The organism is Nocardioides panzhihuensis, assembly GCF_013408335.1.
Taxonomy (GTDB): domain Bacteria; phylum Actinomycetota; class Actinomycetes; order Propionibacteriales; family Nocardioidaceae; genus Nocardioides; species Nocardioides panzhihuensis.
This window is the reverse complement of sequence record NZ_JACBZR010000001.1, coordinates 3784765-3840854: the sequence shown is the minus strand read 5'-3', so window position 1 is coordinate 3840854 and position 56090 is coordinate 3784765. Positions and strand designations below refer to the sequence as shown.

At 68.8% G+C, this 56090-nt stretch carries 54 protein-coding genes and 1 pseudogene (2 of these 55 only partly in view); 39 read left to right on the top strand and 16 right to left on the bottom strand.

All coding sequences use genetic code 11. The features are described 5' to 3' along the window. The 5 genes from atpD to BJ988_RS18155 all read left to right on the top strand — a co-directional run. Positions 1–616: the final stretch of a F0F1 ATP synthase subunit beta gene (gene atpD, locus BJ988_RS18175; RefSeq protein WP_179659326.1), read on the top strand. 821 nt of this gene lie to the left of the window's left edge; 616 of the gene's 1437 nt are visible here — the last part of the coding sequence; its start codon lies beyond the left edge, outside the window; it ends in the stop codon at positions 614–616. Further along, complete coding sequence (locus tag BJ988_RS18170) at positions 616–1008, top strand: F0F1 ATP synthase subunit epsilon (protein ID WP_179659324.1); 393 nt, start codon at positions 616–618, stop codon at positions 1006–1008. Before atpD ends, BJ988_RS18170 begins: the two co-directional genes overlap by 1 nt. 21 nt (positions 1009–1029) lie before the next feature. Then, complete coding sequence (locus BJ988_RS18165; RefSeq protein ID WP_179659322.1) at positions 1030–1476, top strand: DUF2550 domain-containing protein; 447 nt, start codon at positions 1030–1032, stop codon at positions 1474–1476. Positions 1477–1579: 103 nt separating this feature from the next. Continuing rightward, positions 1580–2185, top strand: coding sequence for a DUF1707 and DUF4870 domain-containing protein (locus BJ988_RS18160; RefSeq protein ID WP_179659320.1), 606 nt, complete (start codon positions 1580–1582; stop codon positions 2183–2185). Between the two features lie 43 nt (positions 2186–2228). Further along, positions 2229–3389, top strand: a complete 1161-nt coding sequence (locus BJ988_RS18155; RefSeq protein WP_343051672.1) for an MFS transporter — start codon at positions 2229–2231, stop codon at positions 3387–3389. Between the two features lie 129 nt (positions 3390–3518). Here BJ988_RS18155 and BJ988_RS18150 read toward each other — a convergent pair whose 3' ends face one another. Beyond that, positions 3519–6689 (bottom strand): SNF2-related protein, encoded by a 3171-nt coding sequence (locus BJ988_RS18150; protein WP_179659318.1) that lies wholly within the window; start codon positions 6687–6689, stop codon positions 3519–3521. Between the two features lie 374 nt (positions 6690–7063). On the opposite strand from BJ988_RS18150, the gene BJ988_RS18145 reads away from it, so the two are divergent. After that, positions 7064–8059: a helix-turn-helix domain-containing protein gene (locus BJ988_RS18145; protein ID WP_179659316.1), complete on the top strand. Its 996-nt coding sequence runs from the start codon at positions 7064–7066 to the stop codon at positions 8057–8059. Between the two features lie 18 nt (positions 8060–8077). Here BJ988_RS18145 and BJ988_RS18140 read toward each other — a convergent pair whose 3' ends face one another. Continuing rightward, positions 8078–8650 (bottom strand): cob(I)yrinic acid a,c-diamide adenosyltransferase, encoded by a 573-nt coding sequence (locus tag BJ988_RS18140; RefSeq protein ID WP_179659314.1) that lies wholly within the window; start codon positions 8648–8650, stop codon positions 8078–8080. A gap of 195 nt (positions 8651–8845) precedes the next feature. Here BJ988_RS18140 and BJ988_RS18135 point away from each other — a divergent pair, with 195 nt between their 5' ends. The 6 genes from BJ988_RS18135 to BJ988_RS18110 all read left to right on the top strand — a co-directional run bounded on the left by BJ988_RS18135 (position 8846) and on the right by BJ988_RS18110 (position 15647). Then, positions 8846–9154 (top strand): STAS domain-containing protein, encoded by a 309-nt coding sequence (locus BJ988_RS18135; RefSeq protein WP_179659312.1) that lies wholly within the window; start codon positions 8846–8848, stop codon positions 9152–9154. 82 nt (positions 9155–9236) lie between these two features. Next, the gene (locus tag BJ988_RS18130; RefSeq protein ID WP_179659310.1) at positions 9237–11264 is read left to right on the top strand and encodes a protein meaA; all 2028 of its coding nucleotides are present in this window, start codon (positions 9237–9239) and stop codon (positions 11262–11264) included. A 120-nt stretch (positions 11265–11384) separates the two neighbouring features. Next, positions 11385–11810 (top strand): DUF6069 family protein, encoded by a 426-nt coding sequence (locus tag BJ988_RS18125; RefSeq protein WP_218860958.1) that lies wholly within the window; start codon positions 11385–11387, stop codon positions 11808–11810. Between the two features lie 115 nt (positions 11811–11925). Further along, on the top strand, positions 11926–13503 hold the full coding sequence (locus tag BJ988_RS18120) for a phosphodiester glycosidase family protein (RefSeq protein WP_179659308.1): 1578 nt from the start codon (positions 11926–11928) through the stop codon (positions 13501–13503). A 32-nt stretch (positions 13504–13535) separates the two neighbouring features. Beyond that, positions 13536–13712, top strand: coding sequence for a hypothetical protein (locus tag BJ988_RS18115; RefSeq protein ID WP_008362162.1), 177 nt, complete (start codon positions 13536–13538; stop codon positions 13710–13712). Between the two features lie 99 nt (positions 13713–13811). Further along, the gene (locus BJ988_RS18110) at positions 13812–15647 is read left to right on the top strand and encodes a bifunctional metallophosphatase/5'-nucleotidase (protein ID WP_179659306.1); all 1836 of its coding nucleotides are present in this window, start codon (positions 13812–13814) and stop codon (positions 15645–15647) included. 50 nt (positions 15648–15697) lie between these two features. Here the strand turns inward: BJ988_RS18110 and BJ988_RS18105 are convergent, their stop codons facing one another. Next, positions 15698–15880: a hypothetical protein gene (locus tag BJ988_RS18105; protein WP_179659304.1), complete on the bottom strand. Its 183-nt coding sequence runs from the start codon at positions 15878–15880 to the stop codon at positions 15698–15700. A gap of 155 nt (positions 15881–16035) precedes the next feature. Next, a complete protein-coding gene (nucS, locus tag BJ988_RS18100; RefSeq protein ID WP_218860956.1) occupies positions 16036–16728 on the bottom strand; it encodes an endonuclease NucS in 693 nt (230 codons plus the stop codon). 70 nt (positions 16729–16798) lie between these two features. Here nucS and BJ988_RS18095 point away from each other — a divergent pair, with 70 nt between their 5' ends. Next, on the top strand, positions 16799–17965 hold the full coding sequence (locus BJ988_RS18095; protein WP_218860954.1) for a 3-hydroxyacyl-CoA dehydrogenase family protein: 1167 nt from the start codon (positions 16799–16801) through the stop codon (positions 17963–17965). 127 nt (positions 17966–18092) lie between these two features. Here BJ988_RS18095 and BJ988_RS18090 read toward each other — a convergent pair whose 3' ends face one another. Further along, positions 18093–18584 carry an SRPBCC family protein gene (locus tag BJ988_RS18090; protein WP_343051671.1) on the bottom strand — a complete coding sequence of 164 codons (492 nt, stop codon included), beginning with the start codon at positions 18582–18584 and terminating at the stop codon, positions 18093–18095. A 61-nt stretch (positions 18585–18645) separates the two neighbouring features. Between BJ988_RS18090 and BJ988_RS18085 the strand changes: the two genes are divergently transcribed. The 3 genes from BJ988_RS18085 to BJ988_RS18075 are packed head-to-tail and all read left to right on the top strand — an operon-like array spanning position 18646 to position 22055. Continuing rightward, a complete protein-coding gene (locus tag BJ988_RS18085; RefSeq protein WP_179659300.1) occupies positions 18646–20424 on the top strand; it encodes a 3-hydroxyacyl-CoA dehydrogenase family protein in 1779 nt (592 codons plus the stop codon). A 45-nt stretch (positions 20425–20469) separates the two neighbouring features. After that, on the top strand, positions 20470–21258 hold the full coding sequence (locus BJ988_RS18080; RefSeq protein ID WP_179659299.1) for a hypothetical protein: 789 nt from the start codon (positions 20470–20472) through the stop codon (positions 21256–21258). A 17-nt stretch (positions 21259–21275) separates the two neighbouring features. After that, on the top strand, positions 21276–22055 hold the full coding sequence (locus BJ988_RS18075; protein ID WP_179659297.1) for an alpha/beta fold hydrolase: 780 nt from the start codon (positions 21276–21278) through the stop codon (positions 22053–22055). Here BJ988_RS18075 and BJ988_RS18070 read toward each other — a convergent pair. The 3 genes from BJ988_RS18070 to BJ988_RS18060 form a co-directional block, all read right to left on the bottom strand. Beyond that, complete coding sequence (locus BJ988_RS18070; RefSeq protein WP_246321518.1) at positions 21976–23403, bottom strand: HNH endonuclease; 1428 nt, start codon at positions 23401–23403, stop codon at positions 21976–21978. The two genes, BJ988_RS18075 and BJ988_RS18070, sit on opposite strands and share 80 nt — an antisense overlap. Positions 23404–23869: 466 nt before the next feature. Then, a complete protein-coding gene (locus tag BJ988_RS18065) occupies positions 23870–24532 on the bottom strand; it encodes a response regulator (RefSeq protein WP_179659295.1) in 663 nt (220 codons plus the stop codon). Beyond that, positions 24529–25476 (bottom strand): sensor histidine kinase, encoded by a 948-nt coding sequence (locus BJ988_RS18060; RefSeq protein ID WP_218860952.1) that lies wholly within the window; start codon positions 25474–25476, stop codon positions 24529–24531. Before BJ988_RS18060 ends, BJ988_RS18065 begins: the two co-directional genes overlap by 4 nt. A gap of 101 nt (positions 25477–25577) precedes the next feature. On the opposite strand from BJ988_RS18060, the gene BJ988_RS18055 reads away from it, so the two are divergent. Then, a complete protein-coding gene (locus tag BJ988_RS18055; protein WP_179659291.1) occupies positions 25578–26864 on the top strand; it encodes an ArsB/NhaD family transporter in 1287 nt (428 codons plus the stop codon). 137 nt (positions 26865–27001) lie between these two features. On the opposite strand, the gene BJ988_RS18050 is transcribed toward BJ988_RS18055, so the two are convergent. After that, complete coding sequence (locus BJ988_RS18050) at positions 27002–27547, bottom strand: CGNR zinc finger domain-containing protein (protein WP_179659289.1); 546 nt, start codon at positions 27545–27547, stop codon at positions 27002–27004. 38 nt (positions 27548–27585) lie between these two features. Between BJ988_RS18050 and BJ988_RS18045 the strand changes: the two genes are divergently transcribed. Beyond that, positions 27586–28545, top strand: a complete 960-nt coding sequence (locus BJ988_RS18045) for an EamA family transporter (RefSeq protein ID WP_179659287.1) — start codon at positions 27586–27588, stop codon at positions 28543–28545. 52 nt (positions 28546–28597) lie between these two features. Here the strand turns inward: BJ988_RS18045 and BJ988_RS18040 are convergent, their stop codons facing one another. The 4 genes from BJ988_RS18040 to mce all read right to left on the bottom strand — a co-directional run bounded on the left by BJ988_RS18040 (position 28598) and on the right by mce (position 33275). Beyond that, positions 28598–29803, bottom strand: coding sequence for an AI-2E family transporter (locus BJ988_RS18040; RefSeq protein ID WP_179659285.1), 1206 nt, complete (start codon positions 29801–29803; stop codon positions 28598–28600). Then, a complete protein-coding gene (locus BJ988_RS18035; protein WP_179659283.1) occupies positions 29800–31143 on the bottom strand; it encodes a flotillin family protein in 1344 nt (447 codons plus the stop codon). The genes BJ988_RS18040 and BJ988_RS18035 overlap by 4 nt, the downstream gene beginning before the upstream one ends. 145 nt (positions 31144–31288) lie before the next feature. Then, positions 31289–32629, bottom strand: a complete 1341-nt coding sequence (gene ccrA / locus BJ988_RS18030; RefSeq protein WP_179659281.1) for a crotonyl-CoA carboxylase/reductase — start codon at positions 32627–32629, stop codon at positions 31289–31291. Positions 32630–32825: 196 nt separating this feature from the next. Beyond that, positions 32826–33275: a methylmalonyl-CoA epimerase gene (mce, locus tag BJ988_RS18025; protein WP_179659279.1), complete on the bottom strand. Its 450-nt coding sequence runs from the start codon at positions 33273–33275 to the stop codon at positions 32826–32828. Between the two features lie 144 nt (positions 33276–33419). On the opposite strand from mce, the gene BJ988_RS18020 reads away from it, so the two are divergent. From BJ988_RS18020 to BJ988_RS18005, 4 genes are all read left to right on the top strand, one after another. After that, positions 33420–34607: an acetyl-CoA C-acetyltransferase gene (locus BJ988_RS18020; protein WP_179659277.1), complete on the top strand. Its 1188-nt coding sequence runs from the start codon at positions 33420–33422 to the stop codon at positions 34605–34607. A 12-nt stretch (positions 34608–34619) separates the two neighbouring features. Further along, positions 34620–35585 carry a methylmalonyl Co-A mutase-associated GTPase MeaB gene (meaB, locus tag BJ988_RS18015; protein WP_343051670.1) on the top strand — a complete coding sequence of 322 codons (966 nt, stop codon included), beginning with the start codon at positions 34620–34622 and terminating at the stop codon, positions 35583–35585. A gap of 204 nt (positions 35586–35789) precedes the next feature. Further along, entirely contained in the window at positions 35790–36293 is a 504-nt protein-coding gene (locus BJ988_RS18010; RefSeq protein ID WP_179659275.1) for a PH domain-containing protein, read from the top strand. A gap of 51 nt (positions 36294–36344) precedes the next feature. Next, positions 36345–37304, top strand: a complete 960-nt coding sequence (locus tag BJ988_RS18005; RefSeq protein WP_179659273.1) for a co-chaperone YbbN — start codon at positions 36345–36347, stop codon at positions 37302–37304. Here the strand turns inward: BJ988_RS18005 and BJ988_RS18000 are convergent. After that, complete coding sequence (locus BJ988_RS18000) at positions 37277–38206, bottom strand: LysR family transcriptional regulator (protein WP_179659271.1); 930 nt, start codon at positions 38204–38206, stop codon at positions 37277–37279. The two genes, BJ988_RS18005 and BJ988_RS18000, sit on opposite strands and share 28 nt — an antisense overlap. Before the next feature lie 6 nt (positions 38207–38212). On the opposite strand from BJ988_RS18000, the pseudogene BJ988_RS17995 reads away from it, so the two are divergent. Beyond that, positions 38213–39067 (top strand): annotated as a pseudogene (locus BJ988_RS17995) (EamA family transporter); the annotation flags it as partial. A gap of 72 nt (positions 39068–39139) precedes the next feature. Here BJ988_RS17995 and BJ988_RS31405 read toward each other — a convergent pair. After that, a complete protein-coding gene (locus BJ988_RS31405; RefSeq protein WP_343051669.1) occupies positions 39140–39883 on the bottom strand; it encodes an NUDIX domain-containing protein in 744 nt (247 codons plus the stop codon). Positions 39884–40059: 176 nt separating this feature from the next. Here BJ988_RS31405 and BJ988_RS17985 point away from each other — a divergent pair, with 176 nt between their 5' ends. The 6 genes from BJ988_RS17985 to BJ988_RS31030 all read left to right on the top strand — a co-directional run bounded on the left by BJ988_RS17985 (position 40060) and on the right by BJ988_RS31030 (position 44920). Further along, a complete protein-coding gene (locus tag BJ988_RS17985; protein WP_179659268.1) occupies positions 40060–40644 on the top strand; it encodes a carboxymuconolactone decarboxylase family protein in 585 nt (194 codons plus the stop codon). Positions 40645–40720: 76 nt separating this feature from the next. After that, the gene (locus BJ988_RS17980; protein ID WP_179659267.1) at positions 40721–41620 is read left to right on the top strand and encodes an RNA polymerase sigma-70 factor; all 900 of its coding nucleotides are present in this window, start codon (positions 40721–40723) and stop codon (positions 41618–41620) included. Positions 41621–41682: 62 nt separating this feature from the next. Then, positions 41683–42873, top strand: a complete 1191-nt coding sequence (locus BJ988_RS17975) for an MFS transporter (RefSeq protein ID WP_218860949.1) — start codon at positions 41683–41685, stop codon at positions 42871–42873. Positions 42874–43451: 578 nt separating this feature from the next. Beyond that, entirely contained in the window at positions 43452–44210 is a 759-nt protein-coding gene (locus BJ988_RS17970) for a DUF222 domain-containing protein (protein ID WP_281365486.1), read from the top strand. 97 nt (positions 44211–44307) lie between these two features. Next, positions 44308–44739 carry an HNH endonuclease signature motif containing protein gene (locus BJ988_RS31035; RefSeq protein ID WP_281365485.1) on the top strand — a complete coding sequence of 144 codons (432 nt, stop codon included), beginning with the start codon at positions 44308–44310 and terminating at the stop codon, positions 44737–44739. 55 nt (positions 44740–44794) lie between these two features. Further along, complete coding sequence (locus BJ988_RS31030; protein ID WP_281365484.1) at positions 44795–44920, top strand: hypothetical protein; 126 nt, start codon at positions 44795–44797, stop codon at positions 44918–44920. 145 nt (positions 44921–45065) lie between these two features. On the opposite strand, the gene BJ988_RS17960 is transcribed toward BJ988_RS31030, so the two are convergent. Then, the gene (locus tag BJ988_RS17960; protein WP_179659265.1) at positions 45066–48485 is read right to left on the bottom strand and encodes a M36 family metallopeptidase; all 3420 of its coding nucleotides are present in this window, start codon (positions 48483–48485) and stop codon (positions 45066–45068) included. Positions 48486–48651: 166 nt separating this feature from the next. Between BJ988_RS17960 and BJ988_RS17955 the strand changes: the two genes are divergently transcribed. The 10 genes from BJ988_RS17955 to nadD all read left to right on the top strand — a co-directional run. Continuing rightward, positions 48652–49431: an enoyl-CoA hydratase/isomerase family protein gene (locus tag BJ988_RS17955; protein ID WP_179659264.1), complete on the top strand. Its 780-nt coding sequence runs from the start codon at positions 48652–48654 to the stop codon at positions 49429–49431. 5 nt (positions 49432–49436) lie between these two features. Next, positions 49437–49772: a hypothetical protein gene (locus BJ988_RS17950; RefSeq protein ID WP_179659262.1), complete on the top strand. Its 336-nt coding sequence runs from the start codon at positions 49437–49439 to the stop codon at positions 49770–49772. Between the two features lie 127 nt (positions 49773–49899). Next, positions 49900–50673 (top strand): electron transfer flavoprotein subunit beta/FixA family protein, encoded by a 774-nt coding sequence (locus tag BJ988_RS17945; RefSeq protein ID WP_425490881.1) that lies wholly within the window; start codon positions 49900–49902, stop codon positions 50671–50673. A gap of 22 nt (positions 50674–50695) precedes the next feature. Further along, complete coding sequence (locus BJ988_RS17940) at positions 50696–51649, top strand: electron transfer flavoprotein subunit alpha/FixB family protein (protein ID WP_179659259.1); 954 nt, start codon at positions 50696–50698, stop codon at positions 51647–51649. A gap of 141 nt (positions 51650–51790) precedes the next feature. After that, positions 51791–53077, top strand: coding sequence for a phospholipase D-like domain-containing protein (locus BJ988_RS17935; protein ID WP_179659258.1), 1287 nt, complete (start codon positions 51791–51793; stop codon positions 53075–53077). Positions 53078–53094: 17 nt separating this feature from the next. Then, positions 53095–54000 carry a phosphotransferase gene (locus tag BJ988_RS17930; protein WP_179659257.1) on the top strand — a complete coding sequence of 302 codons (906 nt, stop codon included), beginning with the start codon at positions 53095–53097 and terminating at the stop codon, positions 53998–54000. A gap of 46 nt (positions 54001–54046) precedes the next feature. Continuing rightward, positions 54047–54466 (top strand): hypothetical protein, encoded by a 420-nt coding sequence (locus BJ988_RS17925; protein ID WP_179659256.1) that lies wholly within the window; start codon positions 54047–54049, stop codon positions 54464–54466. A 149-nt stretch (positions 54467–54615) separates the two neighbouring features. After that, positions 54616–55866 carry a glutamate-5-semialdehyde dehydrogenase gene (locus BJ988_RS17920; RefSeq protein ID WP_179659254.1) on the top strand — a complete coding sequence of 417 codons (1251 nt, stop codon included), beginning with the start codon at positions 54616–54618 and terminating at the stop codon, positions 55864–55866. Between the two features lie 43 nt (positions 55867–55909). Then, entirely contained in the window at positions 55910–56071 is a 162-nt protein-coding gene (locus BJ988_RS17915; RefSeq protein ID WP_179659253.1) for a hypothetical protein, read from the top strand. An 11-nt stretch (positions 56072–56082) separates the two neighbouring features. Continuing rightward, a protein-coding gene (gene nadD / locus BJ988_RS17910; protein ID WP_179659252.1) for a nicotinate-nucleotide adenylyltransferase crosses the window boundary here: on the top strand, positions 56083–56090 show its beginning. 673 nt of this gene lie beyond the right edge of the window; the window shows 8 of its 681 coding nt (coding positions 1–8); the start codon lies at positions 56083–56085; its stop codon lies beyond the right edge, outside the window.

Here is a 56090-nt window from a genome sequence, read left to right as displayed (position 1 = left end):
CCGGATGCCTTCGGCCGTGGGCTACCAGCCCAACCTCGCCGACGAGATGGGTCAGCTCCAGGAGCGGATCACCTCGACGCGTGGTCACTCGATCACCTCGATGCAGGCGATCTACGTGCCGGCCGACGACTACACCGACCCGGCGCCGGCGACCACGTTCGCGCACCTGGACGCCACGACCGAGCTCTCCCGTGAGATCGCGTCGCTCGGTATCTACCCGGCCGTGGACCCGCTGACCTCGACGTCGCGAATCCTGGACCCGCAGTACATCGGTCAGGACCACTACGACTGCGCCGTCCGTGTCAAGCAGATCCTCCAGCGCAACAAGGAGCTGCAGGACATCATCGCAATCCTGGGTGTCGACGAGCTCTCCGAGGAAGACAAGATCATCGTCTCCCGCGCTCGCCGGATCCAGCGGTTCCTGTCGCAGAACACCTACGTCGCCAAGCAGTTCACCGGCATCGAGGGTTCGACGGTTCCGGTCAAGGACACCATCGAGGCGTTCAACAAGATCGCCGAGGGTGAGTACGACCACGTCGCCGAGCAGGCGTTCTTCATGTGCGGTGGCCTCGACGACGTCGAGGCGAAGTGGGCCGAGATCCAGAAGAGCCTCTGATGACGGACGCACTTCAGGTGGAGCTCGTCGCTGCAGACCGTGTGGTCTGGAGCGGCGGGGCCACCATGGTCATCGCCCGAACGGTCGACGGTGATGTCGGCGTCCTGCGCGGTCACGCGCCGGTGCTGTCGGCTCTCACCGACGCGGTCGTGGAGATCACTCCTGAGGAGGGCACCGAGGTCATCGCGACCGTCGATGGTGGCTTCCTCTCGGTGGCCAACGACCGCGTCTCGATCCTGTCCGAGCACGTGCTGCTGGCCCACGAGATCGACCTGAGCAAGGCTGAGGTCGAGCTCGAGGAGGCCCGCCGTCTGCTCGGCACCAGCAACGACGCCGAGAAGCGCATCCGTCGTGCCGAGGCACGCATCCGCGCTGTCGAGAAAGCCTCATAGGGAAAGAGGGGCGATACCCGGATGGCATGGTGGGAGCTGCTCTTGGCCGTTGTGGCCGCATCGCTTCTGCTTGTCCTTGCCTATGGCATCGGGATCGCCGTACGCCGCCGTCTGCTCGAACGCAACGGCGGCGTCTTCGAACTGAGCCACCGCGTCCGGGACACCAAGCCCGGGCGCGGTTGGATCATCGGTATCGGCCGCTACTCCGGCGATGCGCAGCTGGAGTGGTTTCGGATCTTCTCGCTCTCGCCCAAGCCCAAACGGGTCTGGCGCCGGGTCGAGCTCAGCTACGTCTCCAGCCGTTCCCCTGAGGGGATCGAGGAGCTGGTTCTCTACCCCGAGAGCCTGATCGTGACCTGCGAGGTCAAGGGCGAGCTGATCGACCTCTCGATGGACCAGCAGACCCTCATCGGGTTCCAGGCCTGGCTCGAGTCGCGCCCGATCCGGTCCAACTGGACCGTCTTCTGAGCTTCTCGATACGACCGGCTCCGGCATGACGCCGGGGTCGGTCGTTCGCTTTTCGGGGGCTTCCCTGATTGTCCGGCAACCGTCCTGGGCGGATGGTTGAGGTATGTCCTCAACCGCTCCCATTCCCACGCCGCCCACCCCGCCCACCCTGACCGCTCAGACCGACGAGCTCCGCTGCACCGACGCCGACCGCGACCGCGTGATCGACGTGCTCAAGTCCGCCTACGCCGACGGCCGGCTCGACCAGGCCGAGTTCGACGTCCGGTTCGACCTGACCATGAAGGCGAAGACGTACGCCGCCCTCGAGCCGATCACCCGTGACCTGGTCGCGCAGCCCGCTGCCGTCGCTCCGGGGCCCGCGAAGCCCGCCCGTGACCTGCTGCCGCCGCCGACCACCGAGGAGAGGCTCCTGGGAGCGCTCGCCCAGGCCACGACCTTGGTGCCGATCGTCGTCGGCCCTGCGATCATCTACTACACCGTCGGCAAGCGCTCCGAGTTCGTCAAGCACCACGCCGCCGGCGCCCTCAACCTGCAGCTGACCCTGCTCGCCGTCACGATCGTGACCTTCGGGCTCGGTGGCGCGCTCTACGGGATCGCCTGGGTCCTGGCGACCGCCTTCGCCGTCGTCGCGCTCGCCGGCGCCCCGCTGCGCCAACCGTGGGTCCTGCCGATCTTCGGCCGCGGCGGCCCTTACGAGAAGCGCGACTGAGACCCGCCCCAGGAGGCGTTCGGTGGCCCACTAGCCTTTGCCCGTGACGCCTCTTTCCCGTGCCCAAGCCGGATCGGTGGTGGCGTTCGCCACCAACGGGCTGCTGTCCGCGACCTTCATCTCCCGGATCCCTGCGCTGCGCGACAGCCTCGGTCTGAGCAACTCGGCCGTCGGCCTGATGTTGCTGGCGATGGGCATCGGATCGGTCGCTGCGCTGCCGTTCGCCGGCGGGCTGGTGATGCACTGGGGCGCCGCCCGGCTCGTACGCCGCTGCGCGGTCCTCTGCGCCGCCGCCCTGTGCCTGGTGGCGGTCTCCGGCAGCTGGCTCGGACAGGCTTGGCTGGTGGCGCTGTTCCTGGTGGCGTACGGCGTCGGCTACGGGGTCTGGGACGTCGCCATGAACGTCGAGGGGGCCGCGGTCGAGCGGCTGGGCGGCAAGACGCTGATGCCGCAGCTGCACGCGATGTGGAGCGTAGGCACCGTGCTCGGTGGCGTGCTGGGCATCGCCCTGGTGGGTACGTTGCCGACCGTGTGGCACATCGCCGGGGTCGCCGGCGTCGCACTGGCGGCCTGCTGGTGGGGGACCGCCGGGTTCCTCCCGGCCGAGGTTCCGCCGGAGGGACACTCTCCGCGGCGCGAGCTGCTCGCCGCCTGGCGCTCGCCCCACACTCTGCTGCTCGGCCTGATGGTGCTCGCCTTCGCCGCGGCCGAGGGGAGCGCGAACGACTGGGTCGCGCTGGCGATGATCGACGGCTACGACGTCAGCCACCGGGTCGGGGTGGCGTGCTACGCGGCGTTCGTCCTCTGCATGAGCGTCGCCCGTTTCGCAGGTGCGAAGGTGATCGACAGGGTCGGCCGGCAGCCGGTGCTGATCACCTCGGCGGCTCTCGCAGGCGCCGGAATCGTGCTGACGGTCTTCGCCGGCTCCTTCGGGTTCGCCCTCGTTGGGATCGTCCTGTGGGGCCTCGGCGCCGCCCTCGGCTTCCCGCTCGGGATCAGCATCGCCGCCGACGACGAGACTCGGGCAGCCGCTCGCGTCTCGGTCGTCTCCACGCTGGCGTACGGAGCCTTCCTGGGCTTCCCGCCGATCCTTGGGGCGGTGGGAGACCAGATCGGCACCCTGCGGTCCCTCTTGGTCGTCGCTGTCCTCATGCTCCCCGCTGCGGCGTTGGCGGCGACGGTGGCGCGACGGCGGAACGTGTAACACGCTGTGTAACTCGTTGTGTAACACGCTGTTCGTAGGACTATCCGGTCGTTCTAAAGGGCGAGTAGTCCTACGAACGACGTGTTACACGGGATCACACCGGGACCGCCGGCCCCGCCCCGCCACAGATCAGTCGAACAGCGCGCGGATGTCGTCGGCGCCGATGGTGGCGCCCATCGCGCCCTCGCCGTCGACGACCTTGGCGAAGAGCTCGGCCTTGCGCTCCTTGAGCTCCATGACCTTCTCCTCGATCGTGCCCGTCGAGACCAGCCGGTAGACCATGACGTGCTGGGTCTGGCCGATGCGGTGGGCGCGGTCGACGGCCTGGGCCTCGGCTGCGGGGTTCCACCAGGGGTCGAGCACGAAGACGTAGTCGGCCTCGGTCAGAGTCAGGCCGACGCCACCCGCCTTGAGGGAGATCAGGAAGACCGGGGCGTCACCCTCGCGGAAGCTCTCGATCACCGCCCCGCGGTCGCGCGTCGAGCCGTCGAGGTAGGCGGTGTCGATGCCGGCCTCGGCGAGCCGGGTGCGGGCCCGGCCGAGGAACGAGGTGAACTGGCTGAAGACGAGCGCCTTGTGGCCCTCGGCGGCGAGCTCCTCGATGTGGTCGACGAGCGTCTCGAGCTTGGCGGAGCCGACGTCGTTGTCCTCGGGATCGACCAGGCCGGGGTCGAGCGAGAGCTGCCGCAGCCTGGTCAGCGCGCTGAGGATCGCGACCCGGTTGTCGTTGAAGTCGTCGAGCAGATGCAGGATCCGCTGCCGTTCCTTGGCCAGGTGGGCGTCGTAGATCTTGCGGTGGACGGGGTTGAGGTCGACGCCGAGCACCTGCTCCTGCTTGGGCGGCAGGTCGTCGGCGACCAGCTCCTTCGTACGCCGCAGCAGGAACGGGCGCAGCCGGGTCCGGAACCGGCGCAGCGCGTCGTCGTCGCCCGACTTCTCCACAGGAGAGACCACCGTGTCGCGGAACATCCGCGGGCTGGGGTAGAGGCCCGGCGCGGTGATCGAGAGCAGCGCCCACAGCTCCATCAGCCGGTTCTCGAAGGGCGTGCCCGTCACCGCGAGGCGCCAGCGGGCGTCGATGCGGCGGGCCGCTGCGTACGTCTTGGACTGGTGGTTCTTGACCTGCTGCGCCTCGTCGAGGACGAGACCGGACCACGGCCGCCCGGCGAAGGCGTCCTGCTCGAGCCGGAGGATGGCGTAGGTGGTGACCACGACGTCGGCGTCCTCGCGGGCCTCGGCCACGGAGTCGACCCGCCTGCTCACCGTGCTGACCCGAAGGCCGGGGGTGTGGCGGCGGGCCTCCTGCACCCAGGCCGGTACGACGCTGGTCGGCGCCACCACGAGGTAGGGGGCGCGCTCGCCCGGCTGAGCGTGCACGGCGTGGGAGATCGTGGCCAGCACCTGAAGCGTCTTGCCGAGGCCCATGTCGTCGGCGAGGATCCCACCGAGACCCTGCTCGTGGAGGAACGCCAGCCAGTGGAAACCGTCGAGCTGGTAGTGGCGCAGCTCGGTCGCCACGCCGATGGGCTCCGGCCGCGGGATCTCGCGCAGGTCGCGAAGTGCCTGGGCGCGCTGGACCCACTCGGCGGCCTGCTGGTCGACCACGCCCAGCTCGGCGAGCTCGGCCCAGACGCCGAGATCGTGCTTGCCGACGGCGATCCCCTCACCGGTGCGCTCGTGGAGCTGACCGGCGGCCTCGACGACGTTGCGGAGCCGGTCCAGCTCGGGACGGTCGGTGGTGAGGTAGGTGCCGCTGGGGAGGATGAGGTGGTCGTCGCCGCGGGTCAGCGCCCCGAGCACGTCGGGCAGGGGGACGGCCTCGCCGCCGATGCGGATGACCACCTGCAGGTCGAGCCAGTCCTGGCCGCCCACGGCAGCACCGTCGGGCGAGGTGATCTCGAAGGAGATCTCCGGGTCCTCGTCGGTCTCGCGGAAGTCGGGCCGCTGCACCTCGGTGACCTCGACGCCCTCGACCTCACGCAGCGCCGGGAGGTCGTGGATGGCGAGCGCGAGCGCGTCGCCGTCCCGCACCTCCTGCTTGCGGAGCAGCTCGGCGGAGACGCGGCCGCGAAGCGAGGCCTCCTCGGCAGGGTCGCGGACCAGGCCGAGGTCCTCGCGGGAGTCCACGGGGTAGTGGCGTACGCCGTAGGCCCACGTCCAGCCGAGCGTGGCGTGGGTCGAGCTGCGCCAGGTGACCGTCAGGCTCAGCCGCGGTGCGGGCGGATCCGGGATGTCGAGGGAGTCGTCGGACGAGCGCAGCGGAACCAGCCGGGCCAGCGGGCCCAGCAGGGCGCTCAAAGTGCCGATCTCGCGCTCGGGGACGGTCAGCGGCTCCCGGGCGGTCACCAGCCGATGTGCGTGCGTCGAGAGCGGCCCGGACAGCTCGCCGAGGTGGAGCACTCCGGCATCGAGCACACCCACCGAACGGGTCGGGCGGCCGATCGGGAGCACCGTGGGTCCGGCGTAGACGCGGTCGCCGTGGGCCAGGCCGAAGCGGAGGACGGCCTCGCCGTCCTCGCGATGCAGCTCTCCGGCGAGCGAGAGCGGCTCGTCGAAGACCACCACCCCGCGCACGTTCTCGCCGGGCAGCACGGTCACCCCACCACGGATCGCATCGCGGAGCAGCGAGATCGCGTGCTCACCGAAGTCGGCGAGGCTGAGCGAGGAGCCGCGAGCGTAGAGCAGCCGGTCCGGCCGCAGCTGGCGGGCCAGCTCCTGCAGGGGGAGCAGCTGGTTGCGCGGGAAGTCCTTGCCGGGCTGGGCGTTGGGGATGCTGGACCAGTCGGCGCCGGTCTTCGCCCAGCGGTCGCGGTTGCCCATGCGCATCGGCCGGAGCTCGACGCTGGGGGAGCCCCCCACGGCCGCCCGCGGGCTGTGCACGTCGATCTCGAGCGCCAGCGCGGGCAGGTCGTCCTCGGGCTTGTTGTCCTCGGCGAGCTGGCCCAGCAGCGTACGCAGCTCCGTCTCCCACGTCGGGCCCGGCGCGGTCGCCTTCCTGGGGGAGTCGGCGAGGACCATGGCCAGGGCGACCCCGTGCTTGCAGCTGTTGTGCACGGGGCAGCTGCACTGGCTCGTCAGCCTGGCGACGCCGTTCCTGGACTCCAGGTTGAGGGTCACGCGGTAGGGGGCTGGGCTGCTGCCGCTGACCTCGGCCGCTGCTCGCAGTGCGCTGCTGCCGATCTCCGTGATCCGCGGCTCACCGACCCGGCCCTCGGTGGCGTAGGCCCGGCCACGCTCGATGGTCTGAGGGTCGAAGGTCTCGCGGAGTAGGTCGTTCGTGAGAGCTTCGAGCAAGGGCACCCGATCTATTCTTCCAGCATGAGGCCGGTTCTGCGACTTCGCGGACGCTTGTGATGACCTGCGCCTCGCTCGCTGCGGTGGCACTGGTCTAGACGGGTCGGGCGTCTCGACGGCGTTTCGACGCACTCATCGGCGTGACTGGCTATGCGGCCGTCCCAGGCGCTGGGCAACTGGATCCGAACCGATCGGGGCGACTTCGCCACGCAAAAGTAAAACCACCTCGATCCGAGCGGGGGGATCCGGACCGAGGTGGCGATGAATACTTTCGGCCAAGTTGACGAGGAATGCAAGTCGAAGCGCCATGGCGGGAATATGACGTGTCGTATATCTGCCATGATGTCGGTCGTTGGTTCCCCCACGGAAAGGCATCTCGGATGCTCGATGCGCTCGGTCTCGACAATCTCGAGGAGACGGTCTACCGCCAGCTGGTCGGTGCGCCGTCGGCCAATCTCGAGGAGCTGGCCGATGCTGCCGACCTGGACGCCTACGCGGTCTCCGCGGTGCTGGCTGCGCTCGAGGGGAAGGGTCTGGTCGCCCGGGCGTCGGCGGGCCAGGACCGCTACGTCGCCTCTCCGCCGGCAGTGGCGCTCGGGGCGCTGCTCGTCCAGCGTCAGGACGAGCTGCGCCGTGCCCAGGTCGAGATGACCGAGCTCGCCGGTCTCTATCGCGGCTCGGTCGCTCGCCGGGACGTGGCGGATGTCGTCGACGTCGTGCACGGCACCGAGGCGATCGCCCAGCGGTTCGCCCAGCTGCAGTACTCGGCGAGGAAGTGCATCCAGGCGCTGCAGAAGCCGCAGGCCGCCGTCGTCACCCGCGAGGACGCCGACGAGGCCGAGCGCGCCGCCATCGAACGCGGGGTCAGGCACGACATCGTGCTCGAGCGTTCCGTCTTCGACACACCCGGCATCTACGAGACGATCGACTCCGGGCTCGAGATCGGGATCGAGCTGCGGGTGGTGCCGACGGTGCCGCTGCGCGCCTTCATCGTCGACCGGGAGATCGCGCTGATCCCGCTGATGCAGGGTGAGTCGGCGACGGGCGGGAACAACACGGTCCAGGACGCGCTGCTGCTCCATCCGAGTGGTCTGCTCGACGCGATCATCGCTCTCTTCGACCTGATCTGGGCCTCGGCGCCGAAGCTGGTCGCGACGCCGGAGGGCACCGTCGAGACGGCCGCCGACCGGCTCGAGCCTCTCGACACCAAGGTCCTCTCGCTGCTGCTCGCGGGCCTGACGGATGCCTCGATCGGTGCGCAGCTCGGGCTGTCGCTGCGTACGGTCCAGCGCCGGGTGCGCCAGATGATGGACCGCGCGCAGGTCGACACCCGTCTCCAGCTCGGCTACGAGGCGGGGCGCCGCGGCTGGCTGTGAGCGGCCGGCTGTGAGCGACTAGCGCTCCCCGCCCGGCACCCACAGGACGTCGCCCTGCTCGCGGTTCGCGTGCCGGGCGAGGATGAAGAGCAGGTCGCTGAGCCGGTTGAGGTAGGTGAGGGCGAGCTTGTTCATGGTCTCGCCGTGGACCTCGTACGCAGCCCAGGCGGCTCGTTCCGCGCGGCGCACGACGGTGCGGGCGACGTGCAGGTGGGCCGCGGCCACGGTGCCGCCGGAGAGGATGAACGAGCGGAGCTTCTCGAGGGGCTCGTTGTACTCGTCGCACCAGGCCTCGAGCCGGTCGACGTAGGCCTGCTCGACGCGGAGCGGGGGGTACTCGGGGTCGGCCACCACCGGGGTCGAGAGGTCGGCGCCGACGTCGAAGAGATCGTTCTGGACGGTCGTCAGCGCCTTCACGACGTCTTCGTCGATCCCGCCGTGGGCGAGGGCGACGCCGATCGCCGCGCCGGCCTCATCGGTGGTCGCGTACGCCTCCAGCCGCAGGTCGGTCTTGGCGGTCAGGCTCATGTCGCCGAGCCGGGTCTCACCGGCGTCGCCGGTGCGGGTGTAGATGCGCGTCAGGTTGACCATGCGCTGAGCCTATTCGCAGGGGCCGTATCTCGGGGAACAAGGTCAAATGACAGAAAATAGGTACGGAAGTGACGAATGAGGCTTGTGAGGTGCAACCAACGGCTGCGGCCAGGCGTCATATTGGCGAGAGGGAGCGCCGTGTGATGCGTAGAGCTTCTGTGTAGGGCAACCCATTTCCCGGGGATGGAGGCAGGCATGGAGATCGTGATCGACGGGCCGACGCTGGTGCTGAGCGGAGATTTCGACGTACGCAGCACCTGGATGGCGCGCAGCGTCATCTACGACCATCTCGACTCGGTGGAGGGTGACGTCGTGCTCGACGTCTCCGGTGTGAACAGTGCTGATGTGACGGCGCTGAAGCTGCTCGCCGTCGCGACGAGGCAGGCCCATGCAGGGGGTCGGCGGCTCATCCTTCACGGCTGCACCCCCGCGGTGCGGCGGATGCTCCACCTGTCCAGGCTCTACCGCGTCCTCGAGGTGGAGAACTCACCGCTCATCGCCTAGTGGGTAAAGGAACGCCGGTGAGTGACATCTTCCACACCGGAGTCGGTTACTGATCGGTAACCGAAGGGCTAGCATGCCTCTTATGACGGACACCACGCACTCCGAGCAGAGCCGCCCGGCGAAGGATCGCTCCTGGCTGATGCGCACGTACGCCGGCCACTCGACCGCCGAGGCGTCCAACGAGCTCTATCGCAACAACCTCGCCAAGGGTCAGACGGGCCTCTCGGTGGCCTTCGACCTGCCGACCCAGACCGGCTACGACCCCGACAGCGTCCTCGCTCGCGGCGAGGTCGGCAAGGTGGGCGTGCCGATCATGCACATGGGGGAGATGCGCAAGCTCTTCGACCAGATCCCCCTCACCGAGATGAACACCTCGATGACGATCAACGCGACCGCCATGTGGATGCTCGCGATGTACCAGGTCGCCGCCGAGGAGCAGAACCCCGGGATGGACCCTGCCGCGGTCGCCGCCAAGCTGGCCGGCACCACCCAGAACGACATCATCAAGGAGTACCTCTCCCGGGGGACGTACGTCTTTCCGCCGGAGCACTCCCTGCGGCTGATCAGCGACATGATCGCCTACACGGTCCACCAGATCCCGAAGTGGAACCCGATCAACATCTGCAGCTACCACCTGCAGGAGGCCGGCGCGACGCCGGTGCAGGAGATCGCCTACGCGATGTGCACCGCCATCTCGGTGCTCGATGCGGTCAAGGCCTCCGGCCAGGTCTCGGAGGAGGACTTCGGCAAGGTCGTCGGCCGGATCTCGTTCTTCGTCAACGCCGGCGTGCGGTTCGTCGAGGAGATGTGCAAGATGCGCGCCTTCGTCGAGCTGTGGGACGACATCACCCGTGAGCGCTACGGGGTCGAGGACCCGAAGATGCGCCGGTTCCGCTACGGCGTCCAGGTCAACTCGCTCGGCCTGACCGAGGCCCAGCCGGAGAACAACGTCCAGCGCATCGTGCTGGAGATGCTCGCCGTGACGCTGTCCAAGAACGCCCGAGCTCGCGCGGTGCAGCTGCCGGCCTGGAACGAGGCGCTCGGACTGCCGCGTCCGTGGGACCAGCAGTGGTCCCTGCGCCTGCAGCAGGTGCTGGCCTACGAGTCCGACCTGCTGGAGTACGGCGACCTCTTCGACGGCTCGCCGGTCGTCGAGGCCAAGGTCGCCGAGCTCGTCGCCGGGGCCAAGGAGGAGATCGACCGGGTCCAGGCCATGGGCGGCGCGATCGCCGCGGTCGACACCGGCTACATGAAGTCCGAGCTGGTCTCCTCGCACGCGCGTCGGCGAGGGGCCATCGAGGCGGGCGACGAGATCATCGTCGGCGTCAACAAGTTCACCACCACCGAGCCGTCCCCGCTGACTGCCGACCTCGACGCCGCCATCATGGTCGCGGACCCGCGTGCCGAGGAGGCCGCCAAGGCCTCCCTCGAGGCGTGGAAGGCCGAGCGCGACGAGACCGCCGTGACCGAGGCGCTGGCGGCGCTGGCCGCCGCCGCGAAGACCGACGCCAACCTGATGGAGGCCACCTTGGCCGCTGCCCGCGCGGGCGCGACCACGGGGGAGTGGGCCGGCACCCTGCGCGAGGTGTTCGGCGAGTTCCGGGCCCCCACCGGTGTCTCCGGTGCCGTCGGCGCCGCGGAGGCCGGTGCCGAGCTCTCGGTCGTACGCGACCGGGTGAAGGCCACCGGCGACGAGCTCGGCGTCAAGCTGCGCATGCTCGTCGGCAAGCCCGGCCTGGACGGTCACTCCAACGGTGCCGAGCAGGTCGCGGTCCGCGCCCGCGATGCCGGTTTCGAGGTCATCTACCAGGGCATCCGGCTCACCCCGGAGCAGATCGTCGCCGCGGCGGTAGCCGAGGACGTACACGTGGTCGGCCTCTCCATCCTCTCCGGGTCGCACATGTCCCTGGTGCCGTCGGTGGTCGAGGGCCTGCGCGATGCGGGTCTCGGTGACGTCCCGGTCATCGTCGGCGGCATCGTGCCCGAGTCCGACGCCCGCACCCTGATCGAGTCGGGGGTCGCGGCCGTCTACACGCCCAAGGACTTCAGCCTCACCGAGATCATGGCCGACATCGTCGAGGTCATCCGCAAGGCAAACGACCTCACCTGAGCCGAGGATCGACACGTCTCCCGGAAATTCTCGGGAGATGTGTCGATCCGACGCGCTCCCGTTCGTGGAATGGGCAGAGGGAGGCGAACGGCGCCTCCCGCCACGTAACGGGAGATCGAGATGTCCACCATCACCACCGCCCAGCAGGTCACCACCCCCTCCGTGCGCGTCGCTCGCAAGACTCTCTGGCTCCATGGCCTCGGTGCCACGGTTGCCGCGAGCGCAGTCGTCACCGCTCTCGCGGCGGTCTCCTCGGCGGCCGGAGTGAGCTTCGAGACCGACGGAAGCCCGATCCCGATCCTCGGCTTCGCCCAGCTGACCGCCGTCTTCTCGCTCATCGGGGTCGCAATGGCTGCGGTGATGGCCCGGGTGGCCCGCCGGCCGCGGCGTACGTTCGTGGTCACCACCGTCGTGCTCACCGTCGTCTCGCTCGTCCCCGACGTCACCTTCGGCTTCGATGCTGCCAGTGCGATCGTGCTGATGCTCCTGCACGTCGTCGCGGCGGCCATCGTCATCCCGGTGCTGGCTCGCCGCCTCGCTCGGTGACCGGCCCAGATCGCTACCGCGCATGCGGGTGGCAACACTCGTCTCCGGGCGACGGACGCGGCATCGACGTACGGCGTTCAACGCCGGTTCAGCGGATGCTCCTAGTCTCACGCCCATGCCGAAGCCTGCTCACCTTCTAGCCAGCGGTGTCGCGCTGGCCGCCGTCGTCGCCGTCGTCCCCGGGATCGCACGCGCTGAGGTGCCCGCCGACGCCTGGACCGACCAGATCCGATGGTCCTCGACGTCTCTCGCGGACGGGGTGACGCTGCGTACGGGTGTGCTCGAGGACGCCGACAGCACGCCCTTCTGGACGGTCACGGTCCAGCACCCGGTGACCAGCTCGATCACCGGTCGCCCCGCCGGTGCCGGCGTGGGGCCGCGCGCGTGGGCGCAGGAGACCGCGGACCGGCTGCGTGCGGCGGGCTACGAGCCGCGGCTCGACGACATCGCCTGGCCGGACTACTCCGACACCCCCAGCGGGCTGCAGGGCGTGCGTGTGCGGACCGGGGAGTACGCAACGCAGGCTGAGGCGGGGGCGGCGGTGACGGCGCTCAAGGCGCACGGCTTCACCACCGCGGTCGCCTCCTGGACCGGCTACGACGTCGACACCCCGGCCGATGCCGAGCAGTTCCACGTCGCGGTGATCGACCAGCGTTCCTTTGACGGCGAGGTCTACGGCACCCACCACGGTGTGGTCGCTCAGCGCCAGAGGCTGTCGGACGTGAGCGGGGAGCTGGGTGCGACGGTGGCGGTCAACGGCGGGTTCTTCATCACCGCGGACGCGGACGGCTACCAAGGTGCTCCGGCAGGGATCGCGGCCTACGACGGACGGCTCGAGGCGATGGACGCCGGCTCGCGGACCGGCATCGTGCTCGGCGACGGGCCCGCGCGGATCACTCGCCTGACGGCGAAGGTCGACGTGCGCAGCGGTCGATCGGTACGTTCGGTCAACGGGATCAACCGCAAGCCCGGAGTGATCCGCAACTGCGGCCGTCCAGGGGCCGTGCCCGTCATCGAGCCTCGCCAGGACGTGACCTGCCGGACCGACTCGGAGATCGTCCTCTTCACGCCCCGGCTCGGTGCCGAGCTGCCGACCGGCGAGGGCACCCAGGTCACGCTCGACGCCGCCGACGTCGTCATCGCAGTAGGCCCACGGGGAGGCACGGTGCCCGACGGTGGCAGCGTCGTCCAAGGCATCGGCGCTGCCGGTGAGTGGCTCGCCGCTCATGCTCGTGTCGGGCGCTCGCTGCGCGTGGCCGAGTCGGTCCGCGACGCGGACGGCCGGCGCGTACCGCTGACACCGGACACCTCGATCGTGAGCGCCGCGCCCAACCTGGTCACCGACGGCCGCACCGACATCGACGCTGCCGCCGAGGGCGTCATCGACCCGGCCGACCTGTCGTTCAACTACGCGTGGGCCGAGACGCGGCAGCCACGCACGATGGCGGGCATCGACCGCCGCGGCCGGCTCCTGCTCGTGACCGTCGACGGTCGCCAGCCCGGTGTCTCCGAAGGCCTCACGCTCGAGGAGGAGGCCGACCTGATGAAGAGCCTGGGCGCGGAGGATGCGATGAACCTCGACGGTGGCGGCTCGACTGCCATGGCGAGCGGTGGCACCCTGCTCAACCGCACCTCCGACGCCGCCGGCGAGCGAGCCGACGGGGACTTCATCGTGGCGGTGCCGACAGAGTAAGGCTCACCTAACTCTGCTGTTACCCTTCGAGCGTGGGCAAGAAGAGGAAGCCTCCCAAGACGGAGTGCTGCGTGTCGAAGTCGCGCTGCAAGCGGTGCCCGATCCGCATGCTCAAGGAAGGCACTCTGCCCGAGGGGATGACGGTCAAGAAGCGACGCCTGGTGACCCTCGACGGCAAGCCCGTCAAGAAGAAGCACCTCGCGGCCTAGGACCGAATCCCTTTACCGGGAAAAGCCGCCGCCAAGTTGCACCCGAGGTGGTAGGAATTGCCTTGCAAGGTTTTACCTACTCGTGCAAGGACGTTACCGATGCCTCTCGCCACCCGTCGCTCTGTCCTGTCCGGTGCCGTCACAGGCGCTGCGGCGCTGAGTGCGGCCGGCTACGCCGCCACCCCTGCCCATGGTGCGAGCAGCGTGGGCAAGTCCGACACCGTCCGGCTGACCGTGCTCGGCACCACCGACCTGCACGGCAACGTCTTCAACTGGGACTACTACAAAAACGCCGCGTTCTCCAACAGCGCCGGCAACGAGATCGGCGTCGCCAAGGTCAAGACGCTGATCGACGCCGTCCGTGAGGAGCGCCGCGGCGAGCCGATCCTGACGATCGACGCCGGCGACACCATCCAGGGCACCCCGCTGGCCTACTACTACGCGCGGATCGACCCGATCACCAAGGGCGCGGTCCACCCGATGGCGCGGGCGATGAACCTGGTCGGCTACGACGCCGCCGCGCTCGGAAACCACGAGTTCAACTACGGCATCGACACGATCCGGAAGTTCGAGGAGCAGGTGAACTTCCCGATGCTCGGCGCCAACGCCGTCGACCCGACGACCAAGCTGCCGGTGTTCCCGCCCTACATCATCAAGGACTACGACCTCGGCCGCGGCCGGCGCCTGCGGGTCGGTGTGCTCGGTCTGACCAACCCGGGCATCGCGATCTGGGACAAGGCTATCGTCGAGGGCAAGATGGAGTTCCCGGGCCTGGTCGAGCAGGCCAAGATCTACGTCCCCGAGCTCAAGAAGGCCGGCTGCGACCTGGTCATCATCAGTGCCCACTCCGGCGCCGACACCTCCAGCTCCTACGGCGACGAGCTGCCCCCGGAGAACGCTGCCACCCTGGTCGCCGAGCAGGTGCCGGACGTCGACGCGATCCTGGTCGGCCACGCCCACCGGGAGATCACCGAGCGCTTCGTCACCAACACCGAGACCGGCAGGCAGGTGCTGCTCACCGAGCCGCTCTACTGGGGCATGCGTGTCTCGGTGATGGACCTGGTCGTACGCCGCGAGAAGGGTCACGGCCGGCCGCGCTGGGTCCTGCATTCGGCGACCTCGCAGACGCTCAACTCCAACACCGTCGACGCCGACCCGGACGTCTCGGCCGCGGTGCAGGAGCAGCACGACGTCGTGGTCTCCTACGTCAACTCCGTCGTCGGCAGCTCGGCCGTGGAGATGCTGGCGGCGCGGGCGGTCGTCGAGGACGTACCCATCATCGACTTCGTGAGCTTCGTCCAGGCCGACGCGGTCAAGACGGCGTTGACCGGGGACGACGCGGCTCTGCCGGTGCTCTCGATCGCGGCCCCGTTCAGCCGCGCCGCGGCCTTCCCCGCGGGCGAGGTGACCGTACGCGACGTGGCCGGTCTCTACATCTACGACAACACCCTGATGGCGGTGCGCATCACCGGCGCCCAGCTCAAGGAGTATCTCGAGTTCACCGCGCGCTACTTCAAGCAGGTCAGCGGCACCGGCCCGTTCCCGATCGCGGATGTGACCAACGCGCCGACCGACACCGCACCCAACGGCACGCCCGACTACAACTTCGACACCATCGCCGGGCTGGACGCGGCGCTGACCTACGACATCGACATCTCGATGCCGGTCGGCTCGCGGATCACCGACCTCGCCTACGGCGGCGTCGCAGTCACCGACGCCCAGGAGTTCGTGCTCGCGGTCAACAACTACCGCCAGTCCGGCGGCGGGGGTTTCCCGCACGTCACCGACGCCACCGTGGTCTACAACCAGCAGGTCGAGATCCGTCAGCTTCTCATCGACTGGGTCACCGCCAACCAGGTCATCGACCCCGCGGCCTTCGCCTCGGTCGACTGGCGCCTGGTCTCGGGTGGCGAGCCGATCACCGTCAACTCCTGAGCGGCGGTCGGCTCATCCTGATGGCGTCAGGATGAGCCGACTCCGACGGATCAGCGTGGGTTGATCCAGTTGAGCAGCTGGCTCATCGAGATCAGCAGGTCGTCGAGGCGACGCTCCATGCTGTCCAGGCGTGCGTTGATGTTGTCCAGCGAGGCATCGGTGCGCTCCGCCCGCGCCTTGATCGCATGGAACTCTGCCGTGTGCATCTGCTGCATGGTCAGGAGATCGATCATGATCGCCTCCACGTCGCTCACGGACAGGCGGCCCCCAACGCCATGCCCCGAGTAATTGATGGACATGGTGTGAATCTTGTCACGCTATTTCACGCGAAACGTGGGGAATCATGTGTCCTCGACGTGAACTTGCCTGGACGTGCACCAACTGTTGCTCAGAAGAGTCTCTCGGTCGGGTCGTCGAGGCCGCGGAGCGCGTTGTAGTCGACGACAGCGCAGGTGATGCCGCGGTCCTCGGCGAGCACGCGCGCCTGCGGTTTGATCGCCTGGGCTGCGAAGATGCCTCGCACCGGGGCCAGCAGCGGGTCCCGGTTGAGCAGCTCCAGGTAGCGGGTCAGCTGCTCGACGCCGTCGATCTCGCCGCGCCGCTTGATCTCCACGGCGACCGACTTCCCATCGGCGTCGCGGCACATCAGGTCGACAGGCCCGATCGGGGTGGGGTACTCGCGGCGGACGAGGATCAAGCCCTCGCCCAGAGTCGACGGGTGGTCGGCGAGGAGCTCTTGAAGGTGCTTCTCGACGCCGTCCTTCTGCAGGCCGGGGTCGATGCCGAGGTCGTGGGACGTCTCGTGGTGGATCTCGTCGATCAGGATGCGCAGGGTGTCGTCCGTCTTGGAGGTCACCGTCCATTCGATGCGGCCGTCGTCGGCCTTGCCCTCCGAGAGGGTGCAGGGCGGCGACATCCAGTTGAGGGGCTTGTAGGAGCCCCCGTCGGAGTGGACCAGCACCGATCCGTCGGCCTTGAGCATCAACACCCTGGTGGCCATCGGGAGGTGGGCGGTGAGCCGCCCCGCGTAGTCGACCTGGCAGGTGGCAACGACGAGTCTCACCGGGAGAACGTATCGCATCGCCTTGTGTGAGCAGCGTCACGCCACCGGGGGTTACTCATGGGTAATAAATTTGGCAGTCTTCCTTCGCATGACGGTTTCGACCCAGGGTTCCATCCACGACGTGCTCGTGCTGCCCTATCTCAACCACGCCATCCGCATGCTCGAGTCGGGCTACGCCACCGCCACGGACATCGACAACGCCATGTGCTTCGGCTGCGGCTACCCCCAGGGACCGCTGGCCACGGTCGACGAGATCGGCGCCTCCGCCGTACGCGACGCGCTGCTCGCCCGCTTCGAGGAGACCGGCGACAACCTGCACAAGCCCGCCGACCTGCTCACCAAGATCGCCGGCGAGACCGGGACGTTCGCCGCGGTGGCCGGGGACCACCTACGCGCCCCGGAGCTGCGCCGCACGATCGAGAAGATCGGCGTGGTCGGCACCGGCACGATGGCTTCGGGCATCGTCCAGGTCTTCGCCCAGGCCGGGTACGACGTCGTCTTCGTCGGCCGCTCCCAGGAGAAGCTCGACGCGGTCGTCGCCGGTATCACCAAGGCGCTCGACAAAGCCATCGCGAAGGGCCGCTCGGACGAGGAGACCAAGGCCGCGGTGCTCGGTCGCCTCACCGGCAGCACCTCGCGCGAGGACCTCGGCGAGGCCGACCTGATCGTCGAGGGCATCGCCGAGGACCTGGAGGTCAAGACGGAGCTCTTCAAGGATCTCGACCGGATCGCCAAGGCCGGCGCCATCCTGGCCACGACGACCAGCTCGATGCCGATCATCGAGCTCGCCAAGGTCACCGGGCGCCCCGGTGACGTCATCGGTATGCACTTCTTCAACCCCGCGCCGGTCATGAAGCTCGTCGAGGTGGTCACCACCGAGCTCACCTCGCCCGAGGTCGACGAGACCGTGCGCGCCCTGTCCGCGGCCGTCAAGAAGGTCCCGGTCTCCTGCGGCGACCGGTCCGGCTTCATCGTCAACGCGCTGCTGTTCCCCTACCTCAACGATGCCGTCAAGCTGCACGAGTCGGGCGTCGCGATGGCTGAGATCGACACCGCGGTCAAGGAGACCGCAGCCTTCCCGATGGGCCCCTTCGAGCTCCTCGACGTCGTCGGCAACGACGTCTCCCTGGCCATCCAGACCGAGCTCCGCAACGAGTTCGGCGAGCCCGGCTTCGAGCCCGCCGCTCTCCTGGTCGAGAAGGTCCGGGAAGGCAAGCTCGGCCGCAAGACCGGCGAGGGCTTCCACACCTACTGATCCCGCCCCTGCCGAGGCGTCACCCACGCCGGCCGAGACGTCACTTACGCGAATCGAGACGGCACTTCGGTGCCGTCTCGATTCGGGCGAGTGACGCCTCGGCCAGCGGGAGTGACGCTTCGGCGATTCAGGGTCGGGGATAGCCGCGGCGTACGGCACGTTCCAGGATGCCCAGGGTGGCCCGGATCGACTTCTGGTCGATGACCGGGAAGATCGGCTTCCACTCGGGGAGGGCAGTGGACCAGTCGCAATAGGAGGTGACGCGGGTGTCCCCGGAGTCGAGCCGCTCGAGCTCGTAGCCGAAGCGGTGGCCGATCGGCGGCTTGATGGTGCCCTCGATGGTCCACTCGATCGATCGGTCGGGCTCGAGGCCGGTGATGATCACGGTGACGTCGTACTTGCCCAACGGGTAGTCGCCGAGGGCCTCGCGGTCCATGTGGACGACGAAGCGGTCGCCGACGGCGGCTGCCGGCGATCCTTCCGCGGACTGGAGCATGCCGGCGGCATCGATGGCGACGTGGCCGTCGGGGTCGGTGAGGACGGCGAAGATGGCGGTGGGGGAGGCAGGGATGATCCGCTCGGCGTCGATGCGCTCGCTGGTCTGGGTCTCGTCGGTCACGAAGACGGAATCTAGCGGCATCCCGGCGTGCCCCCGATCACGCCATGGCAGGATGCGGGCCATGAGTGAGCGCACGATCGAGACAGTCGGAATCGTCGGCCTGGGCACCATGGGTGCCGGGATCGCGGAGGTGTTCGCCCGCAACGGGTTCACCGTCGTCGGGGTGGAGCGGGACGAGGAGGGGCTCGAGCGCGGCAAGGAGCACCTGGCCCACTCGACGGGGCGCGCGGTCAAGCGCGGCAAGCTCAGCCAGGAGGAGCAGGAGGCGCTGCTCGGGCGGATCTCGTTCGCCACCGACGCGACGGCGCTCAAGGACGTCGACATGGTGGTCGAGGCGGTCGTGGAGTCGCTGGAGCTGAAGAAGTCGATCCTGGCCACCCTCGACGACATCGTGGCTCCTGAGACGATCCTGGCGACGAACACCTCGTCGCTGTCGGTGACCGAGATCTCGGCCGCGTCCAAGCACCCGGGGCGCGTCGTCGGGGTGCACTTCTTCAACCCCGCTCCGGTGCAGAAGTTCGTCGAGATCGTACGCACGGTGGTCACCGAGCCCGACGTGCTCGAGGACGCCCGCGAGGTCGTCGGCAAGCTCGGCAAGTCGCCGGTGGTCTGCGGCGACCGGGCCGGGTTCATCGCCAACGCGCTGCTCTTCGGCTACCTGAACCACGCGGTCTCGATGTTCGAGGGCCACTACGCCACCCGCGAGGACATCGACACCGCGATGCGGCTGGGCTGCGGCTACCCGATGGGGCCGCTGGCGCTGCTGGACCTGATCGGGCTCGACACCTCCTACGAGATCCTCGACACGATGTACCGCCAGGGTCGCGACCGGCTGCACGCTCCCGCGCCGATCCTCAAGCAGATGGTCACCGCCGGGATGCTCGGGCGGAAGTCGGGCCGCGGCTTCTACACCTACGAGGGCGCCGACTCGCCGATCGTGGTCCCGGACGCCCTCACTCCGAGCGCTGACGCGACCCACGAGCTGCGCCGTCCGATCGCGAAGGTCGGCGTCGTCGGCACCGGGACGATGGCATCGGGGATCGTCGAGGTCTTCGCGAAGGGCGGCTACGACGTGACGTACGTCGGGCGCAGCCCGGACAAGGTCGACGCCGTCGCAGCGCGGATCACCAAGAGTCTCGACAAGGCGATCGGACGGGGCAAGCTGGAGGAGTCGGCGAAGCCGGAGATCCTCGGTCGGCTGACCGGCACGACCTCGTTGGACGACCTGGCCGACGTCGACATCGTCGTGGAGGCCATCGCCGAGGACCTGGCCATCAAGACCACGCTCTTCGAGAACCTCGATGACATCTGCAAGCGTGGCGCGATCCTGGCGACGACGACCTCGAGCCTGCCGGTCATCGAGCTGGCGAAGGTGACCAAGCGGCCGGCGGACGTCGTCGGGATGCACTTCTTCAACCCGGCGCCGGTCATGAAGCTGGTCGAGGTCGTCTCCACCGTCACCACCTCCGAAGAGGTCGCCGAGACCGTCCGGGCGCTGTGCGCGAACGTCGGCAAGTCGCCGGTCTCGTGCGGGGACCGGGCCGGCTTCATCGTCAACGCCCTGCTCTTCCCCTACCTCAACGACGCGGTCAAGATGCTCGAGGCCCACTACGCGACCGCCGACGACATCGACACCGCGATGAAGCTCGGCTGTGCGCTGCCGATGGGACCCTTCGAGCTGCTCGACGTGGTCGGCAACGACGTCTCCCTGGCCATCGAGCGTGAGCTCTACCTGGAGTTCCGTGAGCCGGGCTTCGCCCCCGCGCCGCTGCTGGAGCACCTGGTCACCGCGGGCTACCTCGGCCGCAAGACCGGCAAGGGCTTCCGCGACTACTCCTGACGCGATCGGGACGGGCCCGACCACCGTGGCGCTACGCTGATTGACGTGGGACTTCTGATCGCACTTCTCATCGTCGTCGCGGTGATCGGGACCGTGGTAGTGACCAACAAGCGCTCGCAGGCGCGGGCGCTGGAAAAACAGCGCGCGGATCTGGAGCCGGTCAAGCAGCTCGCCTTCGAGGACGTCACCGCCTTCGGCGAGGAGCTGCAGGGGCTCGACCTCGACATGGCAGGCAAGGAGCTCGACGAGGGCGCCAACGCCGACTACCAGCGTGCCCTGGACGAGTACGAGACGGCCAAGCGCTCCGTCGACAAGATGACCGTTCCCGAAGACGTCAAGCAGATCACCACGATCGTCGAGGACGGCCGCTATGCGGTCGCGTGCGTCAAGGCGCGCGTCGCCGGCGAGCCGCTGCCGAAGCGTCGTCCGCCGTGCTTCTTCGACCCTCGCCACGGCCTCTCGGTCGAGGACGTGGAATGGGCGCCGCCGGGCGGCACCGCCCGTGACGTACCCGCCTGCGCGCTCGACGCCGAGCGGGTCAAGGCCGGCGCGGAGCCGGACACCCGCAAGGTGATGGTCGGCAACCAGCGCGTGCCCTACTGGCAGGGTGGCCCGGCCTACCGGCCCTACGCTGCCGGCTACTTCGGTGCCTTCTCGCCGATGGACTGGATGTTCGCCGGGCTGATGTTCAGCGCGTTCGGCGGCTTCGACGCCTTCGGTGAGATCGGTGAGGGCATGGGTGACGCGATCGGCGGGATCGGGGAGGGCATGGGCGACATGTTCGGCGGGATCGGCGACGGCATCGGTGACATGTTCGACGGCTTCGACTTCTAGCGACGTACGCTTCCCCGGTGCCATCACTTCATACGCTCGAGCTCGGCGAGACCGGTAGCCGCGTCGTCTTCCTGCACGGACTCTTCGGCCAGGGACGCAACTGGAACACGCTGGGCAAGCAGCTGGCCGACAAGCACCGAGTCACGCTCGTGGACCTTCCCCACCATGGCAGGTCGCCGCAGCCGGACACCTTCGACTACCTCGAGGTGACCGCGGCCGTCGCCGAGCTGCTCTCGGCCGAGGAGCCCGCCACCGTGGTCGGCCACTCGATGGGCGGCAAGGTGGCGATGCTGCTCGCGATCACCCGCCCCGAGCTGGTCGCGAAGCTCGTCGTGGCCGACATGTCCCCGGTCGTCTACGAGCGCGTCGGTGGCTTCAAGACCTACGTCGACGCGATGCAGAGTCTCGACCTGGACAGCATCTCCCGGCGCGAGGAGGCCGACGCCGGGATGCAGGAGGCGGTGCCCGATCAGACGGTCCGCGGATTCCTGCTGCAGAACCTGCGCCGTGACGGGGACAGCTGGCGCTGGGCGATGAACCTGCCCGTCCTCGGCCGCGATCTCGACCAGGTCGGCGCCTGGCCGGCCGAGGAGCTGAAGGCGTACGAGGCGTACGACGGTCCGGTGCTCTGGGTGGCCGGGGAACGGTCGAACTACGTCACCGACGAGTACGCGCCGGCGATGAAGGCGTGGTTCCCGCGCTACCGCAAGGTGACGATCAAGGGCGCCGGCCACTGGGTCCACTCCGAGAAGCCGGAGACCTTCCTGGCGGCTCTTCGTCAGTTCCTCGGCGACTGATCTCTCTGGTACCTGACGATGGTCGGGCCGTAGGAGCTGCGCGCCTCATGCTGCGAGGCCGTAGTCGAGGAGTACGTCGCGCAGCACGAACTCGGCCCGGGACAGTGGCGGCGCGTCTGGTTGCCAGGTGTCGGGTGGTGGGTGGTGGGCTGACGTAGGTGTGCCCGGTGGGTGTGATGGTGATGATGCTGCCGTCGGGTCCGGGTCTGGCTTGCCAGCCGAGGGCTTCCTTGGCTTGGTTGCATCTTTCGCACAAGCCTTGGAGGTTCGCGGCCTTGGTGTGGCCTCCGTCTGCGTGGCGTTGGGCGTGGTCGATGTTGCGGATGGGTGCGTCGCAGCCGTTGGTGCGGCAGATCCCGCCGTCGCGGGTGGTGATGAACTCGGCCAGGCCGTCGGGGGCTTTGCGGGAGCGGGACTCCATCGCGACCAGCTGCCCGGTAGGGTCTGTGAACAGCCTGCGGATAAAGACCTCCGCGTCGGCGAGTGCTTCGCGGGCCCAGGTCGCGGGGACGGGGCCGTAGCCCTCGACCATCGCGGGCTGGTCGGTGTCGTTGGTGAGGGCGTCGGCTGTCATGACGATCTTGACCTCGATCCGAGGCTTCGCGTCGACGCCGTCACGCCCGGTGACGCGGTCGACCAGGGTGTCGGCCATGACCTGCCCACGCGACCGCTCATCACCGGCCGCCTGGGCAGCCTTGGCTGCCTGGTCCAGGGCCGCGTAGACGGTGACGCCGTCCTTGACCGGCAACAATGCGCCGAGCCAGGTCATCGTGTCGGGAGCCGGCCGGACGCTGACCCGGCGGTCCTTCTCCGCATTGGCGGCACGAGCCACGACAGACTCCTGGTCCAGAGCAATCGCAAGCTTCTTGGCCGCGTTCTCGAGCTGTCGCAGGCCCATCGTCACCACTGCAGGCGGTTCACCATCGGGGCCGAGAGCACAGAGCTGGTAGTCAATGACTCGGCGGTCCTCCACCGAGAGACAGGCGGTCTCGCGGGCGAGGATGGTGGCCTGCCACTGCGAGAACAGGCCTGCTTTCATCAACCGGAACGTGTGCGGCATCTCGACGATGAGGATCTTCGCCAAGCCCAGGAGCTTGGCACCCTTGGCCGGTGAGACTCGCCTCGCCAACGCCACCTGCGAGGCCACGCCTTCCCCCAGTTTCCGGGCACGGATCCCGGCCTCGGCCTGCCGGGCGCGGGTGGCCTCGTCGAGGCGTACGGCTGCCTCTGTTTGAACGGCCTCAGCGACGCATTTGATCTCTTCGAGCCGGCCGATCCAGTCGACCAGCTCACCCTCGGACGCACCCAGGGGCGGCCCGGCGAGGAGCTGGTCGACGGTCTCGTTCATACGCCTCATTATATGTGAAACAGCACCAGGATGCTACCTGTTTGTGCTGGTCAGACCCGATTTAAGCAGTCCGTGAACAAGTAACCTGGACCCCGCGCCACACCCTCGCCGCCGCCCCGATAATGGCGAAATCTTTCTCGATCAGGTGCCGAGTCAAGGATGGCCGAAGGCCACCGCGAAGCGGCGGGCGAAGCCCGTCCTTGACGCGGCGGCTGATCGAGAAACACTCGAAGAAGGGTCGGCGGCGAACCTGAAGACGAAGAAACAGTCGCTAAGCGAGGTTTCCCCGACCAGAACCGTGTTGGTCTCGACACGCCTCCGCCTAGCGGCTCCGGCGGCTCGACCAGCGGAAGGCAGGTCTCGACCAGCGGAACACAACGGCTCGACCAGCGGGGACACAACGCTCGACCAGCGGGGACGCAACGCTCGACCAGCGTGAAGGCAGCGGCTCGACCACCGGACGAGGTCACGGTTCGATGAGGCCCGCACGGATGGCGTACCGAGTCACCTGAGTCCGGTCCCGCAGCCCGAGCTTGGCGAGGATGTTCTCGCGGTGCCGCTCGACGGTCTTGTAGGAGATCGTCAGCTCGCGCGCGATCTCGCGAGTGGAGTGGCCCTCGGCGATGAGCTTGAGCACCTCGTCCTCGCGTTCGGTCAGCACGGTCCGCGGGAGGCTCTCGCCGCGGTTGAGGCGGTCGAGGTAGTCACGGACCAGCGCGCTCATCGCCCCGGGATAGACGAAGGCTCGCCCCTGGATGGCGGTGCGACAAGCCTTGACCAGGTCCTCGTCGGCGACCGACTTGAGAACGTAGCCGCTCGCGCCGACCTTGAGCGCCTCGAAGAAGTACTGCTCGTTGTCGTGCATCGAGAGCATCAGCATCTTCGGGGGCGTACGCATCCGAGCGATGGTGCGCGCGGCCTGCAGGCCGGTCATCCGAGGCATCGCGACGTCCAGGATCACCAGGTCGGCCCGGACATCGCGGAGGGCGGCGACCGCCTCCGCGCCGTCGGCCGCCTCCGCGACGACCTCGAGGTCCGGCTCGGCGTCGAGGATGAGGCGGACCCCGCGGCGTACGAGGGTGTGGTCGTCGGCCAGCAGGATCCGGATCTTCGGGGGCGTCGGGGTCACAGCGGCACCTCGAGACGGACGGTGGTGCCCTGGCCGGGGGCGCTGGCCACGCTCAGGTCGGCACCGACGAGAAGGGCGCGCTCCCGCATGCCGCTGATCCCGGCGCCGGGCACCAGGTCGGCGCTGCCGCGGCCGTCGTCGGTGACGGTGAGGACCACCTTGTCGCCGACCTTGCCGAGGGAGAGGTCGGCGGTGGCAGCGTGGGCGTGTCGTACGACGTTGGTGAGCGCCTCCTGAGCGACCCGGTAGATCACGAGCTCGCGGTCCTGGGGGAGGTCGGGAAGTCCGGGCGCGATCGTGCGCCGTACGGTGGTGCGGCCGCGGGCGCCGACGTCGGTGGCCAGCGAGGCGAGGGCGGCGTGCAGGCCGAGGTCCTCGAGCACGCCGGGACGTAGCTGCCGGGCCACGCGGCGTACGTCGTCGATGCCGGTCCGGGCCGACTCACGGACGGCGGCGAACTCCTCGCGAACCGATTCCGGCACCTGCCGCTCCAGCCCCTTGAGCCCCAGGAGTACGACGGTGAGCGACTGCCCGACCTCGTCGTGGAGCTCTTGGGCGATCCGGTGCCGCTCGGCCTCCTGGGCGGCGAGCGCCTTGGCGTTGCTGGTGCTCCGCTCGGTCTCCAGTCGCTCGAGCATCGCGTTGTAGCTGGCGACCAGCCGGGCGCCGGCGCCCTTGCCCTGGGTGGACAGGCGCTGGTCGGGGGAGAGGTGGTCCACCGAGTCCATCGTGCGGATAACCCGGTCGATCGGTGCCAGGCTGCGCAGCAGCAGGAGGGCGTTGAGGGTCGCCATCACGACCAGCCCCACCGCCAGCACCAGCGCCTCCGAGGCCAGGACCCGCTCCGAGACCCGGGCCGGGGACAGCGCCAGGACCAGGGTCCCGACGCAGAACACCGCCCAGTTCGTCAGGCAGACCCGCCAGTAGAGGGGTAGATGACTCATGCAGCAACCCTGACATGCTCTCTGGCCAGGGCTTATGGGTGGCAGCACCCATTCGGATCGGGCGTGCGGTCGCGGAGAGTCGATGGCATGGAGCTCAACACATGATCGTGTACGCAGCAATCGCGATCTTCATCGTCACCTACGGTCTCATCGCCACCGAGCGTGTCCACCGCGTCGCCGCAGCCCTGGGCGGTGTCGCGGCGATGGTGGCGATCGGGATCATCAGTGCCGAGTCCGCCTTCTACAGTCACGAGACCGGGGTCGACTGGGACGTCATCTTCCTGCTCTTCGGGATGATGGTGATCGTCGGCGTCCTGAAGCAGACGGGCCTGTTCGAGTTCCTTGCGCTATGGGCGGTCAAGCACTCCGGCGGCCGCCCGGCGCGTCTGGCGACGCTGCTGATCCTCGTCACCGCGGCGCTCTCGCCCATCCTTGACAACGTGACCACGGTGCTGCTGGTCACGCCGGTGACGTTGTCGGTCTGCGAGCGGCTGGGACTGAACCCGATGCCGTACCTGATCTCGCTCATCCTGGCCGCGAACGTCGGCGGCACCTCGACCCTGATCGCCGACCCGCCCAACATCATCGTGGCCAGCCGGGCGAACCTGACCTTCGACGACTTCCTGATCCACTCGCTGCCGCTGTGCCTGATCCTGCTGGTCGTGCTGATCGGTCTGGTCCGGGTGCTCTTCCGCCGCGACTTCCGTGGCCAGGTCGACCTGGACGGCCTGATCGAGCCGCCCGCCTCGGCGATCCCGGACCGTGGGCTGCTCTACCGATGCCTGGCCGTCCTGGCCCTGGTGATGCTCGCCTTCGGCCTGCACACCGAGCTCCACCTGGACCCGTCGCTGGTCGCCATGCTCGGCGCCGGCGCGATGGTCGTCGTCTCGCAGACACCGACCGAGGCCTTCCTGGAGGAGGTCGAGTGGTCGACGCTCGCCTTCTTCATGGCTCTGTTCGTGCTGGTCGGAGGCCTGGTCGAGGTCGGTGTGATCGGGTCGCTGGGAACGTACGCCGCCGACCTGATGGGCGACAACGAGCTCGCCGGGGTGACCGGGCTGATGATCGGCTCGGCGGTCGTGGGTGGCTTCGTCGACAACATCCCCTACACCGCGGCGATGGTGCCGATCGTGGAGGAGATGGTCGCCGCGACGCCGTCCTCGGGCGCCGACAGTCCGCTGTGGTGGGCCCTGGTCTTCGGCGCCGACCTCGGCGGCAACACCACCGCCGTCGCCGCCGGCGCCAACGTGGTCGTGCTCGGCCTCGCTGCCAAGTCCGGCCACCCGATCAGCTTCTGGAAGTTCACGCGGTACGGCATCGTGGTGACGATCGTGACGCTGGCCGTCGCCTGGGTCTACGTCGCCCTCCGCTACTTCGCGCTCGCCTAGGGCTCGACCAGGAACTAGGCGGCGCTCCGCGCCGCCACGGCACGCACTCGGCGGCGTTGCCCCGCCTCGAAAGACCCCGGTATGACTTCGGCGGGGCGCCTTGCCGAGTACGCGCCCTGGCGACGCGACGCATCCGCCTACTTCCTCGCCGAGCCCTGACGCTCCCGATAGGCCGCGACCGCGTTGCGGTTGGTGCACGTCTGTGAGCAGTAGCGTTTCGAGCGATTGCGGGACAGATCGACGACCACTCCCTCACAGCCCTCGTCGGCGCAGATCGAGAGCCGGGACAGCTCGTCGGTGCGAATGACGTCGACCATGGCCATCGCGGTCTCGACGATGATCCGCTCGGCATAGGGCCGGTCCTCGGCGGAGGCATGGATGTGCCAGTCGGTCTCGTCGTGGCGGACCAGCTGTGGAGTGGTGCCGTAGTCGGAGAGAAGCTTGTTGACGAGGTGCACCGCCTCGTCGCGGTCGGCGAGAAGGAGCTCGCGCATCACGGGTCGGATGCGGCGGACGTCCTCGAGCTCGGCTCGCGTGCGGTCGTGGCGTCCGGTGTAGCCCCAGCGCTGGTAGAAGGCATCGAGCTGGGCGACCTCCGTCAGGTCGTCGGAGCTGCTGCCGTCGGTGTTCACGAGGTCGACAACGGCCTGGAGACCCATATCGGTGTCATAAGTGAAAACCATGTTGACACATTACCGCGACGATGGGATTGTCATGTGTCATGACGACGTTGACCAATGACGAAGCGGTGCCGCAGAGCACGAAGACGCCGCTGGTGGCTGCCGGGCTCCTCCTGGCGGTCGTCTCGGCGGTCACGTTCAGCCTCTCCGGCCCGCTCGGGCGCGGCCTCTTCGACACCGGCTGGACGACGGGAGGCGTGCTGATCTTCCGTGTCGGCATCGGTGCCGTCGTGCTCGCCCCCTTCGCGGTGCGCGCGCTCTCCGGCCGGTGGCGGAGCGTCGCGGCGAGCTGGCGGCTCGTGGTGGCGTACGCGCTGCTTGCGATCGTGGTGCCGCAGTTCGCGTTCTTCTCGGCGGTGCAGTGGATGGCCGTCGGGCCGGCACTGCTGATGGAGTACATGGGGGTCGTGCTCGTCGTCGCGTGGATGTGGCTGCGACACGGGGAGCGGCCCTCGCGGCTGACGATGGTGGGCGCTCTGATCGCGATCGCCGGGCTCGTGCTCGTCCTCGATCTGGTCAGCGGCGCGAACGTCCACCCGGTCGGGATCCTGTGGGCTGCAGGGGCGGCCGTCGGCCTGGCCGGCTACTTCGTCCTCAACGCCCACTCCAGCACCACGCTGCCGCCGCTCGCGCTGGCCTGGCTCGGCCTGACGGGTGCGACGATCCTGCTGGCGCTGCTCTGCCTGATCGGGGCCATCCCGTTCGCGATCGAGACGTCGCCCGTGGTCATGGCGGGCCTCGAGGTGGCCTGGTGGGTGCCGCTGATCGGCCTCGGTGTGCTGACCTGCTCGGTCGCGTACGCCACCGGCATCGCCGCCACCCGAAACCTGGGCTCGCGGCTCTCCTCGTTCGTCGGGCTTCTCGAGGTCGTCTCGGCCGTCGTCTTCGCCTGGCTGCTGCTCGGCGAGGCCCCGGGGCTCATTCAGCTCATCGGTGGGCTGGTGGTGCTGGCCGGCATCATCGCGGTCCAGCAGGGCGAGCAGTCGACGACTGCCTCCTGAGACGGCGAAGCGCCGCACGCATCGGCTGCGTGCGGCGCTTCCCAGGGTCTGGCTACCTCTGGTCCTGAGCCCTGACGTAGACCTCGCGGACCAGCATCAGGATGGCGGCCGCGGTCGGGATCGCCAGCAGCGCGCCGACGACACCGAGGAGCGAGGCGCCGACGAGCGCCGCGATCACGATGACGACCCCGGGGACGTCGACGGAGCGAGACATCACCCGTGGGTAGATGACGTAGTTCTCGAACTGCTGGTAGGCGATGTAGAAGATCACCGCGATGATGCCCGTCTTCAGGTCGGTCGTCGCGAAGGTGATCGAGCAGACGATGATCGCGCCGATGGTGGCCCCGATCATCGGGATCACGTCGGTGATCATGACGACGAAGGCGAGAGCGACTGCGTACTCGCCCATCCCGACGGCGAAGAGCAGCACCAGCGTGGACAGGCCGGCGCACAGCGCGACGATGAAGGCGCCGGAGACATAGCCCCCGATGCCCTCGAAGACCCGGTCGCCCAGCTTGCTGACCCGGTCGCGGCGCGAGGCCGGGGCGAGGCGGTAGAGGGCGTTCTTCGTCTGGTCGTAGGCGGCGATGAAGTAGAGCGTCAAGACGATGACGATGAAGCCCGTGACGAGCACGTTGATCACCGCCAGGCCCACGCCCAGCGCCCCGCCGAAGGCACTGCTGACGAAGTCGCCGCTGGCGACGTAGTCCTGCACCTTGTCGAGGATCCGGTATTCGTCGTTGAGCTGCTGGATGCGCTGGTTGCGCTGGAGCTCCTCGATCCAGTCGGGCACGTTGGCCGAGATCTTGGCGATCTGGTCGCTGATCACCGGCACGAGCGCCACGAAGAAAAGGGCAAGCGCACCCAGGACGCCGAGGATGACCGTCAGGACCGCCCACGGCCGGGGGAAGCCGCGCCTCTGGAGGAACACCACCATCGGGTTGATCCCCGCGGCGATGAAGAGCGAGACCACCACCTGGAGGATCACGCTCCCCATCGTGGTGAAGAGGTTCGACGCCGCGTAGGCAGTCAGCAGACCGAAGCCGAGAAGCAGCCCGAAGAGGTAGGGAGACCTCCGGTCGAACGGCGGTCCGGGCTTGCCGTACCGCTTGTCCCGTTCGCTCTCCTCTGGCTCCGGTTCCGGCTCGTCGGCGGTGATCGCGGACCCGCTGTCGACCGTCGAGTCGTCGCTGGGGCCGGTCTCGGCAGACGTCGTCTCCGGACCGTCCCCTGGACGGTCGGCAGCGGCGGCGTTCACCTCTCGGACTTAGCTGTCTCGGGCTCGCGGATCGCGGTCTTCTCGGACGGCTCGTCGTAGTCGTCGTAGTCGTCACCGAGGCCATCCTCGGAGTCGACCACGGTGACGCTCTCCTCGACCTGGTCGACGAGCTCGCCGTCGACGATGTCCTCCTCCTCGGTGATCGGCTTGGGAGCCTCGAGCTCGGCCGGGTCCTCGGTCTTGCCGAACCCGGAGACCAGGTCGGTGAGCGAGGAGAGCTGAGCGGCGATCGCGTCGCGGCGCTTGGTGAGGCGGTCGACCTCGGCCTTGATGATCGCGTGACCCTTCTCGGCCTCGACGGTCGCGGTGGAGGCGAGGTGGTCGGCCTCGGCGCGAGCCTTGGACAGGATCGCCTCGGCGTCGCGGCGGGCGCGGGCGATGATTCCCTCGGACTCCTTGGCCAGCTCGGCGCGCTGGTCGGCGACGTGCTGGGCGGCGATCCGGGCCCGCTCCTCGGCGTCGGCGGCGCGGGTCTCGCCCTCGGTGACGATGCGAGTGGTCTCGGCCATCGCCTGGTCGTGGTGGTCGGCGGCCTCGCGGGCGAGACGCTCGCGCTCGACGGCGAGCATCCGCCGGGCCTCCTGGACCTCGCGGTCCGCGCCGGCCCGGGCCTTCTCGACCTCGCGCTGGGTCGACGTACGCAGCTGGGTGACCTCCTGCTGGACGGCGAGCCGGATCTGGTCGGCCTCGCGCTTGGCGGCGGCGAGCAGCTCCTCGCTCTCGGCCTGCACCATCTTGCGGGCCTGCTGGACCTCGGACGTCACCTTCTCGCGGTGGTCGTCGATCTCCTTGTAGTGAGTCGTACGCAGCGACTCGATGTCACGCTGGGCGGACGCCTTGGCTGCGGCGGCCTCGCGCTGGGCGGCCTCGCGGATGACCGCGGCCTCCTTCTCGGCGGCCTCCTTGACGGCTGCGGCCTCTTCCTCGGCCAGTCGGAGCATCGCGCTTGCGCGACCACCGAGGGAGGCGTAGGACGGGGCCTCGTTGCCTTGCGCGGCCGTGGCCTTCAGGTCGTTGACCTGGCGCTCGAGCTCGGCGATGCGTCGCTGCGCGTTGCGCAGGGCCGACTGACCCTGGCCGTTGGCCTGAAGCAGCTGCTGGACCCGGGCGTTGACCGTCCCGGGGTCGTATCCGCCACGTCGCACGACCGGGAAGGCTGGGAGTGAGCCTGGCGCCGGTGGTGGTGAGTTGTGGCCGGAGCTGGGCGACCCGGACGCGCCGGGGACCCGGGGGAGGACCTGTGTCTCGGTCGAGTCCTGCTCGGGGTTCTTCCGAGGCTCTGAAGCCTCGTTGAAGATGGACAGTCCCTCATTCGTCATTTGTGGCGGATTCCTCACACTGTAGGTCTTCTACGAGCTGCCTCTGCTCCCAAAGGGCAAGACTACGGCCGGTCGCCTCTCACGCAAGAGGAGACCGGCCGTGAATCGAGTCTCAAACGAGATCTATTTACCCAGACTGCGAGTCTCAGATTCCGCGGAAGAGGTTGATCTTGTCGATGTGAGCCGCACGCTTCTCCTCATCGAGGACGCCGAGACCCTCCTCGGGGGACAGGCAGAGCACGCCGACCTTGCCCTGGTGCTTGTTGTGGTGCACGTCGAGCGAGGCCTGGCCGACATCCTCGAGGGTGTAGGTCCGCGACAGCGTCGGGTGGATCTTGCCCTGCGCGATGAGGCGGTTGGCCTCCCACGACTCGCGGTAGTTGGCGAAGTGGCTGGAGATGATCCGCTTGAGGTTCATCCACAGGTAGCGGTTGTCGTACTCGTGCATGTAACCCGAGGTCGACGCGCAGGTGGTGATGGTGCCGCCCTTGCGGGTCACGTACACGCTCGCGCCGAAGGTCTCGCGGCCCGGGTGCTCGAAGACGATGTCGATGTCCTCGCCGCCGGTGAGATCGCGGATCGCCTTGCCGAGGCGCTTCCACTCCTTCGGGTTCTGCTGGGTGCCCTCCTCGTTCCAGAACTTGAAGTCCATCTCGGAGCGGTTGATGACCATCTCGGCGCCCATGTTGCGCACGATCTTGGCCTTCTCCTCGTTGGAGACGACACAGACCGGGTTGGCGCCGCCGTTGAGGGCGTACTGCGTCGCGAAGCCGCCGAGACCGCCGGAGGCGCCCCAGATCAGGACGTTGTCGCCCTGCTTCATGTTGCCACCGTTGACGGAGACGAGCTGGCGGTAGGCGGTGCAGTTGACCAGGCCGGGGGAGGCGGCCTCCTCCCAGGTGAGGTGCTCGGGCTTGGGCATGAGCTGGTTGGCCTTGACCATCGCGACGTCGGCGAGGCCGCCGAAGTTGGTCTCGAAGCCCCAGATGCGCTGCGAGGGATCCATCATCGTGTCGTTGTGGCCGTCGGGGGCCTCGAGCTCGACCGAGAGGCAGTGGGCGACGACGCGGTCGCCCGGCTTCCACTTGGTCACGCCGGCACCCACGGCCAGCACGACGCCGGACAGGTCGGAGCCGACGACGTGGTAGTCGAGGTTGTGGCGGGCGCCGAGCTCGGACTCCTTGCCGTAGCGCTCCAGGAACCCGAAGGTCGAGACCGGCTCGAAGATCGAGGTCCACACGGTGTTGTAGTTGATCGCCGAGGCCATCACCGCGACGAAGGCCTCGCCCGGACCGAGCTGGGGGAGAGCGACGTCCTCGACGTGGAGGGACTTGCGCGGGTCCTTCTCCTTGGTCGCGACGCCCTCGAACATGTCGACCTCGTCCTTGTGGACGGTTGCGGCACGGTAGTGGCTGGGGATCTCGAGGTTCGCGAACTCCTCGCCGGGCGTGTCGCCGGCGAGGATCGCGTCGAGGATGTTCTGCATGGTGGTCGGCTCCTGCGTCGTCGTAGGGGTCGCGGTTGACTCTATTCGCTGGACATTACTGGTGAGTAACCGTCTTGACCAGCCTCATGTGACACATGACTCTTGGAACGTTCATGTGCCCTGGTGGGCTCTTGTCCGGTGATGGGTCCGGTGATGGGTCCGGTGATGGGTCCGGTGATGGGTCCGGTGAGCGGGCTCAGTGGCCGGGCTGGGCGGCCGGCTCGACGAGCTCGACCAGGACGCCGCCGGCGTCCTTGGGGTGGATGAAGTTGATCCGCGAGTCGGCGGTGCCGCGTCGCGGTGCGTCGTAGAGAAGGCGTACGCCGCGCTCCTTCAGGATCGCGGAGACCTGCTCGACGTCGGTGACCCGGTAGGCGAGCTGCTGCATGCCGGGGCCGTTGCGGTCGAGGAACTTGGCGATGGTGCTCTTCTCGTTGAGCGGGGCGAGCAGCTGGAGCTTGTTGTCGGATTCGCCGATCGCGATCATCGCCTCCTCGACGCCCTGCTCCTCGTTGGTCTCGCGGTGGGCGAGCTTCATGCCGAAGGTCTTCTCGTAGAAGTCGATCGCCGCGTCCAGATCGGCGACGGCGAGACCGACGTGGTCGATCTGGGTGAACAGGTGCGATGGGATCTCCACGGATGTCATGGGCCTACTCTCCTTGAGGTCGGGGTCAACGGGCACAATGTGTGATGACAGCCACACCAGGCTGCGCTCAACACTCTTCCCACTGAGGTTACTAATTAGTAACCTCAAGGCAGATCAGCACCACCCAACATTCTTGGAGGACCCATGTCCAACGTCATCGTCGCCGGGGCGCGTACGCCGATCGGCCGCCTGCTCGGCGGGCTCAAGAGCTTGTCCGCGGCCGATCTGGGCGGCGTCGCCATCAAGGGCGCCCTCGAGAAGGCGGGCGTCTCGCCGGATCAGGTCGACTACCTGATCATGGGTCAGGTCATCCAGGCCGGTGCCGGCCAGAACCCGGCGCGCGCCGCGGGCATCGCCGGCGGGCTGCCGATGAACGTGCCCTCGATCACCATCAACAAGGTCTGCCTCTCCGGCCTCAACACCATCGCCACCGCCGACCAGCTGATCCGCGCCGGCGAGGCGGAGATCATCGTCGCCGGCGGCATGGAGTCGATGACCAACGCGCCGCACCTGCTGCCGAAGTCGCGCGAGGGTTTCAAGTACGGCGACACGACGCTGGTTGACTCGATGGCCTACGACGCGCTCTACGACCAGGCCACCCAGCAGGCGATGGGCGGGCTGACCGAGCAGATCAACTCCGAGGGTGTGAAGCTCACCCGCGAGGAGCAGGACGCCTTCGCCGCCACGTCGCACCAGCGTGCCGCCGCCGCTCAGAAGAACGGCGTCTTCGACGATGAGATCGTCCCGGTGTCGATTCCGCAGCGCAAGGGCGACCCGATCGTCGTCAGCGCCGACGAGGGCGTACGCGGCGACACCACCGCCGAGTCCCTCGGCAAGCTCCGCCCGGCGTTCTCCAAGGAGGGCACCATCACCGCCGGCTCCGCCTCGCAGATCTCCGACGGTGCTGCCGCCGTCGTGGTGATGTCGAAGGCCAAGGCTGAGGAGCTCGGTCTGGAGTGGCTGTGCGAGATCGGCGCCCACGGCATGGTCGCCGGCCCCGACTCGAGCCTGCAGCTGCAGCCGGCCAACGCGACCGCCAAGGCGCTCGAGAAGGAGGGCATCACCGCCGCCGACCTCGACCTGGTGGAGTTCAACGAGGCGTTCGCCGCGGTCGGCATCGAGTCGACCAAGAAGCTCGACCTCGACCCCGATAAGGTCAACGTCAACGGTGGCGCCATCGCGCTCGGCCACCCGGTCGGCATGTCCGGCACCCGCGTCGTGCTGCACCTCGCCCTCGAGCTCAAGCGCCGCGGTGGCGGCACCGGTGCCGCCGCGCTGTGTGGCGGTGGCGGTCAGGGCGACGCCCTGATCGTGCGTGTGCCCAAGGCCTGAGCCATCGCTGATGTGAGCGACCTGGTCGCGCGCGCCCGGGGCGGTGAGCCCCGGGCGGTCGCGCGGCTGGTGTCGTACGTCGAGAACGCTCCCGTCGGTGGCGGAGAGCGGCTCCGCGAGGTGATGGCCGCGCTCGCGCCGCACGGCGGGCACGCCCACATCGTGGGGCTCACCGGTGCGCCCGGGGTCGGGAAGTCGACCACCACCTCCGCGCTGGTCCGCGAGCTGCGCTCCGCGGGCCGCACCGTTGCGGTGCTGGCGGTCGACCCGTCCTCGCCGTTCTCCGGCGGCGCGCTGCTGGGGGACCGGATCCGGATGACCGACCACGCCACCGACCCGGGTGTCTTCATCCGATCGATGGCCTCCCGGGGCCATCTCGGTGGGCTGGCCTGGTCGGCCCCGCAGGCCCTGCGAGTGCTCGATGCTGCTGGTTTCGACGTGGTGCTGGTCGAGACCGTCGGCGTCGGTCAGTCCGAGGTCGAGATCGCCGGGCTCGCCGACACCACCGTGGTGCTGGTCGCGCCCGGGATGGGTGACGGCATCCAGGCCGCGAAGGCCGGCATCCTGGAGATCGGCGACCTCTACGTCGTCAACAAGGCCGACCGGGACGGCGCGACCAAGGTCCAGCGCGACCTGCGCGGGATGCTGCGCCTGGCCGACCGTCCGGCGGAGTCCTGGGCCCCGCCCGTCCTAGCCGCGGTCGCGCAGTCCGGCAAGGGCATGGCCGAGGTCGTCGCCGCGCTGGACGAGCACCGCGACTGGCTGCGGTCCAGCGGGACGCTCGAGGCGCGGCGCACCCGTCGAGCCCGTGCCGAGGTCGAGGCCATCGCCGTCGAGACCCTCCGCGCGAGATGGACCACCGTAGGCGAGATGGACGACCTGGACGCCCTGGCGGCCGAGGTGGTCAAAGGCGAGCGGGACCCGTACGCCGCAGCCGACACCCTCCTAGCCGAGAAGTCAGTTCCCGACGCCGAGTAGTCAGTTCTTGGCGCCGAGGGGTCAGTTCCCGACAGCGAGTGCGCAGGGCGTACGTCGAGGATCGACCTCTCGTCGTCAAGAACTGCCGTCTCGGCGTCGAGAACTGACCTTTCGCGCTCAGAAACCGACTTCTCGGGGGAGGATGTCCCGACGTACGGCTCGTTCTGTCGACTCTCGCGCCTCGGGATCACTATCGTTGGGACCGTGAACCTCTTCGGTGTCGACATCTCCAAGCACCTTCTGCGTGACGAAGGTGAGGTCGTCGTCGACGAGGTGACCCATCACTGGGTCTCCTACATCAGGTCGGTGCTGGAGGTGATCCTCGGGCTGGCGCTGATGATCGTGGCGGCGACGATCAACATGAACGTCGCCTGGATCATCGTGCTGCTCGCCTTCGGGCTGGTCGGGCACGCGTTCTGGCGGGCGCTGGTGGTCAGCCGGGACCGGTTCGTGGTCACCAACATGCGCATCTTCCGCGTCCACGGTGTGCTCTCGAGCGAGCTGGCGACGATGCCGCTGGCGCGAGTCCTCGACATCACCGTGAAGCAGTCGTTCACCGGCCAGATCCTCAACTACGGCCACTTCGTCTTCGAGTCGGCCGCCCAGGAGCAGGGGCTCAACAACATCTACTTCGTCGGCCGGCCGAACGAGCGAGACCTGACCATCCAGCGCGTCGTCCAGCGTGCCGGACTGCGCGGCAGTGTCTGATAACCAGCGTCGGGTGACTGCCCCGCTGGCGCCTGCTCATAGGATTGACGCATGACGCAGCAGCCGTTCTCCCGCCCCGGAGCCGTCGACCTCTCCGGACTCGCCAGCACCACTCCCGCACAGGACGCCTCGTTCGGCGGTCCGGCCGATGCGGCTCCCGCCCAGGGGCGCAGCGTCGGCTCCTATACCGTCGAGGTCGACGAGCAGCTCTTCCAGTCGGTTCTCGAGGCTTCGATGACCGCTCCGGTCGTCCTGGTCTTCTACTCGGCCTCCCGTGCCCCCGAGAGCGTCACCTATGCGGGCGACGTCTCGGCGGTCGTGGAGGAGTACGACGGCCGGTTCCTCGTCGGCCTGGTCGACATCGACAAGAACCCGCAGATCGCGCAGGCGCTGCAGGTGCCCCAGGTGCCGCTGCTCTACATCCTGCTCGACGGCCGACCGGTCACCCAGCCGATCCTGGGTGCGCTCAACCTCGAGGAGCTGCGTACGGTCTTCCAGCAGCTCGGGCAGCAGCTCACCACCCAGGGGATCGGCGGGCGGCACAAGCCCAACGCCCTCGGTGGCGCCGCGGCGACCGAGGAGGGCGCCGAGCCGGCGATGGACCCGCGCTACGCCCCCGCGCAGGACGCGCTGGAGCGCGGAGACATCGACGCGGCGGTGGTCGAGTACGAGAAGCTGATCGCCTCCAACCCCGCTGACTCCGAGGCTGTCGCCGGACTGGCGATGGCCAAGGTCCTGCAGCGTACGCAGGGCGTCGACCTCAACGCGGCCCGTGCGGCGGCAGCGGCCGCGCCCGACGACGTCGACGCGCAGACCCTGGTCGCCGACCTGGACCTGCTCGGCGGCCACGTCGAGGACGCCTTCATCCGGCTGATCGAGCTGGTGCGGCGTACGTCCGAGGACGAGCGCAACCAGGCGCGCGAGCACCTGCTGGGCCTCTTCGCCGCCGTCGGCAACGACGACGAGCGAGTGCTCAAGGGTCGTCAGTCGCTGGCTTCCGCGCTGTTCTGAGCCGGCGTGGCCGGCTGAGCGGCCAAGGCCGAGAGCACCGCGGTGACCGCCGGAGAGGCGGCCATCGTGCGCCGGTGCAACGCGAGGATCTCGCGGGTGGGGACCGGGTCGACGACACGTACGGCGACCAGGTCCTCGCCCAGCACTGCCCGTCCGAGGCGGGGGACGAGCGCGATCCCGAGGCCGGCTCGTACCAACGCCAGGTGGCTGTCGAACTCCATCGAGACGTGCGCGATCCGGGGCAGGTGACCGGTCCCGGCGTACATCCGGTTCAGCCACTGCCGGCAGATCGTGCCCTCGGGCGTCGCGATCCAGTCCTCGGCGACGAGGTCGTGCGGCGTCACTTTGGCGAGCTGGGCCAGCGGATGGTCGCGATGGGCGATCACGTCGGCGATGTCGCGGTGGAGCTCGGTGGTGACGAGATGGTCCGGGATGGAGAGAGGTACGTCGCCCCAGGAGTGCACCACGCCGATCTCGCTGTGGCCGGTGGCGACCAGCCCGACGGTGTCCCACGGCTCCCGCTCGGAGAGGGTGAGGACGAGCTCGGGGTGCGCGGTGCGGAGCGCGCCGGCGACCGGCGCGATCAGCCCGCGCATCGCGGTCGAGAAGGCGGTCAGTCGCAGCCGGCCGGCCACGGTCGTGGCCTGCTCGTGCAGCCCTGACTCCAGCGACTCCATGTCGGCGAGCAGCCGCGACCCCTCCTCGACCAGATGCCGCCCGGCATGGGTGAGCGTCACGCCGCGCCCGATCCGCTCCAAGAGCGGCACGCCCACCTGCCGCTCGAGCCGCTTGACCTGCTGGGACACGGCACTGGGGGTGAAGCCGAGGGCCTCGGCGGCCGCGACCACCGACCCGTGGGTGTCGACGGCGCGGAGGGCGACCACGGCGGCAAGATCGATCATGAAGCCATGCTACGTCGTCGGATGAAGAATCATTCGCTGGTGCTTCATGATCGTTGCCTTCATCCTGGTGGAGTGAATCGTCGTGACTCGTTGCTCGCCGTCCTCGTCGCCGTGCTGTGGGGTTTCAACTTCGTCGTCATCGACTGGGGCCTCGAGGAGCGCGACGGGCAGTCGGTGCCGCCGCTGTTGCTGCTCGCCGTGCGCTTCGTCCTGGTCGCGTTCCCGGCGGTCTTCCTGCTGCCGCGTCCGAAGGCGCCGTGGCGGGTGATCGCCGCGGTGGGGGTCTTCATGAGCCTGGGCCAGTTCGGCCTGCTCTACACCAGCATGGCCGCCGGGATGCCGCCCGGCCTTGCCGGGCTCGTACTCCAGGCGCAGGTCGTGCTCACCATCGTCATCGCGGCCGGCGTGCTGCGCGAGCGGCCGAGCCGGCTGCAGACGGTCGGGGTCCTCGCCGGCGCCCTCGGGCTGGTCGTCGTGGCGTTGGGCCGGGGTGGGCACGTGCCTGTCGTGGCGCTCCTGCTGTGCCTGCTCGCCGCGCTGTCCTGGGCGATCGGCAACGTGATCTCCCGCGCGGCCAAGGTCTCCGGTGGGCTCTCGCTGACGGTCTGGTCCGCGCTGGTCGTGCCGCTCCCGCTGCTGGCGCTCTCGCTGGTGATCGACGGGCCCGGCGGCGTACGTGAGGGGGTGGCGGCGTTCGGCTGGGAGGCACTCGTCTCGACGGGCTACACCGTGGTGCTCGCCTCGTTCGTCGGCTACGGGATCTTCAACTCGCTGCTGGCGAAGCATCCGGCGTCGTCGGTGGTCCCGTGGATCCTGCTGGTGCCCCCGGTTGCGATCGGCTCCGCGTGGCTGCTGCTCGGGGAGGTGCCGAGCGGCGGCGAGCTCGCCGGTGGTGCGCTCCTGGTGCTCGGCGCGCTCGTTGCGCAGGGAGTGCTACGCCCGCCCCGACTCGGTGTAGCCGCGGCCGCCCCGCAGCGCGGCGAGAGCGGCCTCGACCCGGCGGGCGGTGAAGTCGGCGGCCCGGTCGCGGACCTCGTCGAGGGTGCAGAACGCCACTGAGCGGATCTCGCGCGGCTGGAGGGTGGCCTGCTCGATGATCGAGGAAGGACGGATGCCGCCGTCGAAGACGAGGCAGATGGCGTCGTCCCAGCCGCCCCAGGGCGGCAGCCAGTCGGTGAGGAGCAGGTCGCCGGCGGGGATCAGGAGGGCGAGCTCCTCCTCGATCTCGCGGGTGGTCGCCAGCTTCGGCGACTCGCCGACCTCCACGATCCCGCCGGGCAGGTCCCAGTCCTTCTTGTAGGTCAGCTGGCACATCAGGACCCGGTCCTCGGGGTCGCGCACCAGCATCTGCCCGATCGCGCGCTTGCGCGGAAGGAACGAGTTGAGCAGCGCCCGGAAGCCCTCGGGGGCCTCCACCGGCGCATCGCTCGCCACCCGGGCGTAGATCATCCGGTCCTCGCCGCCCGACACACCCCGGAGCAGGCCCTCACGGTGGAGACCCGACCAGGTCGCGGTGCGCTGTTCAGCAGGGTCGACCGGGTCGATCAGCGCCTCCACCCGATGGTGGGTGAGCAGCGCGGCGGCCACCTCGCGGCGTACGACATCGACGGACTCGCCCGCGGCCCACTCGATCCGGGCAACGCCCTCCGCCACCGTCGTCGTCTCTGGCTCGCTCACGCGACCACCTCCGTAGCGCAAGCGCCAGAGTACGGACATGGTCGCGTGAGTTTTTGTTGGGTCCCTCGCTGGCGCTCGCTCACGCGACCACCCTAGCGAGCCGTGTTGTCACAGCCTGACGGTTGTCGGTGTCTGGATGGGGACGAGATGCTCGACCCAGAAAGAGGAGGGCGACGATGCCCAGTACGTTCAGGATCCCGAAGGCAGATCTGACCGGTCTCTACGGCGCCGTGGTGCGGCGGGTGAGCAGGAAGATGTACGGCGAGGTCCCCGACGTCGGCTACGTCCTGTTCCACCACAAGCCGGTGCTGCGCGCGGTGATGGGGTTCGAGACGAGAGCGGGGAAGTGGAAGGCGCTCGACCCGACGTACAAGTCGCTGGCCGAGATGGCCGCGGCGAGCACGATCGGGTGCAGCTGGTGCCTGGACTTCGGCTACTACCTCGCCGGCAACGAGAACCTCGATCTCGAGAAGATCAGCCAGGTACAGGTGTGGCGGACCTCCGACGTCTTCGACGAGACCGAGAGGAAGGTCATCGAGTACGCCGAGGCGATGACGACCACGCCGATGACGGTCACCGACGAGATGGTCGCCGCCCTGCTGGCCGAGCTGGGCGCCGAGGCGATGGTGGAGCTGACCCAGATGATCGCGCTGGAGAACATGCGATCGCGGTTCAACTCCGCCGCTGGGCTGCAGAGCCAGGGCTACTCCGACGTCTGCGAGATCCCGCTGGCGCCCGCGCCGGTAGGGTCGCAGGCATGAGCGAGCGCAAGCGAGCGACGATCGGCCTCAGGCCGCTGGGTCCGTATTCTTTGCTCTGCACTACGGAGCCGGCGGCATGATCGAGTCCGACGGGGCGAGCGACGACGCCGCGACGGAGGCCTTCGTCGCCCACCGCAACCTGCTCTTCACGGTGGCCTACGAGATGCTCGGTTCGGCCGCCGACGCCGAGGACGTGCTCCAGGAGACGTGGTTGCGCTGGGCCGATGTCCCGCTGGAGGAGGTGCGCGACCAGCGCGCCTACCTGGTGCGGATCACCACCCGGCTCGCCCTCAACCGCATCCGGACGCTGTCGCGCCGCAAGGAGACGTACGTCGGTCCGTGGCTGCCGGAGCCGCTGTTGACCGCCCCCGACGTCGCCGAGGACGCCGAGCTCGCCGACTCGCTCTCGACCGCCGTACTGCTGGTCCTGGAGACCCTCTCGCCGACCGAGCGGGCGGTCTTCGTCCTTCGCGAGGTCTTCGCGCTGGGCTACGACGAGATCGCCGCGGCGGTCGACAAGTCGCCGGCCGCGGTGCGGCAGATCGCTCATCGGGCCCGCGACCACGTCGCCGAGCGGCGGCCGCGCGAGGCGGTCTCGGCCACCGAGGCGCGTCGCGCCCTGGAGCGGTTCCGCGACGCCGCGACCGGTGGCGACCTGCAGTCGCTGCTGGACGTGCTCGCACCCGATGTCGTGCTCTTCTCCGACGGGGGCGGTGTGGTGCAGGCCGCCCGCAACCCGATCCACGGCGCCGACAAGGTGCTGCGGTTCTTCACGGGGCTGGCGACGAAGTACGGCATCCCCAGGTTCGAGCTGACCAGTGTGAACAGATCGCCGGGGATGCTGGTCTACTTCGGCGAGGAGGTCGACGGCGTCGTCACCCTGCACGTCGAGGACGGTATGGTCACCGGGCTCTACTACGTCCGCAATCCGGCCAAGCTCGGCGGCGTCGCGGGAGAGGTCCATCTGGAACGCTGACCCCGGTGCCGACACGGTGCGTGCACGAGCGTGACGGACGTACGTGCTGGGGAGGTGTGGGAGTGGAGCAGCGGGTCGAGGCTCGGCAGCTGCGTGCGGTGCTGGTCTCGCTCTGCGTGACCGTCACGGTGGCGTACGGCGTCCTCTACTACGCCTTCACCGTCCTGCAGCCGCGGATCATCGACTCCACCGGCTGGTCGGCGGCCGCGATCACCGCCGCGTTCTCCGCCGGCACGCTTCTCGGAGCCGTGGCGGGCATCCCCGTCGGACGGGTCATCCAGCGCTACGGGCCGCGGTGGGTGATGGCTGGGGCCAGCCTGCTGGGGACTGTCGCGCTGCTCGTGGTCGCTGCTGCGCCTTCGTACTGGATCTTCGCGCTGGGCTGGCTGCTGGTCGGGCTCTCGACCGCCGGCACCTTCTATCCGCCGGCCTTCGCGGCGCTGACGCACTGGTTCGGTACGCGGCGGGTGGATGCGATCACGACGCTCACCCTCGCGGGCGGGTTCGCCTCGACGATCTTCGCGCCGCTCACCGACGCGCTGGCGGGCTGGGTGGAGTGGCGGTGGACGTACGTGATCCTGGCCGGTGTCTTCGTCGTGCTGACGTTCGTCCCGAGCGTCGTGGTGCTCGATCTCGGCTGGAAGCCGACGGCTTCTGGCGACGATCGACCGGTGCGGGACCGGGAGGTGCTGCGGAGCCGTCGGTTCGTACTGCTCACGCTCGCGGGCACGCTGGTCACGATGGCCGTGTTCGCCTCGATCGTCCACCTGGTGCCGTTCCTCGTCGAGCATGGGCTGAGCCCGACCACCGCCGCCTGGGCGCTCGGACTCAGTGGCGCCGGCCAGGTCGCGGGGCGGGCGTTCTACCCGCTGCTGGCGCGACGCTTCGGCGTCCGGGCCCGGATGCTCGGGGGAGTGCTCTGGTTCTCGGCCTCGGTGGCGCTGCTTCCGTTGCTGCCTGTGGTCGGCTGGGTGATGATCTTCGTCGCGATCCTCACCGGGACCGCCCGCGGGCTCTACACGCTCATCTCCGCGACCGTCGTCAGCGACGTGTGGGGTCCGGAGAGGTACGCCGCGCTCAACGGGGTCTACTCCGCGCCGGCGGGGGTCGCGGGTGCGCTCGCTCCGGCTGTCGGGGCTGGGATCGCTGTTGTGATGGGTGGGTACGACGGGCTCTTCTGGGTGCTTGCTGGGACTGCGCTTGTTGCTGCTGGGATTGCTGGGGTTGCGTTGGCGTCGTTCGATCGGGGGTGAGGGGCGGCGTTGCTGGTCGAGCCGTTGGAGCGGCTTGGTGGGGGCGTGTCGAGATCCCATCCTTGCTGGTCGAGAGCCCGGCCTCCGCTGGTCGAGACCCCGACCTCCGCTGGTCGAGACCCCGACCTCCGCTGGTCGAGCCGCCGGAGCCGCTAGGCGGAGGCGTGTCGAGACCAACACGGTTCCCTGCCGGATCGTCCCACCCAAAGGCCGGACAGGGCCGCCGACCCGACTTCGAGGGTCTTCTCGACGAACCCCGGAGTCAAGGACGGCCTACGGCCGCCGGCTTCGCCGGCCGCTTCGCGGTCCTGGACACCGGGATCCGTCGAGAGAAGATTTGGCTGGCTATCGGGGCGGCGGCCCGGGTGTGGCGCAGCGAAGTCTCGCTTCGGAACGGTGCTGTTCGTGGGGTGGGAGGGTGGCCCTTCGGGCCACTTACCATCCACAAGTATGAGGTCGTTCGCTCACCGCGAAAACAAGGCTTGACCTGCTAATATAAGTAGAATAGAACGGTCGAAACGAGTAGAATCAGACCCATCACGACACGCCTCTACACGCCGGAGAGGAGGGCGGCCGCGATGAGTCTCGAACCCGAGATCAACCACTGGGGCACCAACCCTGTGGACCCGATCGACGCAGAGCTCGCTGCCCTGGAGTCCTCCCTCGACAACCTTCTCGCCAGGGACCCGGCCTACTGGCGCACCAGCCAAAAGAAAGACCGGCTGAAGCGCCTGGAGATCATCCAGGCCAAACAGGCCGCGCTGAAGCTCCGGATCCTCGCTGCTGCCGGTGACATCGCCGAAGAGACCGGCGCGAAAGACGTCTCGGGGTGGATGCTGACCGAGTTGCTGGTCGACAAGAAGATCGGCCGTGCTGAGGTGAAATTCGCCGCGGCGCTCGCGAAGTATGAGCTCGCTGCCGCCGGCCTCGCTGAGGGCGTGGTGTCCCAGGACAAGGCGAGGGTGATCACCAAGGCCCTCGAGGCGGTCGAGGCCGACCCGACTGCCAGTCGCGAGGATCTGGCCTACGCGGAGAAGCTGTTGGTCGATTACGCCACCCGGCTGACCGCTGACGACCTCAAGAACATCGGGAAGCGGATCCTGGTCGAGGTCGACCCCGAACGGTTCGAGGCCGCCGAAGCCAAAGCCCTGCAGCGCGAGGAAGAACAAGCCCAGCGGCGCACCTTCTTTCAATCCCGCGCCAACGGCGACGGGACGGTCGATATCCACGCCCGGGTCTCCTACGCGGTCGGGATGAGGCTGCGCACCCTCTTGGACTCCCTGGCCCAGCCGAGGAAGCTCTCTGTCGAGGACCGGGGCCGTAAGGCCCCCCTATGACCGGCTGCTGGGCCAGGCCTTCGCCCGGGTCGTCGAGACCTACGACGTCGACCAGCTCCCCCGCCATGGTGGCCACGCGACCACGGTCTTCATCACCATGAACGTCGAAGACCTCCGCAACGACCTCGGCACCGCGGCGTTGGGGTTCGACGGCGACAAGATCACCGCCGCCGAGGCCCGCCGGATGGCCTGCAACGCCGACCTCATCCCCGTCGTCCTCGGCACAGACTCCGAGATCTTCGACTTCGGCCGAACCACCCGCCTCGCGCCCCCAGTCCAACACCGAGCACTCCGGCTACGGGACAAGTGCTGCCAGGCCGAAGACTGCGATGCCCCCGCGGCCTGGACCGAGGCCCATCATCTGAAACCCTGGTCTCAAGGCGGGCTTACGAATCTGGCCAACATGGTCTTGTTGTGTTCCAGCGATCATCGCCGGATCCACGACCCGAACTACGACTATGAACGCCTACCGGATGGACGGATCCGGTTCACCCGACGCGATCAGGACGTGCTCGATGTGCGCGCGTGACGGGATCGCGGGGTGGTCAACGCTGTCCGTCTCATCCGGTCTGCCGAGGTCAGTGATGTGGGCGGTCGTTCGCGATGCGTACGGTGACCATGACGTTCCCAGCACCCTGATGGGAGTCACGGTCGTGGGCTATGACGATCAGCTGGTCGAGATCGAGGCTGTCGCTGCGGCGATCGACTGATCCCCGCGCCGGGGACAGGATCCGGCGGAGCGGGGAGTCTCGCCCGACCGTCTCCACGGCTACAGCCTCGGCCCGGCCAAGACCGCAGAGTCTCGGTGCCCCGCGGCTGGCGGGACACCGAGACCCTCGGATCACTGGGCTCGGATCACTTTCCGAAGACCTGCAGCTCGGCGGCGTGAACGATGGTGCCGCGGTCGGAGCCGGTCTTGCAGTCGGTGGTGGTGAGGGGGTCGGCGTCCTGCTCGCCGGCGTAGCCCTCGTAGCCCGTGCACTGGTTCTCCAGTGCCACCAGACGTACCGCGGCCGCGGCGGTGTCGGGGACGTCGAAGGTACGCAGGTTGAGGTTGGGTGCGACTGGCCTCGGGCGCTTGCCGGGGAAGGCGTCGTCGCTCGAGGTGTAGAAGCGCTTCCAGGTCGCGCCGCTGGTGCCACAGGCCGAGACGCAGGCCTCGAGCGCGAACTTCCGCAGGGCGGTGAAACGGGAGCCTGAGTCGGCGTCCGTCTCGGTGGCGGGGGAGAGGTAGGCGCTCACGTTCACCCTGGTGACGGTGTGAGTTCCGCCGGCCAGGTCGATGGCGACCGACGGCGTGGTCGCGTCCACGTTGCCCTCGGTCACGCCGCCCCAGTTGGTGCTCTCGGTGCCGTCGAGCAACGCGTCCGGGTTGCGCGAGCCCTCGGTCGAGGCGATCACCGTGGCCCCCTTGGCGGCCGCGGCGAGGTTGGTGCTCCCCGCGAACGAGACCGTCTTGCTCGTCTCCGAGGGGGAGATGGTGACGGTCTTGCGCTGGGCGCCTCCGGTCTTGGCGACGTAGAGGAACTCGTACGTCCCAGGGACGAAGTGGGCGACCGACCCCATCGCGGTGTCGACCAGTGTGTCGGCGATGGGCGTGGCCCGAGCCTCGAACCGGCCGACGTACACCTTGCCGGGTGTGCCGGCGGGCGCGCTGAAGGTGACCTTGGTGTTGCGCGAGGCCGGCGAGGCGAAGCTCGGGGTCGGCTCGTGGTCGTCGGCGGTCGTGGTGGCGTACTGACCCATGCCGCGGCGCGCGAACGCGTCAGCGATCACCTGCCGGTTGGCGCCGCCGAAACGCATCTGGTCGGCGGCCAGGAACGCGTCGCGGGCATCCAGCATCGACGTCGCACCCTGCTGGAGCAGGAACGAGTCGAAGACCAGCTGGATCCAGCGGCGGTTGCCGGGGCAGTGGTCGGGCGCCAGCGGCGAGGCCGACGTGGTGCCAACCGAACAGCGCCGCTGCAGGGCCTTGTCGGCGTAGGGGTGGGTGGCGTTGTACTTGTCGACCAGCGCCTGCCGCACCGACCACATCGTGCCGTTCCAGATCTCGCCGTCGGCGTGGACCTCGGGTCCGGTGGAGTCGAACCCGTAGTCGGAGAAGTTGAGGGGGTTCTTGTCGATCGCGAAGTCGCGGATGGCGACGTCGGTGTTGCCGGTGGCGTAGGCGCCGACGGCCCACGGGCTGCCGCCGTTGTCGAGGTCGTGGGCAAACATGTTCTCGCCTGCGGCCAGGTCGCTCCAGGACTCGCCCATCGCGCCGCCCTGCTCCGAGGTGAGCCCGTCGTCGGGGCCGCCGACCATCCGGTTCGAGATGGCGTGGGTGTATTCGTGGCCCACGATCCCGAAGTCCAGCGAGCCGTCGGTGCAGGGTGCGTAGAACGCGCCGGCGGCGGGCTGGAAGAGGTATTGGTTGGTGACGCCCGGCACGCCGTCCATCAGGGTCAGCTGGTTGGCGTTGTTGCGGCCGGTCAGCAGCCCGCTCTGCTCGATGACCTGCGAGTCGAGCGCAGCGGCCTGCGCGTTGCCGACCTCGGCGTCGAGCCCACGTCCGCCACGGCCGAGGTTGTCGGTCTGCAGGTTGTAGTTCTCCTCGGTGAAGCCGAGGAAGTAGGACCAGTCGTGCATCCGGTTGTGGCTGGCGAACAGGTTGCCGACCACGTAGTTCACGTCGTTGCCGCCGGGGACCAGGGTCGTGGGCGAGCACTTGGAGTTGTTCCAGGCGTCGGTGAACTTGCCCGTGTAGTCGCGCACCGGCGAGACCGGCGCCTGCTCGAGCCCACCAGCGGCGAGCGGCGAGAGCCAGCCTTCGTGGGTGTTGGCGTTGTTGCCGATGGTCGTCAGCGACGGCACCCCGACGGTCGTGTTCAGCAGCGTGTCCCACGGGCCGGCGTTGGCCAGGCTCTTCAGCTCCGGGCCGGTGCAGTCGGCGACCTTGGTCCAGCAGGCGATCACGTCGTTGGTGGGGACCGCGTCGCCGCCGGTCGAGGCGATGTCCGGGATGCCGGGGAAGTAGGACCAGCCTGGGTTGCTGCCCGGCAGCTCACCGGTTTCCGCGCCGGCATCGGAGGACGCGACGGTGACGGTGTAGCTGCCGACGAGGAGCGAGTCGTCGAAGGGACAGACCTGGACGGAGTACGTCCCGGGGTCGATCTTGTCGGCGGTGTAGGTCGCGGCCTCAGGGTTGAAGAGCAGGTCACCCTCGACGAGCAGCTTTCCGTCGGGGGCGAAGAGCTTCACGGTGAAGTCGTCGGTCGGCAGCCCGACGGCGACCGCGGCCAGGGTGCGGGTCTTGTCGTCGGCGATCTCGAAGGGGTGCTTGGGCCCGCAGGCGTCGAGCGCGGTGCCGGTGAACGGTCCCTCGACCTCGTTCTCGTGGTCGACGTTGTCGTGACGCAGGAGCACCTCACCCGTGACCGCATCGACCAGCACCGTCTGCCCCAGCAGGGTCGCGGCGGCGGAGTCGACGACGGTGGCCTGGAAGACGGGGCGTACGCCCTCGCCGGGGACCGGGAAGGCCCGCAGCCGCACCAGCTGATCGGTCGCCAGGCCGGGAACCGTCAGCTTCGTCCAGTCGGTTGGCTTCGCTGCCGCGGTGGTGACGATCTCGCCGACCTTCGAGCCGGTGATCGGGCGTCCGGCCGAGGCCGCTGCCTTCAACCACGCCTCGGTCGGGGTGAGCTCCGCCTTCGCCGGGGTGCCGGTCACCTTCGACAGGGAGGAGGAGACGTAGGCGATGTTGCCGTCGGCGACCCCGACGGTGACCAGGCCTTCGGTGGCGGCGGACAGGCTGCCGTACGTCTGGCGGAAGAGCACCGCATGGCCACCTCCGGCGGCCAGCTTCTGGTCGCTGACCAGCTCCAGGTCGTCCAGCTGAGCCGCGGAGAGCCCGAAGACCGCCGCGTTGTCGTCGATGAAGTCTCGGGCGGCGGTCACCGGGTCCGAGGAGCTGACCGGGGCCAGCACGCCGTCGGCCGTGATCAGCGAGGTCGGAGTCCCATGATCGTTCCAGCGGATGTCGACCGCGTCCAGAGCCTCGGCAGCGGACTTCTGGGTCGAGGTGGGCAGTACGCGGTCGCGTACGTCCAGGCCTGCATCGGCCTCGTGACCGAGCAGCCCGCCTGAGCGAGCTGCGTCGGACCTGGTGTTGGCAGTGTCATCCGTAGTGGAGAGCGCGGCACCCGAGACCGGCGTCGCCAGCACGAACGCGCCGAGGGCGATGCTCAGCGCTGCACCGAGGCCTACGCGAGCGCGACTGGAACGAATTTCGGTCATATGTGGCCAACGTCACTTTACTGAAATTGGTTACGCCGCACATGTAACGCCTGTGCAACGGATAGGGGCGCGACGCCGGGAAGCCACCAGATAGTGTTCCGGACACATGTAACCGCCTTCACAGACGGACCTGACAGACAAGCCTCACAGACAAGGGAGCATCACCATGGGTGACTTCGTCAACCTCAGCGTCGAGGACGGTGTAGGCACGATCCGGCTCGACCGGCCCAAGATGAACGCGATCAGCTTCCAGGTGCAGGACGAGCTGCTCGAGGTCGCGATCCAGGCGGCGGGCGACGACGACGTACGCGCGGTGGTCGTCTATGGCGGGGAGAGGCTGTTCGCCGCCGGTAACGACGTCAAGGAGATGGCCGGCCTCTCCTATTCCGAGATGGCCAAGCGGGTCGCGGGTGTGCAGGCCGCGGTGACGGCGGTCGCGGAGATCCCCAAGCCGGTGGTGGCCGCGGTGACCGGCTATGCGCTGGGCGGGGGCTGCGAGCTGGCGCTCGCGGCCGACCTCCGGATCGCCGCCGATGACGCCACCTTCGGTCAGCCGGAGGTGCTGCTGGGCATCATCCCCGGTGCCGGGGGCACCCAGCGGCTGGCCCGACTGGTCGGGCCGTCCAAGGCCAAGGATCTGATCTTCTCGGGGCGCTTCGTCAAGGCAGACGAGGCGCTTGCTATCGGCTTGGCCGACCGGCTGGTGCCGGCGGCCTCGGTATACGAGGAGGCGCTCGCGTGGGCGAGCCAGTTCAAGACGGCGGCCCCGTACGCTCTGGCGGCGGCGAAGACGGCGATCGACAAGGGGCTCGGGGTGGACCTCGCCACCGGGCTGGCCATCGAGCAGCAGCAGTTCGCCGGCGTGTTCGCGACGCAGGACTCCCAGATCGGGATGGGATCGTTTCTCGAGAACGGTCCGGGCAAAGCCAACTTCGAAGGGAAGTGACTCTCGTGTCCGACACCAAGACCTCCTCCGGTCCGGGCGTGGTGAAGACCATCCGGTCCTACGCCTCCAGGGCGATCTGGGTGATCGCACTGATCGCCGCTCTGGCGCTGGCGATCGGCGCCCTGCTGATCGCGCTCGACGCCAACCAGAGCAACACGCTCGTCGCCTTCGTGCTCGACGCGGCAGACGTGGCCGATCTCGGCCTGTTCTCGCGTGAGAACGGCATCAAGCAGTTCGGCGGTGAGGACGCAGCCACCAAGAACGCGCTCTTCAACTGGGGCATCGGTGCGCTGGCCTGGCTGATCGTCGGCCGGATCGTGGCTGGTTTCATCCGGCCCTGACCCCATGTGACATTCTCAACTCGAAGGCACCTGTCGTCCTATGTGACTGACCGGTAACATCGCTGGCGAACTACGACCATTCAGGAGGGGCCGGCAAGGCCGCACCATCATGAACATTGTTGTGCTTGTGAAGTACGTACCGGACGCGACCGCGGACCGGCAGTTCGAGGACGACTTCACCGTCGACCGCGTGAACGTCGATGGTCTGCTCTCCGAGCTCGATGAGTACGCGGTCGAGCAGTCGTTGCAGATCAAGGAGAAGCGCGACGGTGAGGAGATCACCGTCACCGCGCTGACCGTGGGCCCCCAGGCCGCCGAGGCTGCTGTGCGCAAGGCGCTGCAGATGGGCGCCGACAAGGGTGTCCACGTCGTCGACGACGCGATCGCCGGCTCCGACTCCATCGCCACCTCGCTGGTGCTGGCCAAGGCGATCGAGAAGCTCGGTCCGGTCGACCTGGTGGTCGGCGGCCTGGCCTCGACCGACGCCAGCATGAGCGTCGTCCCGGCGATGCTCGCCGAGCGTCTGGGTCTGCCGCAGGTCACGCTGGCCTCGGTCGTCGAGACCCAGGGCGACCAGATCCGCATCAAGCGTGACGGCGATGTCGCCACCGAGGTCATCGGCGGCACGCTGCCGCTGGTCCTCTCGGTGACCGACCAGTCGGGCGAGGCCCGCTACCCGTCGTTCAAGGGGATCATGGCGGCCAAGAAGAAGCCGCTGGAGACCTGGTCGCTGGCCGACCTCGGCGTCGACGCCGGTCAGGTGGGGCTCGGTGCCGCGTACACCGCGGTCGAGGAGACGGCGGCCCGCCCGCCGCGTACCGCCGGTGAGATCGTCACCGACGAGGACGGCTCGGGCGCCAAGGCGCTGGCCGAGTTCCTCGCGTCCAAGAAGTTCATCTGAGGCCGAGAAAGGATTCTGAATCATGGCTGAAGTTCTCGTTCTCATCGACCACGTAGGTGGTCAGGTCAAGAAGCCGACCTACGAGCTGCTCACCCTGGCCGCCAAGCTCGGCGAGCCGTCCGCGGTCTACATCGGTGACGCCGGCGGCGCCGCTGGTGCCGCGGAGGCCGTCAAGGGCTACGGCGCCGAGAAGGTCTACGTCATCGACGACGCCCAGATCAAGGGCTACCTGGTGGCGCCGAAGGCCGAAGCGCTCGCGCAGCTGGCCGGTTCCGCCTCCCCGGCCGCGATCCTGCTGCCCTCCTCCGCGGAGAACAAGGAGGTCGCCGGACGTCTGGCGATCAAGCTCGACTCCGGTCTGATCACCGACGCCGTCGACCTCGACGAGTCCGGTGTGGCGACCCAGTCGGTCTTCGCCGGCAACTTCACGGTCAAGGGCAAGGTCACCAAGGGCACCCCGATCATCACGGTCAAGCCCAACTCGGCCGCTCCGGTCGAGAAGGCCGGCGCCGCCGCGGTCACCCCGTTCGAGGTGACCATCTCCGACGCCGCCAAGACCGCCCAGATCGTGGCCTCCCAGCCGCGTAAGGCCTCGGGTCGCCCCGAGCTCACCGAGGCCGCGATCGTGGTCTCCGGTGGTCGTGGCACCGGCGGCGACTTCTCCGCCGTCGAGGGTCTCGCCGACGCGCTCGGTGCCGCCGTCGGCGCCTCGCGTGCCGCGGTCGACTCCGGCTGGATGCCGCACACCTTCCAGGTCGGCCAGACCGGCAAGACCGTCTCCCCGCAGCTCTACGTGGCCAACGGGATCTCCGGTGCGATCCAGCACCGTGCCGGCATGCAGACCTCGAAGACCATCGTCGCGGTCAACAAGGACGAGGAGGCCCCGATCTTCGAGCTCGTAGACTTCGGCGTGGTGGGCGACCTGCACACCGTCCTCCCGGCCGTCACCGACGCGGTGAAGGCCGCCAAGGGCTGACGAGTCGACCCGTTCGACCCGGGACGTACGTCCTGAAAACCCGCCTCCGAGCCCCCGCTCGGAGGCGGGTTCCTTTCTGTTTGGTGTCGGGTTCGGCGAATTGTCGCGCGGGCCATACGTCGCTGGGTATAGTCCGGGCCCATGTGGGTCAATTTGCTGAGGTCGAAGACGACCCGAAAGATATCGATCGCCTCGGCTGTGGCGGGATGTGTCGCGGCGCTGGTCATGGCGACGATGTCGGTGGTCTCGACACCAGCGACAGCGGCGCCCTGGTCGCCGCCCGCGGGCCCGTTCTTCAACAATCCGACAGGCAGCTCGGCGCAGCGCAACGCCGTCGTCAGCCGGATCAACACCAGCATCCGGCACTCGGTGCGTGGCTCCTACATCCGGTTCGTCACCTACAACCTGGACCGCGCCGACACCGTCGACCATCTGATCGCCGCCCACAAGCGTGGTGTTCACGTGCAGATCCTGGTCAACCGGAAGATGTGGAGCAGCGGCGAGAAGAAGCTGGCCGCGCGCCTCGGCACCAAGCGCCACCGGCCGAGCTTCATCTACGGATGCGCCGGTGCCTGCCGTGGATACGACAAGGGCAACCTGCACATCAAGATCCACTCGTTCACCCAGGTCGGCTCCAAGCGCAACATCATGATCAACAGCTCCGGCAACCTCGGTGGCGGCGCGGCCGGCTCCCAGTGGAACGACGCCCAGACGATCTACGCCGGCGACAGCCTGTGGCGGACCTGGCTGCGGATGTTCAACGAGCTCAAGGCCGACCGGAAGGCCTCGCCGCGCTACGTCTCGTGGTCCGGTGGCGGGACCTCTGTCGGGTTCCAGCGCACCCGCCCCGGGGCGACCAGCGACGAGGTCTACGCCCGCGGCACCGGCGACCGGGTGATCGACCGGCTGCGCCAGGTCGGTTGCCGCGCGCCCAGCGGCTACGGCACCAAGGGCAAGACGATCCTGCGGATCCACATGTACGCGTGGTACAGCCGCCGTGGCGAGCGCATCGCCGACGAGGTCGTCCGGCTGAAGAAGCGCGGCTGCGTGGTCCGGGTGATCGGCTCGGTGACCAGTGACATCGTCTACCGCAAGCTCAAGCGCGTCGGCATCCCGGTGCGCGACGCTGCCTGGGACTGGGGCCAGAAGAAGTCCACGAGCGGTGACGCCATCGTCTATGGCTCGCGCTGCTACTCCCACTACAAGTGGATGAGCGTCAACGGCGCCTTCGCGGGCCGGGGCACGAACAGCGTCTGGACCGGTTCGGAGAACTGGTCGCCGCCGTCGTTCAGCAACGACGAGGTCACCTTCCGGTTCACCTCGAAGAGCTACTACAACGCCTACACCGACCGGTTCAACAGGATGTGGAACAGCTCGAACGCGACCCACAAGGTCTACAGCCAGCCGAAGCGTCGGCCCTGCGCCTGACCGGTTAGCCTCCAAGGGTGAGCTTCGGTGAACTCGATGGAGGCATCCGGCCGCTCGACGGCGGCTGGTCGGGAGAGACGTTCCTGGCGGAGGCCGGTGGTGAGCGGTCGGTCGTGCGGGTCTTCGCCGACCCGCGCCATCCCCCGCAGGCCGCGGAGATCCAAGAGGCCCTGCACCGTCTGGTGCGGGGCCTCCTCCCGGTCCCGAAGGTCTTGGAGGTACGCCGCGCCGACCCCGACGTGGGCACGCCCGCGCTGCTGGTGACCGAGTTCGTCGAAGGCGTACGCGGCGACCTGCTGGTTCCTGACCTGGACGAGGAGCAGCAGCGCAGGCTCGGACGCGGACTCGGGGAGATCGCGGCGACCCTCGCCGGGATGCCGTTCCTGACTGCCGGGACCTTCGCCGACAAGGAGCTGCGGGTCGAGGCGCACGCGTTGGACCTGACCGACTGGGTCGAGTCGTATGCGGATCGACTCGACTGGTCACCTGACGTCCTGGAGGGTCTGCGCGACGCGGCCGCCGACGCCCAGCTCCTGCTCGACACGGTCGCCAGGGTGAGCCTGGTGCACAGCGACCTCAACCCGAAGAACCTCATCCTCGATCCGGAGACGCTGAGCGTGCGTGCGGTCGTCGACTGGGAGTTCGCCCATGCCGGATCCCCGTACGCCGATCTCGGCAATCTGCTGCGGTTCGACCGGCAGGAGGCTTACGTCGCGGGAGTGCTGGAGGGCTACGTCTCGGCGCGCGGTGGCAGCACCATGGACGCCCTCGACCTGGCGCGCTCCGCGGACCTGGTCGCGCTGGTGGAGCTCGGCGCGCGGCGTACCGACAACCCGGTCGCCGCGCGGGCGCACGACCTCCTGCTCGAGATCGCGCGATCCGGTGATGTCCACATCGCCCCAGAGGGCTCGGTTCGCGGCTAGGATTCGGAGCGCGCCGGACGGTGCCGGCGCAGCCTGGGGGATGGTTGTGGGAGCGAGTGAGCTCGACGGGGCGCGAGGCCCCGCCGGAGGTTGGTGGCGCGGCTGGACGCCCTGGATCTCGGCGCTGGTGCTGTCGGCGCTCTTCGCCGGTGCGATGTCGGGGATCGCGTTCGTCAGGAGGTCCCACCAGCCACCGGTTGACTATCCGGCGATGACCGAGTCGGAGCCCGCGGCGAGCGCATCGGCCGCGGCGAGTCCGGCCGGGAAGCAGGAACGGCTCGAGGTCTCGCCACGAGCCCGACCGGTGGGCGAGCCCGACGAGTCGAAGCCGGCGAAGCCGCCGCGGAAGCCGAGGCCCTCCGCATCGGCGAGCGGTGAGCCGATGGCGACGGCAAAACCCTCCGAGCGCCCCCGCGGTCCGCTCGAGGGGCTGGGCGCGCTGTTGGGGCTGGGCGGCGAGGACTGACCCTGCCCGTGCGGTCCGCACGGCGAAAGGGTGGTGGCTGCGTACGGCCGACGGCATAGGGTTTCCATCATGAGCGAGCGTCAGCGAGCGGCAACGGGCCTCAGGCCGCCGGTTCCGTATTCTTCGATCTGCCCTACGGAGGCGGCGGCATGAGCGCAGAGGCAGTGATCCGTGAGGTGGCGGCGAAGGCACGAGCGGCGAGCTACGAGCTCGCGGTCGCGCCGCGCAGCGTGAAGGACGCGGCGCTGCACGCGATGGCCGATGCCCTGCTCGACCGGGCCGACGAGGTGCTGGCGGCCAATGCGGCCGACGTGGCCCGTGCCGAGGCGTCCGGCAGCCCGGCCAACATCGTCGACCGCCTCACCCTGACCCAGGAGCGCCTCGACGGCATCGCCACCGCGCTCCGCGACCTCGCCGCACTGCCGGATCCGGTCGGAGATGTCGTCCGCGGCAGCACCCTCGCCAACGGCCTCGAGCTGCGCCAGGTGCGAGTCCCCTTCGGTGTCGTCGGGATGATCTACGAGGCACGCCCCAACGTCACCGTGGACGCGGCCGGGATCTGCCTCAAGTCCGGCAACGCGGCGCTGCTGCGTGGTTCCTCCAACATCGCGGCCAGCAACGTGGCGATCGTCGCCGTGCTCCGCGACGCCGTGGTCTCCGTCGGCCTCCCGGCCGACGTGATCCAGGTCGTGCCCGGGGAGGGCCACGACTCGGTCAAGGCCCTGATGCGTGCCCGTGGGCTGGCCGACGTGCTCATCCCGCGCGGTGGCGCCGGCCTGATCCGCAGCGTCGTCGAGGAGTCCACCGTGCCGGTCATCGAGACCGGGGTGGGCAACGTGCACGTCTATGTCGACAAGGCCGCCGATCTCGACAAGGCGCTCGCGATCGTCATCAACTCCAAGACCCAGCGCACCAGCGTGTGCAACTCCGCCGAGTCGCTGCTCGTGCACGCCGACATCGCCGAGGAGTTCCTGCCCAAGGTGATCCCCGCGCTCCAGGAGCGTGGCGTTCAGATCCACGGAGACGAGGCCTTCCAGGCCTATGACCTGGTCGAGCCGGTCACCGACGAGGACTACGCGGCCGAGTTCCTGGAGCTGAAGATCAGTGCCGCCGTCGTACCTTCCCTCGATGCTGCCGTCCAGCACATCCGACGCTGGTCGAGCGGTCACACCGAGGCGATCGTCACCGACGATCTGGGCGCCGCCCGGCGGTTCACCGCCGCGGTCGACTCCGCGGCGGTCATGGTCAACGCCTCGACACGGTTCACCGACGGCGGCGAGTTCGGCTTCGGTGCGGAGATCGGGATCTCGACCCAGAAGCTGCACGCTCGGGGCCCGATGGGCCTGCCCGAGATGACCTCGACGAAGTACATCGTCACCGGCGAGGGACACGTACGCTAGTCCGAAGCGGCTACACGAGCGGTCACAAGGTAATCTGTGCGTCATGTCGAACTCCGTTCTGTCGAGCATCATCACCTCCGCTGAGCACGGGGCCGAGCACGGCACCTCTGGCATCGAGTGGGTCATCGGTGGCCTGACCCTGGCCATCCTGGCCTTCGCGCTGATGGCTCTGGTCTGGTTCGCCGGTGGCCGTGAGCACTCCTGAGCGCTGATCAGATGGGCAG

Excerpts from the sequence above, each read along its gene's own strand:
- BJ988_RS18135 (WP_179659312.1), top strand. The coding sequence starts at position 8,846 with ATGGAGATCGTGATCGACGGGCCGACGCTGGTGCTGAGCGGAGATTTC.
- BJ988_RS18060 (WP_218860952.1), bottom strand. The coding sequence starts at position 25,476 with ATGAGTCATCTACCCCTCTACTGGCGGGTCTGCCTGACGAACTGGGCG.
- BJ988_RS18050 (WP_179659289.1), bottom strand. The coding sequence starts at position 27,547 with ATGGTTTTCACTTATGACACCGATATGGGTCTCCAGGCCGTTGTCGAC.
- BJ988_RS17980 (WP_179659267.1), top strand. The coding sequence starts at position 40,721 with ATGATCGAGTCCGACGGGGCGAGCGACGACGCCGCGACGGAGGCCTTC.
- BJ988_RS31030 (WP_281365484.1), top strand. The coding sequence starts at position 44,795 with ATGTGGGCGGTCGTTCGCGATGCGTACGGTGACCATGACGTTCCCAGC.
- ccrA (WP_179659281.1), bottom strand. The coding sequence starts at position 32,629 with ATGCAGAACATCCTCGACGCGATCCTCGCCGGCGACACGCCCGGCGAG.
- BJ988_RS18085 (WP_179659300.1), top strand. The coding sequence starts at position 18,646 with ATGAGTGAGCGCACGATCGAGACAGTCGGAATCGTCGGCCTGGGCACC.
- BJ988_RS17915 (WP_179659253.1), top strand. The coding sequence starts at position 55,910 with ATGTCGAACTCCGTTCTGTCGAGCATCATCACCTCCGCTGAGCACGGG.
- BJ988_RS18055 (WP_179659291.1), top strand. The coding sequence starts at position 25,578 with ATGATCGTGTACGCAGCAATCGCGATCTTCATCGTCACCTACGGTCTC.
- BJ988_RS17960 (WP_179659265.1), bottom strand. The coding sequence starts at position 48,485 with ATGACCGAAATTCGTTCCAGTCGCGCTCGCGTAGGCCTCGGTGCAGCG.
- BJ988_RS17970 (WP_281365486.1), top strand. The coding sequence starts at position 43,452 with ATGAGTCTCGAACCCGAGATCAACCACTGGGGCACCAACCCTGTGGAC.
- BJ988_RS18145 (WP_179659316.1), top strand. The coding sequence starts at position 7,064 with ATGCTCGATGCGCTCGGTCTCGACAATCTCGAGGAGACGGTCTACCGC.
- BJ988_RS18035 (WP_179659283.1), bottom strand. The coding sequence starts at position 31,143 with ATGACGAATGAGGGACTGTCCATCTTCAACGAGGCTTCAGAGCCTCGG.
- BJ988_RS17955 (WP_179659264.1), top strand. The coding sequence starts at position 48,652 with ATGGGTGACTTCGTCAACCTCAGCGTCGAGGACGGTGTAGGCACGATC.
- BJ988_RS17985 (WP_179659268.1), top strand. The coding sequence starts at position 40,060 with ATGCCCAGTACGTTCAGGATCCCGAAGGCAGATCTGACCGGTCTCTAC.
- BJ988_RS31035 (WP_281365485.1), top strand. The coding sequence starts at position 44,308 with ATGAACGTCGAAGACCTCCGCAACGACCTCGGCACCGCGGCGTTGGGG.
- BJ988_RS17920 (WP_179659254.1), top strand. The coding sequence starts at position 54,616 with ATGAGCGCAGAGGCAGTGATCCGTGAGGTGGCGGCGAAGGCACGAGCG.
- BJ988_RS18160 (WP_179659320.1), top strand. The coding sequence starts at position 1,580 with ATGTCCTCAACCGCTCCCATTCCCACGCCGCCCACCCCGCCCACCCTG.
- BJ988_RS18070 (WP_246321518.1), bottom strand. The coding sequence starts at position 23,403 with ATGAACGAGACCGTCGACCAGCTCCTCGCCGGGCCGCCCCTGGGTGCG.
- BJ988_RS18000 (WP_179659271.1), bottom strand. The coding sequence starts at position 38,206 with ATGATCGATCTTGCCGCCGTGGTCGCCCTCCGCGCCGTCGACACCCAC.
- BJ988_RS18140 (WP_179659314.1), bottom strand. The coding sequence starts at position 8,650 with ATGGTCAACCTGACGCGCATCTACACCCGCACCGGCGACGCCGGTGAG.
- BJ988_RS18095 (WP_218860954.1), top strand. The coding sequence starts at position 16,799 with ATGACGGTTTCGACCCAGGGTTCCATCCACGACGTGCTCGTGCTGCCC.
- mce (WP_179659279.1), bottom strand. The coding sequence starts at position 33,275 with ATGACATCCGTGGAGATCCCATCGCACCTGTTCACCCAGATCGACCAC.
- BJ988_RS18165 (WP_179659322.1), top strand. The coding sequence starts at position 1,030 with ATGGCATGGTGGGAGCTGCTCTTGGCCGTTGTGGCCGCATCGCTTCTG.
- BJ988_RS18045 (WP_179659287.1), top strand. The coding sequence starts at position 27,586 with ATGACGACGTTGACCAATGACGAAGCGGTGCCGCAGAGCACGAAGACG.
- BJ988_RS17940 (WP_179659259.1), top strand. The coding sequence starts at position 50,696 with ATGGCTGAAGTTCTCGTTCTCATCGACCACGTAGGTGGTCAGGTCAAG.
- BJ988_RS18125 (WP_218860958.1), top strand. The coding sequence starts at position 11,385 with ATGTCCACCATCACCACCGCCCAGCAGGTCACCACCCCCTCCGTGCGC.
- BJ988_RS18120 (WP_179659308.1), top strand. The coding sequence starts at position 11,926 with ATGCCGAAGCCTGCTCACCTTCTAGCCAGCGGTGTCGCGCTGGCCGCC.
- BJ988_RS18110 (WP_179659306.1), top strand. The coding sequence starts at position 13,812 with ATGCCTCTCGCCACCCGTCGCTCTGTCCTGTCCGGTGCCGTCACAGGC.
- BJ988_RS18005 (WP_179659273.1), top strand. The coding sequence starts at position 36,345 with ATGACGCAGCAGCCGTTCTCCCGCCCCGGAGCCGTCGACCTCTCCGGA.
- BJ988_RS18020 (WP_179659277.1), top strand. The coding sequence starts at position 33,420 with ATGTCCAACGTCATCGTCGCCGGGGCGCGTACGCCGATCGGCCGCCTG.
- BJ988_RS18105 (WP_179659304.1), bottom strand. The coding sequence starts at position 15,880 with ATGATCGATCTCCTGACCATGCAGCAGATGCACACGGCAGAGTTCCAT.
- BJ988_RS17935 (WP_179659258.1), top strand. The coding sequence starts at position 51,791 with ATGTGGGTCAATTTGCTGAGGTCGAAGACGACCCGAAAGATATCGATC.
- BJ988_RS18170 (WP_179659324.1), top strand. The coding sequence starts at position 616 with ATGACGGACGCACTTCAGGTGGAGCTCGTCGCTGCAGACCGTGTGGTC.
- nucS (WP_218860956.1), bottom strand. The coding sequence starts at position 16,728 with ATGCGATACGTTCTCCCGGTGAGACTCGTCGTTGCCACCTGCCAGGTC.
- BJ988_RS18130 (WP_179659310.1), top strand. The coding sequence starts at position 9,237 with ATGACGGACACCACGCACTCCGAGCAGAGCCGCCCGGCGAAGGATCGC.